The sequence below is a fragment of the Paenibacillus sp. FSL R10-2782 genome (assembly GCF_038592985.1).
Classification (GTDB): domain Bacteria; phylum Bacillota; class Bacilli; order Paenibacillales; family Paenibacillaceae; genus Paenibacillus; species Paenibacillus terrae_C.
Map to the genome: position 1 here is coordinate 2,882,735 of NZ_CP151951.1, position 57,671 is coordinate 2,940,405.

The 57,671-nt window shown below is 47.2% G+C and carries 41 protein-coding genes and 2 riboswitches (2 of these 43 running past the window's edge); of the genes, 8 read left to right on the forward strand and 33 right to left on the reverse strand.

Annotated elements, in window-relative coordinates; translation table 11 throughout:
• Positions 1–9, reverse strand: the 5' portion of a protein-coding gene (locus NST83_RS13010) for an SDR family oxidoreductase (RefSeq protein ID WP_342414523.1). It extends 780 nt beyond the left edge of the window; the window shows 9 of its 789 coding nt (coding positions 1–9); it begins with the start codon at positions 7–9; its stop codon lies off the left edge, out of view.
• A gap of 181 nt (positions 10–190) precedes the next feature.
• Here NST83_RS13010 and NST83_RS13015 point away from each other — a divergent pair, with 181 nt between their 5' ends.
• Positions 191–1,108 (forward strand): AEC family transporter, encoded by a 918-nt coding sequence (locus NST83_RS13015; RefSeq protein WP_137063259.1) that lies wholly within the window; start codon positions 191–193, stop codon positions 1,106–1,108.
• A gap of 496 nt (positions 1,109–1,604) precedes the next feature.
• On the opposite strand, the gene NST83_RS13020 is transcribed toward NST83_RS13015, so the two are convergent.
• From NST83_RS13020 to NST83_RS13055, 8 genes are all read right to left on the reverse strand, one after another.
• Complete coding sequence (locus tag NST83_RS13020; RefSeq protein WP_342414524.1) at positions 1,605–4,679, reverse strand: X2-like carbohydrate binding domain-containing protein; 3,075 nt, start codon at positions 4,677–4,679, stop codon at positions 1,605–1,607.
• 482 nt (positions 4,680–5,161) lie between these two features.
• Positions 5,162–6,334, reverse strand: a complete 1,173-nt coding sequence (locus NST83_RS13025) for a M20 family metallopeptidase (protein ID WP_342414525.1) — start codon at positions 6,332–6,334, stop codon at positions 5,162–5,164.
• A gap of 110 nt (positions 6,335–6,444) precedes the next feature.
• Positions 6,445–8,577, reverse strand: coding sequence for an ABC transporter ATP-binding protein (locus tag NST83_RS13030; RefSeq protein WP_342414526.1), 2,133 nt, complete (start codon positions 8,575–8,577; stop codon positions 6,445–6,447).
• Positions 8,578–8,622: 45 nt separating this feature from the next.
• Positions 8,623–9,519, reverse strand: a complete 897-nt coding sequence (locus NST83_RS13035; RefSeq protein WP_342414527.1) for an ABC transporter permease — start codon at positions 9,517–9,519, stop codon at positions 8,623–8,625.
• Between the two features lie 31 nt (positions 9,520–9,550).
• The gene (locus tag NST83_RS13040; protein WP_342414528.1) at positions 9,551–10,477 is read right to left on the reverse strand and encodes an ABC transporter permease; all 927 of its coding nucleotides are present in this window, start codon (positions 10,475–10,477) and stop codon (positions 9,551–9,553) included.
• Between the two features lie 51 nt (positions 10,478–10,528).
• Positions 10,529–11,131 carry an ABC transporter substrate-binding protein gene (locus NST83_RS13045; protein ID WP_342417948.1) on the reverse strand — a complete coding sequence of 201 codons (603 nt, stop codon included), beginning with the start codon at positions 11,129–11,131 and terminating at the stop codon, positions 10,529–10,531.
• On the reverse strand, positions 11,020–12,174 hold the full coding sequence (locus tag NST83_RS13050; RefSeq protein ID WP_342414529.1) for an ABC transporter substrate-binding protein: 1,155 nt from the start codon (positions 12,172–12,174) through the stop codon (positions 11,020–11,022). Before NST83_RS13050 ends, NST83_RS13045 begins: the two co-directional genes overlap by 112 nt.
• Before the next feature lie 258 nt (positions 12,175–12,432).
• Positions 12,433–12,942, reverse strand: a complete 510-nt coding sequence (locus tag NST83_RS13055; RefSeq protein WP_342414530.1) for a GNAT family N-acetyltransferase — start codon at positions 12,940–12,942, stop codon at positions 12,433–12,435.
• Positions 12,943–13,072: 130 nt separating this feature from the next.
• On the opposite strand from NST83_RS13055, the gene xerS reads away from it, so the two are divergent.
• On the forward strand, positions 13,073–14,173 hold the full coding sequence (xerS, locus tag NST83_RS13060; protein ID WP_342414531.1) for a tyrosine recombinase XerS: 1,101 nt from the start codon (positions 13,073–13,075) through the stop codon (positions 14,171–14,173).
• A 4-nt stretch (positions 14,174–14,177) separates the two neighbouring features.
• Here xerS and mobB read toward each other — a convergent pair whose 3' ends face one another.
• The 7 genes from mobB to NST83_RS13095 all read right to left on the reverse strand — a co-directional run bounded on the left by mobB (position 14,178) and on the right by NST83_RS13095 (position 19,839).
• Positions 14,178–14,726, reverse strand: coding sequence for a molybdopterin-guanine dinucleotide biosynthesis protein B (mobB, locus tag NST83_RS13065; RefSeq protein WP_342414532.1), 549 nt, complete (start codon positions 14,724–14,726; stop codon positions 14,178–14,180).
• Positions 14,723–16,000 carry a gephyrin-like molybdotransferase Glp gene (gene glp, locus NST83_RS13070; RefSeq protein WP_342414533.1) on the reverse strand — a complete coding sequence of 426 codons (1,278 nt, stop codon included), beginning with the start codon at positions 15,998–16,000 and terminating at the stop codon, positions 14,723–14,725. Before glp ends, mobB begins: the two co-directional genes overlap by 4 nt.
• 198 nt (positions 16,001–16,198) lie before the next feature.
• Positions 16,199–16,957, reverse strand: coding sequence for a DUF4247 domain-containing protein (locus NST83_RS13075; RefSeq protein ID WP_137063269.1), 759 nt, complete (start codon positions 16,955–16,957; stop codon positions 16,199–16,201).
• A 13-nt stretch (positions 16,958–16,970) separates the two neighbouring features.
• On the reverse strand, positions 16,971–17,477 hold the full coding sequence (locus tag NST83_RS13080) for a DUF4178 domain-containing protein (RefSeq protein ID WP_010348250.1): 507 nt from the start codon (positions 17,475–17,477) through the stop codon (positions 16,971–16,973).
• A gap of 26 nt (positions 17,478–17,503) precedes the next feature.
• Complete coding sequence (locus tag NST83_RS13085) at positions 17,504–17,911, reverse strand: DUF350 domain-containing protein (protein WP_137063271.1); 408 nt, start codon at positions 17,909–17,911, stop codon at positions 17,504–17,506.
• Positions 17,912–18,039: 128 nt separating this feature from the next.
• Positions 18,040–18,708 carry a PspA/IM30 family protein gene (locus NST83_RS13090; protein ID WP_137063272.1) on the reverse strand — a complete coding sequence of 223 codons (669 nt, stop codon included), beginning with the start codon at positions 18,706–18,708 and terminating at the stop codon, positions 18,040–18,042.
• A gap of 108 nt (positions 18,709–18,816) precedes the next feature.
• On the reverse strand, positions 18,817–19,839 hold the full coding sequence (locus NST83_RS13095) for an NADH:flavin oxidoreductase/NADH oxidase (RefSeq protein ID WP_137063273.1): 1,023 nt from the start codon (positions 19,837–19,839) through the stop codon (positions 18,817–18,819).
• A gap of 305 nt (positions 19,840–20,144) precedes the next feature.
• Between NST83_RS13095 and NST83_RS13100 the strand changes: the two genes are divergently transcribed.
• Positions 20,145–20,951 (forward strand): polysaccharide deacetylase family protein, encoded by an 807-nt coding sequence (locus NST83_RS13100; protein WP_342414534.1) that lies wholly within the window; start codon positions 20,145–20,147, stop codon positions 20,949–20,951.
• A gap of 175 nt (positions 20,952–21,126) precedes the next feature.
• Here the strand turns inward: NST83_RS13100 and NST83_RS13105 are convergent, their stop codons facing one another.
• The 3 genes from NST83_RS13105 to NST83_RS13115 all read right to left on the reverse strand — a co-directional run bounded on the left by NST83_RS13105 (position 21,127) and on the right by NST83_RS13115 (position 24,396).
• Positions 21,127–21,795 (reverse strand): 3D domain-containing protein, encoded by a 669-nt coding sequence (locus NST83_RS13105; RefSeq protein WP_342414535.1) that lies wholly within the window; start codon positions 21,793–21,795, stop codon positions 21,127–21,129.
• Between the two features lie 7 nt (positions 21,796–21,802).
• Positions 21,803–21,975, reverse strand: a riboswitch (cyclic di-AMP (ydaO/yuaA leader).
• A gap of 248 nt (positions 21,976–22,223) precedes the next feature.
• A complete protein-coding gene (locus NST83_RS13110) occupies positions 22,224–22,946 on the reverse strand; it encodes an amino acid ABC transporter ATP-binding protein (RefSeq protein ID WP_134914763.1) in 723 nt (240 codons plus the stop codon).
• On the reverse strand, positions 22,933–24,396 hold the full coding sequence (locus tag NST83_RS13115; RefSeq protein ID WP_137063276.1) for an ABC transporter substrate-binding protein/permease: 1,464 nt from the start codon (positions 24,394–24,396) through the stop codon (positions 22,933–22,935). Before NST83_RS13115 ends, NST83_RS13110 begins: the two co-directional genes overlap by 14 nt.
• A gap of 148 nt (positions 24,397–24,544) precedes the next feature.
• Here NST83_RS13115 and NST83_RS13120 point away from each other — a divergent pair, with 148 nt between their 5' ends.
• Together NST83_RS13120 and NST83_RS13125 are read left to right on the forward strand one after the other, a co-directional pair.
• Entirely contained in the window at positions 24,545–25,723 is a 1,179-nt protein-coding gene (locus tag NST83_RS13120) for a M20 family metallopeptidase (protein ID WP_342414536.1), read from the forward strand.
• Between the two features lie 60 nt (positions 25,724–25,783).
• Positions 25,784–26,860, forward strand: coding sequence for a hypothetical protein (locus NST83_RS13125; protein WP_342414537.1), 1,077 nt, complete (start codon positions 25,784–25,786; stop codon positions 26,858–26,860).
• A 116-nt stretch (positions 26,861–26,976) separates the two neighbouring features.
• Here the strand turns inward: NST83_RS13125 and glgA are convergent, their stop codons facing one another.
• Together glgA and glgB are read right to left on the reverse strand one after the other, a co-directional pair.
• Complete coding sequence (gene glgA / locus NST83_RS13130; protein ID WP_342414538.1) at positions 26,977–28,419, reverse strand: glycogen synthase GlgA; 1,443 nt, start codon at positions 28,417–28,419, stop codon at positions 26,977–26,979.
• Positions 28,420–28,473: 54 nt separating this feature from the next.
• Positions 28,474–30,396 (reverse strand): 1,4-alpha-glucan branching protein GlgB, encoded by a 1,923-nt coding sequence (glgB, locus tag NST83_RS13135; protein ID WP_342414539.1) that lies wholly within the window; start codon positions 30,394–30,396, stop codon positions 28,474–28,476.
• A 237-nt stretch (positions 30,397–30,633) separates the two neighbouring features.
• Here glgB and NST83_RS13140 point away from each other — a divergent pair, with 237 nt between their 5' ends.
• A complete protein-coding gene (locus NST83_RS13140) occupies positions 30,634–31,860 on the forward strand; it encodes a glucose-1-phosphate adenylyltransferase (protein WP_342414540.1) in 1,227 nt (408 codons plus the stop codon).
• A gap of 78 nt (positions 31,861–31,938) precedes the next feature.
• On the opposite strand, the gene NST83_RS13145 is transcribed toward NST83_RS13140, so the two are convergent.
• From NST83_RS13145 to NST83_RS13165, 5 genes are all read right to left on the reverse strand, one after another.
• Complete coding sequence (locus tag NST83_RS13145) at positions 31,939–33,378, reverse strand: HAMP domain-containing sensor histidine kinase (protein WP_342417949.1); 1,440 nt, start codon at positions 33,376–33,378, stop codon at positions 31,939–31,941.
• Positions 33,375–34,073 (reverse strand): response regulator transcription factor, encoded by a 699-nt coding sequence (locus tag NST83_RS13150; RefSeq protein ID WP_025682710.1) that lies wholly within the window; start codon positions 34,071–34,073, stop codon positions 33,375–33,377. The genes NST83_RS13145 and NST83_RS13150 overlap by 4 nt, the downstream gene beginning before the upstream one ends.
• Before the next feature lies 1 nt (position 34,074).
• Positions 34,075–35,409 carry a hypothetical protein gene (locus NST83_RS13155; RefSeq protein ID WP_137063281.1) on the reverse strand — a complete coding sequence of 445 codons (1,335 nt, stop codon included), beginning with the start codon at positions 35,407–35,409 and terminating at the stop codon, positions 34,075–34,077.
• On the reverse strand, positions 35,406–36,131 hold the full coding sequence (locus NST83_RS13160; RefSeq protein WP_137063282.1) for an ATP-binding cassette domain-containing protein: 726 nt from the start codon (positions 36,129–36,131) through the stop codon (positions 35,406–35,408). The genes NST83_RS13155 and NST83_RS13160 overlap by 4 nt, the downstream gene beginning before the upstream one ends.
• A gap of 82 nt (positions 36,132–36,213) precedes the next feature.
• The gene (locus tag NST83_RS13165; RefSeq protein WP_342417950.1) at positions 36,214–37,371 is read right to left on the reverse strand and encodes an MFS transporter; all 1,158 of its coding nucleotides are present in this window, start codon (positions 37,369–37,371) and stop codon (positions 36,214–36,216) included.
• A 440-nt stretch (positions 37,372–37,811) separates the two neighbouring features.
• On the opposite strand from NST83_RS13165, the gene NST83_RS13170 reads away from it, so the two are divergent.
• Together NST83_RS13170 and NST83_RS13175 are read left to right on the forward strand one after the other, a co-directional pair.
• Positions 37,812–38,729: an ArsR family transcriptional regulator gene (locus NST83_RS13170; protein ID WP_342414541.1), complete on the forward strand. Its 918-nt coding sequence runs from the start codon at positions 37,812–37,814 to the stop codon at positions 38,727–38,729.
• Positions 38,730–38,793: 64 nt separating this feature from the next.
• On the forward strand, positions 38,794–39,558 hold the full coding sequence (locus tag NST83_RS13175; protein WP_137063283.1) for an HAD family hydrolase: 765 nt from the start codon (positions 38,794–38,796) through the stop codon (positions 39,556–39,558).
• A gap of 209 nt (positions 39,559–39,767) precedes the next feature.
• On the opposite strand, the gene NST83_RS13180 is transcribed toward NST83_RS13175, so the two are convergent.
• The 7 genes from NST83_RS13180 to thyA form a co-directional block, all read right to left on the reverse strand.
• Positions 39,768–41,042, reverse strand: a complete 1,275-nt coding sequence (locus NST83_RS13180; protein WP_137063284.1) for a hypothetical protein — start codon at positions 41,040–41,042, stop codon at positions 39,768–39,770.
• A gap of 27 nt (positions 41,043–41,069) precedes the next feature.
• Entirely contained in the window at positions 41,070–49,997 is an 8,928-nt protein-coding gene (locus NST83_RS13185) for an amino acid adenylation domain-containing protein (RefSeq protein WP_342414542.1), read from the reverse strand.
• A 133-nt stretch (positions 49,998–50,130) separates the two neighbouring features.
• Positions 50,131–50,220: riboswitch (cyclic di-GMP riboswitch) on the reverse strand.
• Positions 50,221–50,673: 453 nt separating this feature from the next.
• A complete protein-coding gene (locus tag NST83_RS13190; protein ID WP_137063861.1) occupies positions 50,674–51,684 on the reverse strand; it encodes an aldo/keto reductase in 1,011 nt (336 codons plus the stop codon).
• Positions 51,685–52,043: 359 nt separating this feature from the next.
• Complete coding sequence (locus NST83_RS13195) at positions 52,044–54,431, reverse strand: DNA topoisomerase 3 (RefSeq protein ID WP_342414543.1); 2,388 nt, start codon at positions 54,429–54,431, stop codon at positions 52,044–52,046.
• A gap of 669 nt (positions 54,432–55,100) precedes the next feature.
• Positions 55,101–56,588 carry a glutamate synthase subunit beta gene (locus NST83_RS13200; protein WP_342414544.1) on the reverse strand — a complete coding sequence of 496 codons (1,488 nt, stop codon included), beginning with the start codon at positions 56,586–56,588 and terminating at the stop codon, positions 55,101–55,103.
• A 237-nt stretch (positions 56,589–56,825) separates the two neighbouring features.
• Positions 56,826–57,314 carry a dihydrofolate reductase gene (locus NST83_RS13205; RefSeq protein WP_137063287.1) on the reverse strand — a complete coding sequence of 163 codons (489 nt, stop codon included), beginning with the start codon at positions 57,312–57,314 and terminating at the stop codon, positions 56,826–56,828.
• Between the two features lie 19 nt (positions 57,315–57,333).
• Positions 57,334–57,671: the end of a thymidylate synthase gene (gene thyA, locus NST83_RS13210; RefSeq protein ID WP_342414545.1), read on the reverse strand. The gene runs 457 nt beyond the window's last position; 338 of the gene's 795 nt are visible here — the last part of the coding sequence; its start codon lies off the right edge, out of view; the stop codon is at positions 57,334–57,336.

The following is a 57,671-nucleotide window of genomic DNA, read 5'->3' on the forward strand; positions in this document are numbered from 1 at the left end:
TAAATCCATCTACGCCACTCCCTTTTCTCTGTGTTCTCAATGTAATTGTACACATGACCAGCACGTAATGCGAGTGGCCTCTCTTGGGTTATATAAAATTTCATTATACGTCCAACCTATTTCCACAGTATAATGGACAATGCACATGCATTTTTAAGAAATCGCACAATAGAAAGAAGATGAACCAGATATGTTCGGCACCATTCTTTTGGACGTGGTTTTACCTATTTTTGTACTCATCGGTTTTGGTTGTATCATGCAATATTATTTTCGACTGGATTTGTATACTTTAGCTAAGATCAATTTTTACTATATTACCCCTGCGGTTGTGTTTACCGGACTGTATAATTCGGAAATTTCGTTATTGCTTATGGGTGAGGTTTCTCTTTTTTATGCCTTGTACATAGCCATTCTGTACGTCATCAGTACGACTGTTGCCAGATCTCTAAAATACAGTCCCGGAATGCGGGGAGCTTTTACAAACAGTGTCATGCTTGATAATTCGGGGAATTACGGTCTGCCGATCAATCAGTTAGTATTCAAAGGTGATCCGCTGGCTACGTCCGTTCAAGCACTGATTATGACCTTTCAAAGCTTTGTCACCTTTACATACGGTACCTTTGTTGTACAGAACGGTAAGGCCGACACTCGAAAAATTCTGATTAATTTTTTGAAAATGCCGGTTCCTTATGCCCTCGTGCTGGGCTTGCTGCTAAATCTGTTACACAGTCCATTGCCCAATTTACTGGCAGAGCCATTGAATTATATCAGCCAGTCAATGGTTGCCGTTGCTCTGCTTACCTTGGGAGCGCAAATTGTGCAATATCCCTTTCGTCTGCGGCGTACAGCCGTGTATATCAGTATGGTGCTGCGTCTGATTGCCGGTCCTGCGGTCGGTTTTCTACTCGTACTCCTGCTCGGGCTTAAAGGGATTCCAGCTCAAGCCCTGCTGATTGCCTCTGGTATGCCTACCGGTGTTAATACAAGTATTTTAGCCGAGGAATATAAAAATGAACCCGATTTCGCAGCTCAAACGGTACTGCTCTCAACCATTGTGAATGTCATTACGATGACGCTGTTGATTTCAGCATCCCGGTACCTTGTTTGATTGGATTATACAAGCCGAATAGTGCTTCCCATCGCCACCACTTCGCTTGTACAGCACTATTCCGCCTACTCCGTTTTTAACGTTCATTTTTTCGTGTTCGACTTATATAGAACCGCTTTTGTCTGAGGACAAGAGCATTTTTCTCTAAGAAAAGAACATACGTTCGGGATAATTTGCCTTTTTCCTGATTCAAGTGGTATGTGTGTTTTGTGCAGATCGTATGCGAGAAAGGATTTTTTTATCTATTTTGAATTTTTCATATAGTGAATATTTATATAGGTGTGTTATTGGAGCTTTATCGATTTCTATTTTCATTTGTCGTTTGGTCTGTTCCCGAAAAATCGACTAAGCGTCAACAAGGCCAACAAAAATAAAGCCAGCTCGCTCATCAGGAGTGGCTGGCTTTAGGATTATTCTTATGCTAAATGCTGCAAAGCAGTTAGCCATTTTAGCAATAGTCCCCTTTTCGTTCGGATTTCGCTTACCTTATCAGGATTTACGGCTCTATTCCCCATTGCTTGCTTCCAGACAAGTAAGCAGTTACCCTAGTGGAATCTTTTAAACTGGTTGCTGTGGCGTCAAAGGAATAATCATCGGTTTGGGTGTAATTGCTCCAGTCCGTTTTGGATACCCTCGTTTGTAGCTCCACACTTTGACCGGGATTTAAAGAACCCGCCCCTGGCTTAAAGCCCATTTCCACATAAGAATCTGCTCCCGGTTTTGGATTGGACAGTGTTTTGAAGCTGGCAATCACATTCTCAGGACCAACGCTTGACCAATCTGCGAAGAAATTTTGGGACTTCTCCCCATTTATAGTGTAATAATAACGTAGCGTCACATTCGCAAGGGAAACGGATGAGGTTCCTGTATTCGTAATTTTAAACTTGGAGCTGATCGTATTACTTGTTTCGGATACATTCCCATTGAAGGTCTGTACCTTGAGAACACCCTGTTCTGTTCCCGGCTCGCTTGGTATATTTTCCTTTACTGTCACCGTGAACAGCACATCGCTACCTGCATTAAAATGAAACATTAACGCTGTGTCTCCTTTAGGGAGTTTAGACAAATACTTATTGGAGAAGGTAACCGTTTCGCCATCGAGCGTATAATCTTCACCTTTTTTCAGTACCACGCTGCCCTGCTGGATGGCGTCTAACGTATTACCGTTCAGTGTAAGCTTGACGGAAATATCGGTATTTGCGTTATCCTGTCCATAGGTTGCAGTCGTCGGCGTAATGCTAGAATCACCTGCAGATGGTTGATCACCTCCCACTCGATCTGCCACCAGAATACCGCGGCCATTTGTTCCCAGATAAGCACGCCCATAAACTCGGGGGTCACCGATAATGGTCGTCACCCGTGCATATTGATGCTTGTCGTCATTAATGCGTACCCAGTTTGCGCCAGCATCGTCCGAACGGTAAAATCCGCGTGTACCGTCGATTTTACCAACGATGAATACAGTTGCATTGGTACGATTCTGTGCTGCTTTACCAAAGCCTACAAAGTCTGCCTCCTGCACATTAGCGAACTTGCTGAACGTAACGCCGGAATCCTTGGAATGCCACAAGCCGTATGGCCCTCCATCCTCAGAGCCTCCAGCGAACCATACATCCCCTTCTGCTCCACGTACTGCATCAATATCGGCATTACCTTCCGTTGGTAAGCCTGATACCGCGGAAGCTGTGAACGATACGCCTCCATTGGTGCTGACATATATTTTTCCGTTGGCGAACGCATAGTATTTGTTAGAATTCACCCGATCCGAGGCAATCTTCGCGTTCGCTGGAATACCTGTACTTGCGGTCCATGAGTTGCCGCCTGTTTTGGAGTAATATACACCTTTGTCCGAGGTGCTCCAAAGCAAGCCATTACCATCTGCCGCAACAGCTATGCTTCCCCCTCCTACTGTGCCGGAAGGTTCGCTGTTCGCTTTATACCAGTTTGCTCCGCCATCATTGGAGAAGCCGATGGATTTGGCATTCGGATCCTTTTGGTAATCGGCTTTGCCTACCCGCGCCATAAAGGCTGGATTCAGTTCAGCATAATCGATACTTTCACTGCTTGTAAAAGTGGGATTATCCAGCATTTTAGCGGGAGCCTTGAACAGATCGTCATGTCTGAAACCGGAGACATCCCCTAATGCGCTCACCAAAGGTGCACCGGTTGGAGGGCTTACAAGATCCAAAATCGCCGTTTCCTCTACCCCCTTAGCTGCTACCGAAATGTCCAGCTTACCACCCTTGTCCCAGTTCGTCACATTTTTGGAGCCGTAAATCGTAGCTCCTGTGCCGTATAACATATGGTCTGAATTAAATGGATCAATCTCCAGATCCCCGATCATCCAGCCCAGCTTAGGCGATACTTCCGGCGGAGCAGGGTTGGTATTGAAAGTCAGCCAAGGTGCAGCTGTTATATCCAAATTATATTTCAGCTTGCGAGTTGGATAACCATCGAATTCCCAAATAGGGCTCCAGGTTGCCCCGCTGTCGGTGCTGCGATAAATCGTTGCATCCGGCCACCAGGAATTCAGCGTAGCCACCATCAGAGTACCCGGTTTCTGCGCATCTACTGTCAGTCCACCATATCCAAAATAATTGTCCGTGCTGCTACTGGCAACAGGACTTATATTGGTCCATTGACCGCTGGCTGTATTCAATTTCCACACATCACCCTTTGTCCCGTCATATGGACCTGCTCCATCGCTATACGAGATGTACAAATTACCATCTGACGATAACACCCCATGATGCGACAAATAGCCCGTTGGTTGTCCTGCTACAGCGGACCAGGTCGTCCCCCCATCTGTACTGCGATAGACACTTTGCTTTTTATCCGCAACACCTACATAGATCGTCTGTGTTGCTTTACTGGCAGAGCCCGTCTTTTTGTCAAACGTAATCCAGGCTAAACCGACGATATCACTGGTGTACTCATTGGAAGGGTCCTGTACATACGTGCCTGGATTCGGGAAGCTGCTCACCTTGCTCCAGGTTGCCCCATAATCCGAGCTTTTCCATAATCCATTGCCGCTCCGTGCCCCGAAGAACAAAATATTGTTCTTATTGGGATCAATCGTCAGACGTTCACCCATCGAGCGTCCTGGCATATTGCCTCCCACCTTAAAAGGAAGCTTCGTTGTCTGCCACGTATTGCCCCTGTCGGTCGACCGCATAATCTGCCCATTTTGCTTGTCCCAGGAATTGGTATACGTACCTGTAGCTATATATACACGATTCGGATCAACAGGATCGGTCGCCAACGCATCTACGCCATTTTTGTTCCAATCTTCCCAACCCACAGAATCCGTCAACGGAATCCAGCTCTCGTCAGCAGGATTCCAGCGGTAAGCACCTCCGATATCCGTACGGGCATAGATCAGATTTTTTTCCTTCTCATTAAAAATGATACCTGGCACAAAACCGCCACCGCCACCCGTGACCACACTCTTCCAGGTGTACTCATCACTTGGAGCGGCAGCATGTGACGGCGTTATCAACCCTGTCCAGGAAGCGCCCGCTACCACAAGCGCCAAACACGCGATCCTAAACCTGCCTTTTGCCTTAGTCAATGAATTCAACCTCCTTCACTATTTTTTCGAATATACAAATATTTTCCAAATGAAAGAACTCAGTCGATTCCAGATTCGTTCCTAATCATTGTCTTTCCAACAACCAACATAGTCTGATAAAAGCTTCTCTCGGCCTCACCTCCAGTTGTTATAATTGAAATACAACAGGAATTACATTTTATAAAGCGCTTCCATTTTGTCTCGCTCAATAGATTCGTCATCCTTTTCACATTTCCTTGTGTAAAAAATCAAGATTATGTTAAAATCATTACTTGCTTCGCAGCTTACTGTGTGGACCTGATCCTTCGCTTGCCGTTGATACCTTTTATGTATACTATTATGAATTTTTCATATATCGAAATAATCATTTAATATCTCATTCTTTAATATCTGTCAAAAGCTTTAATATACGCCAAAAAACCGCGCTATGCGCGGTTCCAGTTTACGTGAATGCCGTCGATAAGCATTAAATATATCCTTTATTATTGCAAATATTGAAGCGCCAGCGCCAAAAATATGTGGCCTGACACAAGCAATGCACGCTCATCAAAATCAAAATGAGGATGGTGGTGAGCATAATGTGTTCGTTCATCCTCATTACGCGCCCCCACATGAATGAAGGCTCCGGGCCGTTGCTCCAAATAATAAGCAAAATCCTCTGCTCCCATGACCGGCTTCAAATCCAGAAACGCGTCTGCTCCATACAGCCTGCAGACAAGCTCGCGTACACGTTCGGTTTCGGCTTCAGCATTCACCAGAGAAGGATAGCCATTCAGATAGTCAATTTCATATCCTGCATGATAAGCCTCAGTCAACCCCTTGACGATACTGCGAATTTCATTCTCGACTTCCTTGCGCACTTCTTTATTAAACGTACGCACCGTCCCTTCAATTTTAGCCTTATCCGCAATGACATTGAAGGCGGTTCCCGCCTGGAAAACACCAATGGTTAGTACCGCTGATTCAATAGGGTCCACCCTGCGGCTGACCACCTGCTGTAGTCCATTCACAATTTGGCTACCGATGACAATAGAGTCTACCGTCTGATGCGGTCGCGCGCCATGCCCGCCTTTGCCATTGATCTGAATCGTAAATGCATCGACAGCCGCCATGGCAGGCCCGCTCTTTAATCCAATTTTACCAAGTGGAATTTCAGAAGCGAGGTGAATACCGTATACCGCCTCCACTCCATCCAGACAGCCATCCTCAATCATAAACTTGGCTCCGCCGGGTGGCTTTTCTTCAGCATGTTGAAAAATAAACACAAGCTTGCCCTTCAGTGCCTTCCGGTTATTGCTTAATACACGTGCCACTCCAAGCAGCGCAGCCGTATGACCATCATGTCCGCAAGCATGCATAACACCAGGAACCGCGGATTTATAGGGCGCATCCTTTTCATCCTGAATAGGAAGCGCATCAAAGTCAGCGCGAAACGCAATCGTTCTACCCGGCTGGCCGCCATCTAAAAATCCGAGCACACCGTTTCCACCCACATTCGTTCTTATCTCAATACCAAAAGAGCGCAATTGATCGGCTATAAATGCAGACGTATTCGTTTCTTCAAAAGAAAGCTCGGGATGCTGATGCAGATGTCTTCTCCACGCAATCAGCTCTTGCTCACCATCTTTTAATTCCTGGACCCATTTCTCTAGCATAATACCCTCTTTTCTTATTGAATTTATATACTTTATCCTTATCTTACCATGAATTTACTGGAGAATCTTCTATCCTGCCGATATCAAGTCAAAGAAGATATATCTTTGATTTAGGCAGGGTAGTGACAAGCGGCATAATGTCCTGTGCCAATCGCTGTCAGTTCCGGTGCTTCCTCACGGCAACGCGAGGTCGCCAGTGGACAGCGGGTATGAAAACGACAGCCGGACGGCGGCTTCGCAGGCGAAGGAATCTCACCTTGTACCGTAATCTGTCCCCGTCGGTTTTTCGGATTCGGATTGGGGATGGAAGCAACAAGCCCTCGGGTATAGGGATGTGCCGGATGCCGGAAAAGCTCCTCGCTTGGCGCAATTTCTACGAGCTTACCCAAGTACATGACCCCAATCCGGTCCGATATATGCCGAACGATGTGCAACCCGTGCGCGATAAACAAATAGGTCGTATCCAGCTTACGCTGTAAATCCTGAAGCAGATTGACAATTTGCGCCTGAACGGAAACATCCAAAGCCGACACTGCCTCATCCGCCAAAATAAACTGCGGTTGCAGCGCAATTGCACGGGCAATCCCGATCCGCTGGCGCTGCCCTCCCGAAAATTCATGCGGAAACCGCGTGATCAGCGAAGGAGACAATCCGACTGAACTTAGCAGTTCCTCAACCCGTTCCCGTTTGGCCTTGCCACTCAGCCCTTCATGAACCGCGAGCGGTTCACCGATAATGTCCCCCACATTCCAACGCGGATCAAGTGATCCGTAAGGGTCTTGAAAAATCATCTGCATATCACGGCGTGCAGCTCGCAATTCGGAATTCCCTAACTTTGTCAGCTCCCGATCCTGAAACCATACCTGCCCTGAGGTTGGGCGTTCCAACTGCATCAGAAGACGGCCTAAGGTAGATTTACCGCTGCCAGATTCACCGACCAGTCCAAAGGTTTCACCCTGCCGGATTGAAAATGATACATCATCCACCGCCCGGATGGAAGCACCTGCCCGACCGGGAAAGCTTCTTTTCACCGGATAATACTTGCGAAGTCCATCCACCCGAAACAAATCCTGCTTGTTCTGCCCGGTGTCCGTGACAGTTACATTGGATATTACAGATTCCTTTACCTGTAAGCCATCACCGTTCACCATGATCCCATCAACAGCAGATACGTACGTCACTTCTTTCTTTACTTCTGCCGCTTCTTCAACAGCATCTGCCGGGACTCGCCCTTCCACCGATAGCTCTGAAATACGCCAATCACCGTACGCAGCCAACTGCTTCGAATGCCAGCAGGCTACCTCTCGTCCATCCTCGGTAGCTAACGGAGGCGCTTCGTTTTTGCATTGATCCGTCGCATGCGGGCAACGCGGGTGAAACAAGCAGCCAGACGGCAACGCACTCAGGCTGGGGATGGCCCCCGGGATCGAAAACAGCTTGCTGCTTCGATCTGTATCCAGCGTTGCCACCGAACTAAGCAAACCTCTTGTGTACGGGTGCAACGGTAGCTCGAACAGCTCTTCCGTTGCGGCCTGCTCCACGACTCGCCCGGCATACATTACAACAATTCGATCCGCAACCTCCGCCGCAATACCCAAATCATGCGTAATCAACAGAATCGACATGTTGAATTCCGCCTTTAATTCCTGAAGCAACTGCAAAATTTGGGATTGAATCGTTACATCCAGCGCCGTCGTCGGTTCATCCGCAATCAGCAGCTCAGGGCCACATGACAGCGCCATCGCAATCATCGCCCGTTGCAGCATCCCGCCAGACAGCTCTCCGGGGTACTGCTTCATACGGATTTCCGGCTCGGGAATCCCTACTCTGTTTAGCAAATGAACCGCATGAGCCCACGCTTGCTTCCGTTCCTTCCGATCATGCTCCATAATGATTTCCAGCAGCTGATATCCAATAGTGTACACCGGATCAAACGCCGCCATCGGCTCCTGAAATACCATCGCCATCTTTTTGCCGCGAAGTGAACGTAATTCCTGCTGCGATAAAACGGTCAAATCTATGCCCTTCAACCATATTTGCCCTTGGGCAATTCGTCCGTTCTCATAATCGATCAGCCGCATAATCGCCTTGGAGGTAATCGTTTTTCCGCTACCAGATTCACCAACGAGGCAGACCGTTTCCCCCGCCCCGATCGTCAGCGATACGTTGTCGAGTGCTTGCAGCAAACCTTTTTTAGTGTGAAAATCGACCGACAAATGTTCAATCTCCAGCAATGATGACAAACGAACTCCCTCCTTCTGTAGCACTAACGAATAGGCTGCCTGATGCTAGTTTGCGTTCTTTTTCGGGTCCAGCTCATCTCTGAGCCTGTCGCCCAAAATATTGACCGACAGCACGAACAACGTAATGGCTAGACCCGGAAAGGTGCATATCCACCAAGCCACTGTCAAATACCCGCGTCCCTGAGACAATACCGTTCCCCAATCCGGAATTTCCTTTACCGTGCCAAGCCCCAGAAAGCTTAATCCCGATCCGGCCAAAATAGCACTACCGATTCCAAGCGTCGCCATTACGAGCAGAGGGGACAGGGAATTAGGAAGCACATGTCTCCAAAAGATACCAAAAGGTTTAACTCCGATGGAGCGTGAAGCTGTAACGTAAGAACGTCCTTTTATGCTCATAATCTGTCCCCGCATCACCCTTGCATAACCCGGAATAGCAGATATGGCTACTGCCAGTACGATATTAAACAAGCTCGGTCCTAGAGCTGCCGCAATCGCCAAAGCCAGCAGAATACCGGGAATGGTCATCAAAATATCAATTAATCGCATCAGCACTGTGTCCACGATGCCACCGATGTAGCCTGACAGTGCTCCTATAATTCCACCAGCCAGACCACCGACGAGCACCGACATAAAGCCGATAAACAGGGAATCCCTACTTCCATGAACAACCAAACTGAATACATCCCGTCCAAAATAGTCGGTTCCGAACCAGTGAGCAGCGCTTGGACTCTGTAAAATCTGGTCGCTTAACATTTCTGTTGGCTCATAGGAAGCAACCCATTGCGGAAACGCTGCACAGGCGATCACGAACACGATAATCAATCCTGCCGCATATACAAACCCATCCGACACTCCCCCAAACCGCAATCTTCCGGTTTTCCGAGCTACCCGCTGCTTTCTTTCCTTCCAGACTGTTTTGGCCGCCATTGTTTCTCTCAACTGTTCTTCCTCCTCCCTGATTCCTGACGACTTACGCCGAGCGTCTAACCCTTGGATCAATAAATGTATAAGATATATCCACCAATAGATTTACGATCACGTACATGATGGCAGAGAACAACACAACTCCCTGCACAACTGGTAAATCCTTAGCCATAATCGCATCCGCAATTAAACGTCCAATACCTTGTCGCGAAAATACCGTCTCGCTCACAACTGCTCCGGCCAGCATTTCTCCCATCAGCATCCCGATCATCGTTATCGCTGGAATCAACGCATTACGCAGTGCATGGCGATACATAATGACCTTCTCCGATAAGCCTTTGGAACGGAGCGTAACGATGAACTGCTCATTTATGACCTCCAGCATACTGTTGCGTACCATTCTGACAATGAACCCTGCACCGACAATGCCCAAAGTGAAAGCAGGAAGCACAAGTGTTTTCCAACCGTTCGAGCCCATTGCAGGCAGCCATCCCAAATGAATGGAGAAAATCAGCAACAGCAGAATTCCTGACCAGAATGTGGGCATGGAAATGCCGAACAGTCCGACGATTCGCGCGACGATATCAATTGGCTTATTCCGATGAATGGCCGACAGCACTCCAAGCAAAACACCGATGATAACCGAAATGGCAGAACCAGCAAGCGTCAACGCCAATGTAGGCGGGAGATTAACCCATATCTTAGGCAGCACCGGATCAGCATTGAGCAGTGATTTTCCAAAATCGCCTTGCAGCAGCTTTCCAAAATAATTTAAAAATTGCATATGAAAAGGCTGATCCACTCCTAGCTGATGACGCAAATTGGCGATCATTTCTGGCGTGGCCGTCGAAGGGTCCAGAATAGAATCCACCGGGTCCCCCGGAAGCAGATACAAAATGCTGAACACCAGAATACAAGAACCCACAATCACCAGGAAAGAGGTAACCAGTCGTTCTGCAACAGCCCTGATCATGAAGCACACTCCTTTCCGTCTGAATGGCTTGCCAGAGACAATTTAGCCATACTATTTTTGAATGCGCACATCGTTAAACAGCGGATAACCCACTAAATCAAATTTAAGACCTTGTACGGACTTGGCAGCTCCAACGGTATAAGGGAATACATAAATCGGAATGATAACGGCTTGATCACGGATCAATTGTTGTACCTTTTTGTAAATCCCCTCCCGCTTGGCATCCTCCTTTTCAATCGCCCCCTGCTCCAGCAGCTTGTCGACCTCTGGATTAGATAAGTTAGGCAGCGTAGGCCGCTGATTCGGAGCCGCTGTGTGGTAAAAAGCATATAACGCGTTCGGGTCCACATTGACCTGACTATTCCCGTAGAAATCATAGTTTCCGTTCGTATATACAACCGTTGCAACATCCTTGGTAATTTCAATCTTCACATCAACACCGATTTTCTTCAACTGCTGCTGAATAATGGCTGCAATATCGTTGCGCTTTTCACGATTCGGCGTGCCATCTACATAATGCAGCGTCAGACGTTTTCCATCCTTCACTCGAAAACCATCCGCACCTTTGACCCAGCCCAGCTCATCCAGAAGCTGATTGGCTTTGTTAGCATCCGGCTGTAAGCCGTTTTCCAGTGATTTATCATATGCGAAAATGCCCGGAGTAAGCGATGACCAAGCCTGCTCGTAGGTGTGCCCAGGTAAAGGGTTTTGACAATCGTTCCCACATCAATTCCATATTGCAACGCCTGTCTGGCCTTCAATTCATTCCATGGCGCCTTCTTCTGGTTAATGAACAGCGTGTACGGTAAGCCTAGGGTATTGACCTGCAACAATTGAAAATTAGGGTCACTCTTCAGCGTTAAAATGTTTTGTGGAGGAACTGTTTCTGCGGCCAAGGCCTGCCCACTCTGCACACTACCGATCCGGGTCGCTTCCTCCGGCACGATTTTAAAGGTTACGCTATCTAAATACGGTGCTCCCTTGTTCTCAATGGTTTCCGGTGCCCATTTGTAATCCGAGTTACGCTCAATTTTTATTTCTGCATTTTCGTCCCATTTTACAAACTTGAACGGGCCTGTGCCCACTGGATGCTTGCCGAATTGATCTCCATATTTCTTGATTCCTGCAGGAGAAACAATAGCTACTGCCGGGATCGTTAAATTGCTCAAAAATGCCTGAGATGGTCGTTTCAGATTCAGCTTAATTGTGTATTCGTCTAATACTTGTGAGGATTCATACGGGGCCAGCAGGTTAGCGGCATTGCCAACTACAGCTTGCGGATCAATAATTCTGTCATAGCTGAATTTAACTGCTTCCGCATTAAATGGAGTTCCGTCATGGAACTTGACGTCCTTGCGCAGCTTGAACGTATAGCTTTTTCCATCCTCGGAAACGCTCCATTCGGTCGCAAGCCAAGGCTTAATCGTATTGTCCGGCAGCTTTACCACCAAGTTATCGAATATCCCCCGATACACCCGGGATGCTACCGCCAAGCCACTCCTATGCGGGTCCAGTGAATCCGGCGATGTAGCCAGTGCATAGGTCAGGTCTCCACCTTCTGCGGCTTGCCCGCCTCCCGCTGCATTTGCTCCCGTATTCGTAGAATTGGCTCCACCATTATCTGAGCATGCCGACAATACCAGCACCAGCGACAGAGTTAGAGCTAACATTTTTGCATATCGACTTGTTCGTTTCACTTGAAAGCACTCTCCAATCTTATGGGTAATGTTATGAATACATTGCATTTTAGAGCCGATGTTAAATTGTTGATAATTCCAATCAGATATATATGAATTGTACAAATAACTGTATACCCGTGTTTTTATAGTGTCAATGCAAGTTCTAATTGGAATGATCTATAGATAGATAGAAGACTTAAATTGACAACGCAAAAAAGAGCCGACAGAAATGCTCTCCCCGGCTCTTTTTCGTTGCTAATCACAGTGTTGAATTTTTCAGGTATTGAAAAACTGACTTATATTCCCTCGTACCGGATGAGTCTGCTCCCTGTAATCCCCATCTGTATAACTGCCAATCACCTTACGCCAAAAGGACTGCGCTGGCCTGTTTGTGCTCATCTGCGTTACCTTCCAACGCCCGGCAAAACGTCCAAACAGCTCATGAACCGCCCAAGTACCGACCCCATTATGCCGATAAGGACGAAGCACAAAGAACTCAGCCATGTAGTAGTCAGCCTCCCGATTGCTGGACATTCGGTCAACCAACGCAAAACCTACGGGAACATCCTGCCTCCAGATTAGAAAAGGTAACTTCTGTTCACCGCTTGTCCAGTATTGATATAAGTCCGGGTAGGCCGGGAAAGTGCCGTTTTCAGTAACATCAATTCGAAGATAGGCTGTAAAATCATATAAATAAAATTGCATGAGCTGCACAATAATGCCCTTCTGCGACTCTGGTACACTTTTTATGGACAGCTTCAACTCCGACTGGATGTCATACCCCATATTTTCACCTCTCTTGACGGATTAGTTCGTTCTTTACTTCGATTCGCATTCCATCTTATATTACATTCCATCCGGTGCTGTTCAAAATATGCTAAAATACATATATTATGACCGGACGAGGTGGAGCCCAATGAATATACAAAAGATCATCGACCGGCGCAAACTGGATGAAAAAATGCCAGGATTGCCATGGTACGTGCAGCAATTTATGGATTACAAGCTACCTGACCTGTCCCCTTCCACATTGCTGGAATATGTGCGGGATTATGAAGCTTTTTTTGCATGGCTTCGCTCGGAAGGCTTATCTGTAGGAGAGACGAACGCCCAAGTTACACTGGAAGAATTGGAGACGCTCCATATGGATAGTATTACAGGCTATCGTTTGTTTCTATCGACTAAGCGTGAAGCCTCCAATTCCCGTATTACGATTTCACGCAAGCTTTCGTCCCTGCGTTCCCTCTTTCATTATTTGAGCCAGATCGCTGAGGATGAAAACTTTTATCCTTTACTCAAGCGCAACATTATGGCCAAGGTCGAAATCAAGCGCATACATAAACCCAAGGACACGGCGGCCAAGCTCAAAGGAAAAATACTGGAGGAGGAAGAGCTGCTTGAATTTATCGGCTACATTTATGAAGGCTATGGACAAGATTTGGCCGGTAACAAGCAGGCACTGTACTCCTATGAGCTGAACAAGGAACGTGACGCCTGTATCGCCAGTCTGATTCTAAATTCGGGCCTGCGCGTATCTGAAATCGTCAATCTGAATCTGGACGATCTGGATGTAAACAATAAATTACTATATGTGTATCGTAAAGGCAACAACGACGAGACCTTTAAAACGCCAGTATATTTCCGCGAGCAGTCCAAAGATGATCTGGCACTCTATTTGTCTCTGCGGCATACTCGTTATCGCGCACCCAAAAAGGAAAAAGCGCTCTTCGTCGCACGTCCCAACGGTAGTACAGAAGGCAAACGAATGACCAAAAGAGCGATTCAGGCGATGATTATCAAGTATGCCAAACGGTTCGGCAAGCCTTACCTGACCGTTCACAAGCTCCGTCATTCCTTTGCCACCGACTACTATTTGCAAAACGATATCTACAAAACGAAGGAACAGCTCGGTCACGCCTCCACAGAAACGACAGAAGTTTATGCCCATCTGACCGACAAGACCATGTCCCAAGCGATTGAACGGCGGGTGGATACTCAAGCCGACTCAGCCGATTAATGTCTCAGTCCTGCTCATTCCGAACTCCTTCTCTTTGCTTCTGAATCTGTCCAAGTAACCAGCGGCCTGCCGGTCCGTTGGCATCGGCAGGAAATATCTGCATCGTTTGATCCGAAAAATGGCTCTGTGCCCAGCCCGTATGATCCTCCCAAACCGCTACTCCCTGTACATTGGTCAGCTCTGTGGTAAGCTGGGCATCCGATTGTTCCCGTACCATGACTAGCTTCGGATAATGCTCCTGCTTGAAGCCTTCCAACAGCACACAGTCGTATGCCTGAAAATGCCGGATCAGTCCGGTGACAGGCCGGCTATGCTCCTCTAAAATAGCTGTTCTTCCACCTGAAACAATGGCTACGCCTTCGGCTCCCGCTTGTCGATGCTTGTACGTATCTGTTCCCTTATGATCCATCTCAAACTCATGTCCATCATGCTTGATCACAGCAATGCGTAGCCCAGACTCTCGCAAATAAACAATCAATCCTCCGAGGAAGGTTGTTTTGCCCGTATTTTTGAAGCCGACGACCTGACATACATACGGATTTATCGTATTCACGACACCTGACCGCCTTGAAGCACCAGCACTCGCACCTCTTCCCCTGCACGCAAGCCCTCTGTTGTTGGAGGAACCACGATCAGACAGTCGCTGTCCTTGATCGACACCATGACACTGGATTCATCCACTCGCGCAGGAATCGCGTATACTTGCCCGCCCTTTATCTCCAAGGAGCTACGTACAAAGCGGGTAAAATTGTTCACCTTCGTATAATCTGCTCCCAACCGCGCCGTCCAGGTTTGTAAATACGGCTGCTCTGAAGACAGCATCATTTGGATGGTGGGTCGCACAAACAACTCACAGCCTACAAAGCACGCACCTGGATTGCCAGAAAGCGCTATTAGTAGCTTGCCGTCAATCAATGCGGCTGTGGTCACACTGCCTGGACGCATGGTGACCTTGTTGAACAGCATATCCACACCCTCCTGTCGTACCAGGTCGCCCATAATATCAAAATCCCCCACCGATACTCCGCCACTCGTGACGACGATATCGTAGGCAGCTATCGCTTCATGTACGGAAGCCCGGGCGAGAGCCAAGTCATCATGAATGGCTTGCAGGATGAACGGATCGCCTCCCGCCTCCCTGATTTGTGAAGCCAGCATATATGTATTGCTGTTCCGAATTTTCCCCGGCTGCAACGGCTCATCCACGCCAAGCAATTCCGAACCTGTGGAAAAAACAGCTACTCGTGGCTTCCTGTAGACAGGTACCCGATGTACACCAAAGGTAGCCAGCACAGAGATGTGTCCTGCACCCAGACAGGTTCCTTTACTAAGTAAAAGCTGACCTTCATGGATCTCATGGCCGATTGCCGTCACATTTTTGCCGATTTCCATGCGCTTCTTCAAGCCGACATATACCTGTCCATCTTCATCACGTAGCTGTGTTGCTTCCAGCATAACAACCGTGTCGGCCCCTTCAGGCAATTGCGCTCCTGTCATAATACGAGCTGCCAATCCCGTCTCTACCCGCTTGTCCGATACGGTGCCGCATGGAATTTCGTCAATCACGCGTAGCCAGATCTCCTGACCGAACGAACAGACTTCAGTGTCCGAACCAAGGATGGCGTATCCATCCATTCCGGAGCGACGGAAGCGGGGATACGGGTGTGGTGCGGTTAAATCCATCGCCAAATAACGTCCATGCGCCTGCTCCAGCCCTACATCCTCCCGCTCTCCCTGTTTAACATGAGCAGCTATTCTGCTTTGCGCTTCTTCCACCTGAACCGCTTTGCGCTGAAACTTGTCCGAATTGAATTGTGCCTGATTCATATCTTCACTCCGTTCTTATGAAAATGCCCTCTTTCTTTTATAACGCTAAAACCGTTATCTGGCAAATCTGAGCCATGTTTATTGGGTAGCGGCAAGTCTCTATCCGCAAAAAAAACAGCCCGGGATCTCATTCCCGGGCTGTTTTGGCAGATGTGATTTTTTAATTTTGCTCGTAAATACACACACATCATAACCCCATCATCGTCGACTTCGTCGGCTGATTTTACCTGAACCGCTGCGTGTTTTAGGCTTACTATAAGATTTACGCGGCGAATCAAAAATGCTGGAACCGCCGCTGCTGCCCCGGTCACGTGAAATCGAGCCCCTGCTCGGTGAACTGCTGCTGGAGCCTCTGTCGAACAGACTTCCGCTGGAACCAACACTGGAATCAGACCCCTTACCCCTACGGGTAACGGAACCCTTCCGCTCCACCGTAATTGGTGGGATGGCTTTCTTCTCCTGCACCGTAGGTGCACGGTACTGGCCTTGAGAAGGCCGATATACATCTCTGCTTGAATATCCCCGGTAAGAGCCTGATCCGCGCAACGAATCAAACAGAGCATCCAGTACGGTTGCCGTTAAGTATCCTTTTAGAAAGCTGGAACTGTAATTTTGCTCCACATACTTTTTGCTGTCGATTTCAATTAATGTGTCTTCCTTCTTGGCTGGATCTTGCTGCAAATGATACCATTCATCGCTGTATACCAGAAACATCCGCTCATTGCTCTGAGGCGAGATTTGTTCCGGCTCACGCTGTTCTTTCAGTTCCTCCGCTACTTCTGGAACCGTTTTGCCTGCGGCCCGGTACACGTACGAGGTCGAGTTGCCGCTACCACTGACCGATTCCAGCGGGTACGTATCTTTCACATTTGGCGCACCGCAGCCGCTTAGCACGGATACGAACAAGCTCAGCGCCACAATGACCTTTAATGCATACTGGCAGGTGCGTTTGCCCATGTGTCACCCTCTCCTAGCTTGCCCGAATAACCTTGACGTCTCCGGTAATTACTTCTTCTCCTTCATATAGCATAAAGCGGCCGTCCTGCCACTCTACACGCAGCAGATGGTAATCATCCGACTGATACTGCCAAACATGCTGCTCTCCACCCTGTCGAAAAGGAGCACGGCCCATAACCGTAACATGCCCAAAATACTGCTCTTCCAAATGATATGTTGTGTCATCCAGTTCCAGAATCGTTGGCACTTCCTCCGGATTGTCCAGCCTGCCGTCAATCGCCTGATACAGTCCAAATTGCAACGTTTCCCGTTCCTCAATGTGAAGGTAGCTGACTTGATTACCATCCTGAAGCGTTAGAACAACGGCATTCCGAGCGCGGTTATGTACTCGGCCTACCACTTCATATGTGACAAGCGACACTTCACAGATATCGCCGGGGTTTAAATGAAGCATACTCTTTTCAGCTTTTGGCGGCTCCGGCTTGGCAAACAGATTCGAAATTCGTTTCCATACACCCATAATGTTTCCCCCTGCCCTTCTTTAGCCTAGAAACATGCCGCAATGATCAAAGCGCCGACCAGATGCAGCGTACCTGAAAACAGACCAAAGCCAATTTTGCCTTCCTGCGTGCCTTTATCCAGATCAAGCTGTGCCCAGTACCGAAGCAACAGACGTACGACAACTTCCAAAACAAAAAGAATGACAAAGGCGATCACCGAATACACAAGCGCCTCCAGCAAATTGTTAGCTGTAGCAATGGAGCTTGACAAAATATACCCCTGTGCAAACAGCTTCATAATTAACCGGACCGTTACAGCCATATTACCCGCTTTCACTTCTGCAAAATCCTTATACTTCGTAAATAAAGAATCAATGTACATCAATACGAACAACAAAACGGCACCCGCGCCAGTCCATACAAGCATCGCTTTCATCGTTTCCAAAAAATGCATTTCATACCATCCTCCACATCTTCTTGACCTTCATTTATTGATTTACGCCTCCGGGCAGGGAAAAGCGAAGGAGAAAACGGTTCCCCTTCGCTTCCTTAGCAGCCACGCAGGCGCCCATGCTTATAACCTTATTTATTGTCGTATTGCTTCAACAAAGCGGCAAGCTCTTCGTCCACAGCGCTTTTCTTATCAAGCTCCTTGAATTCCTCATCCAACGATCTTTCCTTAGAGGACATTTCGTTGCTTGCTTCAGCACGCGCTTCCGCTTGCAGCATTTTTTCTTCCATACGCTTCAGCCCGGCAGTTGCCGTATCAGAGCTAAAACCGTTCATCGCTTTGTTAATTTCCGTTTGCGCTTTAGCTGCATTATAACGGGCAACCAGTGTTTCACGCTTGTTCTTCATTTCTGTCAGCTGTCTGCGCATTTCATCCAGCTTACCGCGCAGGTTATCGGCTGCGGCTTTGTTCTGCTCGTAGCCTGCCTTGAACTCGGTCATTTTTTGCTCAGCAGATTTCTTTTCTTCCAACGCACGGCGAGCCAGATCCACGTTTTGTGCTTTTGCTGCCGTATGGGCCTGCTCCTCACGTTTTTTCACCAAAGCAGCCTGCTCTTCGTATTGCTGTTTGAATCTCTTCTCAATAGCAATCTGAGCGGCTACTGCCTTCTCTGCATCCTCCAGGTCTTCTTGCATATCACGAATGTATTGATCCGTCATTTTAACTGGATCTTCGGCCTTGTCAATAATGGAGTTGATATTGGACATCGTAAGATCTCTTAAACGTTTGAAAATAGACATGTGAAGTTCCTCCTAGTGTTGAATGCTTAAATTTTAAGCTCTGTACACATGTTTACGCAAGCTTTGCAAATTGAGTTTCAAAAAATATGATCCAAATAAAAGTGCATTCTAAAAACCACGCAGGTAAGGCTCCGGGATATCCGCTTGTACTTTTAGCTCCCGCGATGCATGCAGCGCCCAATACGGATCGCGCAGCATGGCGCGTCCTATCGCTACCAGATCGGCTTCTTTTTGCTGAATCACCCGCCGGGCATCCTCATAATCGTCCAGCAGACCAACAGCAATTACAGGCACATTCAGCTTTTCACGTATATCACGTGCCAAATCCACCTGATAACCCGCACGCGCAGATGGACCGCCATTAGAACCAATTGGCCCCTCGCCACCAGAGGAGATGTGAAAAATATCCACACCTGCATCACGATATCGTTCCCCTATGCCCGCTATGTATTCCACATTATATCCGTTTTCAACATACTCTTTGGCGGATATCCGCATCATCACAGGCATATCAGGCGGAAGCACCTCTTTAACAGCCTGAATCACTTCAACACCGAACAGCGATAGATCCTGTCCATATTCATCTTCTCTAGTGTTCGTTAAAGGGGAATGAAATTGATGGATCAAATAACCGTGAGCGCCATGGATTTCTACTGTATCAAAACCAGCTTCCACCGCGCGGCGCGCGCCTTCCTTATACGCCTGTACCAGCTCCCTGGCTTCGGCTGTCGTCAAAGCATGCGGCTCCTTGAAACGTTCGCTAAAAGCAATCGAAGACGGTGCAACAGGCAAGTCAGCATCTTCAGCCTTGCGTCCGGCATGACCTAATTGAATTCCGATTTTGGCACCGTATTTGTGGACTTCCTCCACTATTTTACGGTATGCAGGAATATGCTCGTCACTCCAAATGCCCAGATCATGATCTGTAATGCGTCCATCCGGGTGGACCCCCGTCATTTCCACAATAATCAGTCCGGTACCACCTACTGCCCGACTAACGTAATGGACATGATGCCAATCATTTGGCTTTCCATCTTTGGCCTCCACACTATATTGGCACATCGGGGGCATTACAATCCGATTTTTTAAAGAAAGTCCCTTTAATTGATAAGGAGTAAACAAGTCGGTCACTTTTATCCATCCTTCCTTTAATTCCATCTCTGTACAATATGAATTGCAACCCCATTATACACCAGCTATCACTGGATACCGAATCCATTAAAAGGCTAAAAGTTGCGAAAATGCTGCTGTTTTCGGTCAGGATTAATAGAATATGTGCCTTTAGCTTCGTGATCTTCACTTACATCCGTTGCCACAGGGCATTTCCACTCAATCACTCAATAGTCTAACCTGTTTAGCAGCATAATTTCAATATGTCAGGTGCATAATAAATGAAAGCAACAGAAGGTACCACTGCACGGAAAGGGGGGATACATATGCCGTACAGGGGATTATTGCCAATCATGGCACTGTTACTAGCATTTTCGAGTTTTCCCGTTCACGCGGATGCGCCTCCCGATATCGGAACGCCCCATCCCAAGGAAGCGGCTGTTGTTTCTTCAGCACATAAGAGCAGAGAACGAGCCACTCCCACATTAGCCATGCTTCGAAAAAAACATGCGGATATTTTCAAAATGTGCGGTCCGCATACTCAGCAAATTGCCCTGACTTTTGATGACGTGCCCGATTCCCGGTATACGCCGCAGGTTCTGGACATTTTGCAAGCGAATGGGATTAAAGCAACCTTCTTTATCGTCGGTCACCGTGCGGAAAAACACCCTGGCATGATTCGCCGTATCGTACGTGAAGGCCATGCCTTAGGCAACCATTCCTATACTCATCCGGATTTTAGGAAAGCTTCACCGGAACGCTTTCGCAACCAGATTAAGAAAACAGAACATATTTTGGAGGCCACCGTTGGCTTTCGCCCCAAGCTGATCCGCCCACCCTATGGTGAAATTACGGAGCCTCAGATCCAGTGGGCGCGTCGTCACGGCTACATGATTGTGAATTGGAACGTAGACTCCCTCGATTGGAAGGGACTCAGTAAAACACAAATTCAGCGTAATGTGATCCCGGCTACCGGACCAGGCTCCATCATTTTAATGCATGCAGGTGGAGGTCAAAGTTCCAATCTGAAAGGCACTGTTCAATCCCTGCCGGGTCTCATTCAGTCGCTGAAAGCCAAGGGCTACAAATTTGTCACGGTTCCACGGCTACTTCATACCTCGGAGCGGAAATAACATTAAAAGGGCTGTCTTACCAGCAGATGCATTCTGCTCGTCAAGACAGCCCTTTTTTAATCGACAAAACCCATATATGAATCCTGAACCTGCGATTAAGTTATTTGATTATAGATCACAGATTATAGTTTACATAATATATATTATGTAAACTTAATTCATTTGCTTATACAGCCTATTTATCAATGACGTACAGCTTCACATTCTGAAAACCAAAGTCACTCACAAAAGATGGGCTGCCTGGAATGAAAATATCTATCCGTTTCCCCGTAATGGCGCTACCCTTATCGCGTGCTACGGCTACAAAAGAATGATCCGGCAAACCCGGGTGGGAATAGCCTGTAACCAACACTTTCGTACCCAACGGAATTACGTTTGGGTCAACCGCAATCGTACCAAGCTTAAGCGGATTTCCGAAATAATCCACCGCTCCCCATTTTCCATTTTCACTGGTTGCTGCGGAATACGCTGTAGCCTTCACGTCAACTACTTTGCTGTAGTTAAATGTTTTGCCCCATGCTTCAACTTGTTGACCGTCACCTGCCGGCGCTTTATCTGAAAGAAGCTGAGGCTTTGAATCCGAAGCAGCCTTTACCTTGTTCTCGTCCGGCACCTTAATTTGTACTCCTGCATATATATTGCTGGCAGCAAGATCTGGGTTCTCCTTTTGCAGATTCTCTACAGATACCCCGTAACGTTGAGCAAGTAAAAAGAAGGTATCACCTTCCTTGGCGGTATGAAGCGAAGCGGCGTCGGCTACCCCGGCTGTCTGCGCCAATCCTGCAATGGCTGCTGCCAGCACCGCAAATTTCATTGTTTTTCCAATACGTTTAAGATGTTTCAAAAGATATGTACCTCCTCTGTTATGCCTGCGAAGTTAGCTGTCGGATTCGGACTCAGGAGAAGCCCTATGCTTGTGCAATTCACCCCTAGGCACCTTCCATCCATTCGTATGAAGACGGATCAGAAGTTACTGCCGTTGTTACGTCCCCCGCACTTCCCATGGTTTTGGGTCCCGCATTCAGCGTCTAAATGTAGCTGTCTGCTGCCCCGGTAAGTTTTGGCTCACTGCATAATATCACAATTTTGTAACCTTATCTGCATGAAAATGTTGGGAACCCCGAATATCATACTACATCTGTTACAATTTTGTCATCATGAAATCGAAATCAGTTACAAAAATCTGAACGAGGATGACAAAAAAAGAAAAAAGCCCTCCCGTCAAACTTCCACCGCGGAGGGCTTGCTTCATAGCCTTTACAAGCTCATTTCTTACAAAACCTTGGCAAGAAAATCCCGGGTACGATCATGGCTTGGAGTGCCAAAAACCTGCTCCGGTGTACCTTGCTCCACAATTTGACCGTTATCCATAAAGATAATGCGGTCTCCTACCTCGCGGGCAAAGCCCATTTCATGTGTCACGATGACCATCGTCATGCCACCCTCAGCCAGCTTCTTCATCACGTCCAGCACCTCCCCGACCATTTCAGGGTCCAAAGCAGAAGTCGGCTCATCGAAGAGCATCACATGCGGCTGCATCGCCAAGGCGCGTGCAATCGCAATCCGCTGCTTCTGTCCGCCGGAAAGCTGATTGGGATAGGTGTCCTTTTTGTCTTCAAGCCCAACGGTACGCAGCAGCTCCAGCGCAATTTTCTCCGCTTCCTTTGCTGACTGGCCTCTAACCTGAGTTGGCGCAAGCGTCAGATTTTGCAGCACCGTTTTGTGCGGGAACAGATTGAAATGCTGGAACACCATCCCCATTTTCTCACGAGTCGCATTAATATTATGACCACGGGCTGTAATCGGCTCGCCCTCAAACAAAATCTCCCCATCGGTCGGCTGCTCCAGCAGATTCATACAACGTAAAAATGTACTTTTCCCCGAACCACTCGGGCCAATGACGACAACAACCTCGCCTTTTGCAATATCTATATCAATGCCTTTTAAAATTTCATTTTTGCCGAACGATTTACGCAGTTGTTTAACGGTGATCACTGGCTCTCAACTTCCTTTCCCATAAACCCAACAGCTTCGACAAGCTGAATGTCATTACAAAATAAATAGCAGCCGCGATGACGAACGGACTTAATCCTTCGTAGGTGATGTTCTTAATGACTTGGGCCTGATACATAATATCCACCATACCGATGGTAGAAATGATGGAGGACTCTTTAATAATCGTAATAAACTCATTGCCGATCGCAGGCAGTACAGACTTGAACGCTTGCGGTAAAATGACGTGACGCATAGCTTTGCCTCGTCCCATACCGAGTGAACGGGCCGCTTCCATCTGACCACGGTCCACTGCCTGGATACCTGCACGGAAAATTTCAGCCAGATATGCCGAGCTATTCAGAGATAACGTAATAATACCGGACTGAAGTGGCGTAAAATTGACGCCCAGCGTCAAAGCAACTCCATAATGGATGATCATAAGCTGTACCAGCATAGGTGTACCACGAAGTACCTCTACGTAGGCTGTACCCAACCATTCAATGATACGTACACCACTCATCCGCAGCAGAGAGATGATCAGACCAATGATAAATCCGAACAGTACCCCGAGCGCAGACAACAACAACGTGTAGCCGATACCCGTAGCGTAAAAGCTGCGATATTTCCAAAATATATCCACGATGTTGTTGGATGAAACCTGTCGATCCGCAGAGAGCGCACTCGCTTCCGTGGAAAACTTTTCAATAGACCCGTCTGCTTTCAGACGAGCCAACGTTTTATTTACAGATGCCAGCAGTTCAGCATTTCCTTTACGAATACCTACAGCTGTTTCTGCTCCCTCATCCTCAGGCACCGCCTTGGCGAGTGTTACAGTGCCATCCAATGTGTATCCTTTAGCGACAGTGTCTTCAATCACTACAGCATTCACACGTTGGGTCCGAAGCTGGAGCACCAGGTCGGAGATTTTATCCAGTGAAGTTACTGAGGCATTGGGCACTTTCTGAGCAATTTCCTCTTGGATACTCCCCTTTTGTGCTCCGATCTTCTCGCCTTTCAAAGCAGCCATCGTCGAATATTTGTCCTTATCCTCCGGGCGTACCATGATGACTTGCTTGGAGTGGTAGTACACATCCGAAAAATCAATACTCTTTTTGCGTTCATCCGTCGGTGTCATACCTGACAGAACCAAGTCTACGCGGCCACTTTGCAGAGCAGGCAGCAACGAGTCAAAGCTCATGTCCTCAATGACCAGCTCTGCACCCAGATCCTTGGCAATTTCATTGGCGATATCAACATCAAAGCCAACAATGGTATCCTTACCGTTAATTACTTTATGAAACTCATATGGCGGAAAATCGGCACTCATGCCGAGTACAAGTTTTGGCTGTGTCTTCGCTTCCGTCCCGTATGCAGTAAGCATCGGAAGACCAGCCAACAGCAAGATAACCGCCGTCAAAATCAGGGCGGTAAAACGATATGCCTTTTTCAATCTTTTTTTCTCTCCTTAAATTCTTTATAATAAATAAGATTGTGTCATTATAAATGAATATGCATGATTATGCAATGAGTGTTATATTACAAATTCAGCATTTCTAACGTAGTACCCACATTACAGCTTATACAAAGGAGTTTTTAGCATGGGTTTTAAACAGACGATTCAACATACAATTGAGCAATATGCCCAACGTTTTAAGAACATCTCGTTATATATTGGTGCAAATCCTGAGCTGGGGAATGAGGAGTTTTTGGCAGCTGCTCGTCTCAAAGAGGAATTGACTTTTCACGGATTTGAAGTGCAGACTCCTGTTCTGGGTATAGAAACGGCTTTTATTGCGACTTATAAAGCTGCAAAACCCGGACCAGTCATCGCTTTTCTGGCGGAATATGACGCCCTCAAAGGCTTGGGACACGCATGCGGACATCATTTGATCTGTATGATGAGTACAGGAGCAGCTGTCGGTCTCAAATCGGTCATTGACGAGATCGGTGGAGAAGTACGGGTATACGGCACACCTGCCGAGGAAACACGCGGTGCCAAGGTTCCTATGGCGGCTGCCGGGTTGTTTGATGATTGTGATATAGCGCTCATGACACATCCTTATGACCGTTATGAAAAATCAGGCAAATCGCTGGCGATTGATGCCGTACAATTCGAATTCTTTGGGCAATCCGCTCACGCGGCGGCCAGTCCCCACGAAGGTATTAACGCGCTGGACGCGGTGATTCAAACGTTCAACGGAATCAATGCGTTCCGCCAGCAGGTGAAGAGTACGGTACGTATTCACGGCATTATTAATCAAGGAGGCCAAGCAGCAAACATCATTCCTGATTATGCCTCTGCCCAATTTTATGTACGGGCTGCTACACGTCATGAACTGAATTCATTGACTCGCCGCGTCATTCAAATTGCCGAAGGAGCGGCCCTACAAGCGGGGTGTCGTCTGAAAACCTCGAATTATGAGACATCTTATGATGAAATGGTGACTAACCGTGCGCTCTCCGATGCCTTTACCGCAAATTTGGTGCTGACAGGCATTCCGCAGGAGGACATCACGGAGGGCGAAGATCACGGCTCCATGGATATTGGAAATGTGTCGCTGCACTGTCCCGCCATTCATCCGTACATTCAAGTTATTGACGAGAAGCACGCCTTGCATACACCTGAATTCCGCGATTTGGCGATGCAGGATCGGGCGCTGGAAGGAATGTTGTTAGCCGCCAGAACCTTGGCCTGGACCGCATGTGATGTAATCACGAATCCTGAGTTGCTGACACAAATTAAGGAAGAATTCGCTCTGCTGAAAAGCAAAATTTAAAATTTTAATTTCGCCAAATTTTTAATTTCGTCTTCTCTCCAGAAAGGAGCAGCAGTCATTATGAATCATATGAGCAGCTTTTGGGTGTTGTTTATTGTGGTCGATATCATTATTTTGTGGTTCTTTTTTCGAGCATTATATCGAAGGAACAGGGAAAATCGAAAGACACGCCGCCGTAATGCATTTTTTCTTAGCTCCCCGTCTCCCTCTTCCCTTGAACAGGGGCGTCATAAGGAGATTATAGAACTCATGCAGCTTCTGGAACGATCTATTCCAGCCTCCTACGCTCATAGTGTAAGGCGGCGTGTGATGGATGCCCATCCTCACCTGACGGATCAGGAATATGATTGGCGCTGGAATGAGCTAAAACGATATTTTATGCTATGTGCAATTATGAATCGGGTGCCCATGTTCAGTCCAGATGTGGATGAACTGTGGCACGAAATGCTAATGTTTACGCGAGAATACCAGCAATTTTCGGAAGCCTTCTTTGGCCGCATGCTGCACCACGCCCCTCATGCCAGCTCACAGCCGATGCCGGATGAACGGGCATGGTTTGACTGGCTGTATGTGGAATGCTTTGGCTGGAACCGCTATAGTGCAAGCCTATGGGGGACTTTTTTTAATCATCCATTACCGAATAACGAGCTTGCACACTATTACAAGCTGACAGCTTCCGGGCAGCCAGCAGGCGACCGTTGGAATATGCAGGAGGGCATCGGCATCTCTCAGCAGGCACAGCAAGCGGTTCAGAGGATTATGGACCATCTGTGTAATCGGGTGAATGAAGCAGTGGATGATCCAGATGGCAGACAGCTGCCGAAGGTCAACTATTTGCAAATTGATTATTTGCTGTTGGCCGTCGTATGGTATTCTTGGTATCAGCCCCATCAATTTGCCTTGCACATGCATCCTGATGCTACAGGAAGTGCCGCATTAGCAAGCTCGTCAGGCTGTAGTTCAGCAAGTGGCTGTTCGAATTGGGATACGCACGACTCGAACCATCACTCTTGCCACGGAAGCTCCCATGATGGTTGCTCATCTCACCACGATTCAGGTGATTCCGGCGGCAGCGATTCCTCGTGCAGCAGTAGCTCCTCATGCGGAAGCAGCTGTGGTGGAGGCGGAGGCGACTGATCACAGTAAAAAAGGGCATCCCACAGAAGCCAATATTGGCTTCTGTGGGATGCCCTTTTTCCATTGTACTTTGTCAGTTCTACCTTGTTCAGGCACTCCTGCCTGGTCGACTTAGCTCATTCGTTCCCTGTCAGTGAACGGTAAATATCCAGATACGCTCCCGCCGACACATCCCAGCTGTACTCTCCTGCAAAAGCAGTGCTCGTAAGCTTGGACCAATGCTCAGGCTGGCGATAAAAATCAACCGCACGACGAATCGTATGCAGCATATCATGCGCATTGTAATTTTTGAAGCTAAAGCCATTCCCTTCGCCTGTAGACTCGTTGTAAGCAAGTACGGTATCGTTCAGACCGCCCGTTTCCCGCACAATCGGAATGCTTCCATAGCGAAGCGCCAGCAACTGGCTGATCCCGCAAGGCTCAAACCTCGACGGCATAAGGTACATATCGCTTGCAGCATAAATTTTGCGGGACAAAGGCTCATTGAAACCCAGCTGCGCCGACATTTTCAACGGATAACGTTCAGCCGCTTCCCGGAACCAATGCTCAAAGGCTGGATCTCCGGTGCCCAGCACGACAAACTGAATATCATCATCATACATGATCTCATCAAGTACCCTGGTTACCAGGTCCAGTCCCTTCATATCCACAAGTCGGGTTACCATCGCAATCAATGGCACGTCCGGTCGTACTGGCAGCCCCAGCTCCTTTTGAAGACCGATTTTGTTTTCCTTTTTCTTCGCCAAACTGGTGCGGTACTTCGTATAAATACGATGGTCCGTAGCAGGATTGTAGCTTTTGATATCAATTCCGTTCACAATACCCGACAAACGCCCCTGCGCTCCCAGCTTACGCAACAACCCTTCCAGCCCATATCCGTAAAATTCCGTCTGGATCTCCTCTGCGTAGGTAGGACTTACAGTTGTGACATGATCAGAGTAGGTCAGCCCACCCTTCATAAAGTTCAGTCTGCCATGATACTCCACACCCTCAGGGGTAAAATAGCTACTGTCCAGATTCAGTAGTTCTGTTAAGACCTCATATGGAAAATCCCCCTGATACAGCAGGTTATGTATCGTAAACACCGTGCGAATATCAACGTAAAAGGGCAAATGGCGATAATTGGCATTCAATAGCAACGGAACCATCGCGGTATGCCAGTCATGACAATGCAAAATATCAGGCTGAAAATTCAAGTCAGGCAGTACCTCCAAAATCGCCCGGTTGAAAAAGGAAAAACGCTCGCCATCATCCATATAGCCGTAAATTCCGTCACGACCGAAGTAATATTCATTATCTATAAAATAAACCTTGATCCCGTCCAACGTCAGTTCCTCTACTCCACAATACTGGTCACGCCAGCCCACAGAGACATGCTTGACCGTTACCGGACGCAGAGACTTCTTATACGTATCGGGAATCCCCGCATATTTAGGCATGATGATCCGGACATCGCACGCAGCCTGACGAAGTGCCTTCGGCAGTGCACCAATGACATCAGCCAACCCGCCTGTTTTAATAAATGGATGTGCTTCTGCTGCCGCAAATAAAATGTTCATATGTGCTTCCTCCTTAATGACCTCAACCCTATTTTAAACCAGTTTTAGCGTCCATTAATCTGCTTTTCTAGCCCTTCGAGGCGCTTTCTTGAGTATAACGACACTCAGTGGCGGAAGGGTCACCTCCAAACTATGCAGTTGTCCATGGCAAGGGATCTTGGCTGTGCGCAGCACTTCGGTGTTCAGCTGGCCGGTTCCGCCGAAATCCGAATGATCGCTGTTCAGCAGCTCGATATAGATTCCTGCCTTTTCCAGTCCAATTCGGTAGTTCTCTCTTGGCACGGGCTGAAAATTAATAAGCACAACCACTGTATCTCCCGGCTTTTTCCCTTTACGTAAATACGTAATTACGCTCTGCCCACGGTCCTCCGCTTCAATCCATTGATATCCATCCCACGAATGATCCAGCTCCCACAATGCTTTTTCTTGTATATACAAATGATTGAGCGCTTTCGTAAAAGCATGCAGCGAACGGTGACTATCATAATCCAGCAGAAACCAGTCAAGCTGCTCCTCATCCTTCCATTCGATGAATTGGCCAAATTCGCCTCCCATAAATAACAGCTTTTTGCCCGGTGAGGTGATTTGGTAACCGAGAAGCGCTCGAAGCCCGGCAAATTTTTGCTCATAGCTACCCGGCATTTTATCAAGCAGCGACTTTTTGCCATGAACGACCTCATCGTGCGACAACGGCAGTGTAAAATTCTCGCTGTATGCATAGGCTATGGGGAACGTCAGTAAGTTATGGCGCTCAGGCCTCTGATCGAAATCTGTTTCAATATAATCAAGCGTATCGTTCATCCAGCCCATATTCCATTTGTAATTAAAACCGAGTCCTCCATCGCTTACCGGGGAGGTAACCATCGGCCAGGCACTGGACTCCTCTGCCATCATCAGCGCATACGGATAATAGTGGAACACGGTTTCATTCAGTTGTTGAAGGAAGGCAATAGCCTCCTCATTTTCAATGCCTCCCTTGGAGTTAAAACGATATTGACCGTCCTGCTTTTCGAAATCCAGCCGCAACATACTTGTCACAGCGTCTACGCGCAGGCCGTCAATGTGGTACACATCCATCCAGAACAGCGCATTGGATATCAGAAAAGAACGCACCTCCGGCTTGCTGTAATCAAACGTCAGCGTCCCCCAACCAGGCTTTTCTGCAATCAGCGGGTCCGCGTATTCAAACAGCGGCGACCCATCAAACATTCTCAAACCGTGAGCATCCTTGGCAAAATGAGCCGGAACCCAATCCATAAGCACCCCAATGCCCGCCTGATGACAACGATCCACCAAATACATAAAGTCCTGCGGTTCCCCATAACGGCTTGTCAGTGCAAAATATCCGGTGAGCTGGTATCCCCAGGAAAGATCATACGGATGCTCACTGAGTGGCATCAGTTCAATATGCGTGTAACCCATTTCCGTTACATAGGGCACAAGAAGCTCAGCCATTTCCCTGTATGTATAAAACGTAGCGTCTTCTTGTTGTTTCCAGGTACCCAAATGCAGCTCATATATATGAAGGGGCTTTCCATAAGGCTCTCTCCGTTTACGCCGCCAAGCCGCGTCGTTCCAAACATAGCCCTCCAGTGAAGCGACCACGGAAGCCGTTGCTGGTCTTAATTCTGCGCGTACCGCATAAGGGTCTGCTTTTAGAAAACGTTCACCGTTTGCACCCGTAATATCATATTTGTAAAAAGTTCCTTGGGATATACCCGGAAAAAAACGACTCCAAAAGCCAGATTCGGGAACTCTATATAAGGAATCCTGTTCCCCATTCCAGTTGTTACAATCTGTAGCAAGCCCGACATGGAGAGCATGAGGAGCCCACACCGTAAAACGGACGCCCTGTTCTCCGTTCTCCACAGTAAGGTGGGAACCTAAAGATCGGTAGCTGTGATAAAGCGTTCCTTCGTGAAACAAATAAATATCTTCCGGCGATACAGCCTGTTGCGGGAGAGTTTGGTCTGTCATCACGTCACCACCTTTATATGTTTGTTGGAACAAAATGTATGATTCGGAAATACATTTGCTTTACGGTCAAAGCTGACTTAGGTTATTACCCCATTCTAGCCACAATGAACAGAAAAATGACTATGAAAAAAATAAACCTTAATTTTTGGGGGATCTTACACACCTATTGGTTTCAAGAGTACCCCATACCGTTTATGTATGTACTACAACAGACAACTAAACCGGGAGGGAACCGAAATGTTTAATAAAGAATGCATTGCCATGCTGCTGGCAGGCGGAGAGGGACGCCGCCTTGCTCCCCTTACTTCAACGATTGCAAAACCCGCCGTACCCTTTGGCGGTCATTATCGAATTATCGATTTTCCTCTCAGCAACTGTGTTAATTCAGACATCGACACTGTAGGTGTGCTAACGCAATATGAGGCGGAATCCTTGCATGAGCATATTGGAGATGGAACGCCTTGGAATCTTACCAAGACGAACGACAAGGGAGTTACCTTACTTCCATCTTATAATACAGACAACGCTGAATATTTGGGAACGGCAGACGCCATTCATAAAAATATCGAATATATAGACAGTCAAAACCCGGAACACGTGCTTATTTTATCCGGTGATCATATTTACTATATGAATTATCGTGAAATGCTGAACTATCATAAGGAAAAAGTTGCTGCGGCTACGATTTCCGTTATGGAAGTACCTTGGGATGAAGCGCACCGTTTTGGCGTCATGAGTGCCGATGAGGAGCTGCGTGTCACCGAATTCGCTGAAAAGCCGGAGAAACCTGAAAGTAATCTGGCCTCTATGGGGATTTACCTGTTTAAGTGGGATTATTTAAGAAAGTATTTGGTGGAGGACGCCGAGGATGAGCAATCCAGCCATGATTTCGGTAAAGACATCATTCCTAAAATGCTGGCGGATCAAGAATCCTTGTATGTTTACGAATTTCAAGGCTACTGGAAGGATGTAGGTACCGTTAAAAGCCTGTGGGATTCACATATGGATCTGTTGCAAGAGAATTGCGCTATTGACCTGCAACGGACAGACTGGCCTATGTATACGCGTGAACGCCGCACAAGGTTGAGCGCACATAAGCTATCTAACCGCAAAACGGAGCCATTGGACAGCCTCCTGCATGATTCTTGCCAAGTAGAAGGTCAAATTGAACGTTCCGTCGTATTTAGCGGTGTCGAGGTAGGTAAAGGCTCGGCTATTAAAGAAAGTATCGTTATGCCAGACACCCGTATTGGTCGTAATGTGCATATTGAGCACGCGATTATCGGTGAAGGTGCTGTAATTCGTGACGGTGCAGTCATCAAGGGTAACCCGAGTGAAATTATGGTTATCGGGCCGAATGAAACGATATTCGGTAAAATGGCGGTACGCCCACAAACAGCCCGCATGTTGAAAGAAGCTTATGAGCGCAACACACGCCTTCGCGCTGAAGGTTTTACTTCATAATGGAACGAAATATGTCAAACAGCCAGCCCTTCACTATAATGAGGACTGGCTGTTTTTCTAATTTACATCTATTTAAAACTAACTTTCGGTTCCATAGCCTTCAGTGAGTTGCGGTGGCTCTAAGGGTTGCTCGTCTTGCAAAGCAGGCAATGAAACTGTAATCGTGGTGCCTGCTCCCAATTCACTCTTGATGAGCATTTGCCCTTGATGACGCTCCACAAATTGCTGCGAGATTGCCAATCCCAAGCCCGTACCACCATTTTGATGGTCTACCTGAAAAAACCGTTCTCTTACTCTGGCAAGATTTTCCTCGCTAATCCCGATTCCTGTGTCTTGCACAGACACCTCGATGTTGTCCCCGATCCGTTGCAGAGACAGAAAAATAATAGAGTTCTCATGCGAAAACTTGATGGCATTGTCCGCAATGTTTAAAAAAACCTGCTTCAGACGGTTGCCGTCTCCATGAACCAGGTATGCCGTTTCCTCCGAGTCCAGCTGGAGTTTAATTTGCTTCATTTCCGCTTTGGCCCATACGTTCAGCATAATCTCCTGCAAAAGCTCGCGCAGATCAACCGTTCCCATGACAAGCTTCATAGCATCTTGCTCCAGCTTGGAAAAATCAAGAATTTCCTCGACCAAACCGATCAGCCGATCCGTCTCCTTGGAAATAATCTGCATCCCGATCCTCGTCTCCTCTGGATCATAGCCGCCAGAATTTAACGTTTCACTCCATCCCTTAATAGAAGTCAGCGGTGTACGCAGCTCATGGGAAATGGACGAGATAAAATCATCCTTGATTTGATTCGTTCTGGCAATTTCCTGGGCCATGTAGTTTAGAGTCGAAGCCAGCTCACCCAACTCAAAGCGATAATCTCCTTTAATTCGTGCATCAAATCGTCCTTGTGCCATCTGAGCTGATACATCACGGATATTATTAATCGGCCTAACGATGGAATTAGCGAGTCCTGTACTGACCACAAATACAATAACCAGTACAGCTACCATGATGCCTACGGAAAAGAGCGTAATGGTAAATAGCTTGTCGTTGACCTTTTCCAGCGAGGTCGTATACCGAACAATATACACCTGATCTCCGACGATATTATCCAGTTTTTTGGATACCGCCATAACTTGCTGACCCGTGCCAGGTTGCTTCCCAATCCAGCTCCCCGTATCCCCCGCTAAAGCTTGCGTCACATCACTGGTTTGTACACTTGTTTCTGCTGCAAAGTTCGTGGAATTATCTATTACATTCCCCTTCTCATCAAGCAATTGCAGTTCCGTATCCCCTAATGAAAACGTATTAAGCAGATACGACTGCAAAGACTGTCCTGGCTCCTTGAATTTGGGTGCAAACTCACTTACCGATTGAATGCGACTTTCCACGTGCTTATAAATCGTGTCGTAATAGTACGCACGGATTACAATCATGAAAATGACTTCTACCAACAGAAGCGCCAAGAACACCACAAAAAAATAGTGAAGCACAATCTGTCTGCCAATCCCTTTTTTGATCATTGAGCCTGGCCTTTCCATTTATACCCATGCCCCCATACTGTTTGCAAAAAGGCGGGTTCGGAAGGATTGTTTTCAATTTTTTGCCGCAACCGACGGATGTTTACATCCACGATTTTGGGATCGCCCATATATTCCTTGCCCCACACATGGTCAAGCAAAACATCCCGGCTGAGCGGTGTATTTTCTTTTTCAAGGAAAAATTGAATCAGGGAAAACTCTGTTGGCGTCAGCTCAATCAACTGCCCGTTTTTCTTAAATTGCTTGGCAATCAGATCCAGCGTGAATGGACCAGACTGGAAGGATACTTTAGCCGCCGTCTCACGATGCACATTCACTCTGCGTAGCAGCGACTGAATACGGGCAATGAGCTCCGTCGGACTGAAGGGCTTGCTCACATGATCATCAGCCCCTACAGACAAGGCATACACCTTATCCTGCTCCTGTACCTTTGCCGTGAGGAAGATGATGCCAATTCGCTCATTCGTTTCCCGAATTCTTCGACAGACCTCGAAACCGTCCATACCGGGCACCATTACGTCGAGCAACGCGATATCAATATCCCGCACCGTGTTCAAAATATTAAGAGCCTCATGCCCATCAGATGCCTCCAACACCTCGAAACCGTTTCGTTTCAAGTTTATGACGATAAAGCTGCGAATGGATTCCTCGTCTTCCATGATTAAAACTTTACTCACTCTATTCTACCTGCCTTTCCCCCAACTTGTTTTTAATGGTTTTACGCGGTTCCAGCTCACTGGATCGCTTGATACCAATCACCTGTGCATTGGTTCTCCATAGCTGGCTATATCCTTCATTATTTCGCTCCCATTGCGACAATGAGAAATATTTAATTTCTGCAATCGTTTTGTCTGTATTGTCCAAAATGAACCTTAAATAGCTGTCCTTTTTTGATACTTTCGGATCAATGGTCACTTTTCCATGCAGCTCCTTTGGTAGCCTGAAATAGACCTGATCATTGGAATCACGATACTGCTGCTGCTTGAAAATCGTTCCCTTGGCCCCATCCCACTGATAGAACGAAACAAAATACGGAACCTCATCCAGTGGCCTGTTGGACCAGCCCTTCGGCTTCTCCAAATTGCCAAATTCCAGAATGCCATCACCATCTACGTCACCGCTAGTAATGGTAGCATCCTTAAAGGTCACATCCATGAGATCAAGCTTTTTGAGCTTGCCGTGGTCCATCACAATAACATTGGACACCGTAGTCGTCTGAGCAATCTTGGTATCTATAATGATCCCCTGCCTACCCTCGGCTACCTTACCAGCAACCACATTGTAGATACTAAGCGCCTGACTGTCCAAATCCAGCGATCCGATTTCCTTAAAGGTTCCCCCGCTGAATTGGAATGTTTTGACCGTGAAAAATTCATTGCGACGCAGCAGGATAATTGTCAAGTCATTCAAATTGTCCCCGTTCAGGTCCATCTTGTTATGATTAAAATCGTCTACGACGAAGTCCGTATAGCCTGTAGCATATATTTTCTCTAAAGTTCCTCCAGTATAGGAATACACGATGAGCCCCTTCTGATCGCCACCATCACTGCTATCCCCGCTGGAAAAGCCCGCTACAATATCGAGCGTGCCATCATTAGTTACATCGACCAGCTTGAACGATTCCAGCACAGTACCTTCCCCGTCAAACGTCAGCTTCTTTACCCATGTCCCGTTCTGATCCTCGAACAAGGCCCCGTGTATTTTTACACTTTCATCTGGTGTTTCGTAAAAAAGCACTGCTTCATCCGTACCATCATTGTTCAGATCTCCCGTTCGAATGGGCGTGGGGTCATCGGGGTCATTGGGGCGCAGAGGCTGTACCATGCCAAGCTGAGTAACCACTGCACCATTCAGCTGCTGTTTCTCGTCAGACATCATCGGTGCTTGCATCAGCGAAATTGGATCGCTAATGACATTACAGCCGCTTAAAAATCCAACAAGAAGCAGTGATGCGCAGCAGCCGGTTAACATTCTCAACAACATCATTTTCACTTCTCTTGCCGTCCCCTTCACAATTTGTTCTTTTCCACCTGTGTCAGTCGTCTGCCCTGAATATCAAATACGAGTTCGCCGCCGTTCAATCCCCATATACGGGAAGCAAAGCGTTCAGCGATCTCCAGCGGCAGTACGGTGATCACCGTCACCCGTTCGTCTGAGCAAAGCTTACGGAAGGTATCCATCACATGATCTGCTGAAGTCGGATCAAGTCCATTTACAGGCTCATCAGCCAAAATGACCTTGGCCCCGTGAACGAGCGCACGCGCAGTCGCTACCCGTTGCCGCTCACCGCCGCTAAGCTTGTCGCATTTGTCATGGGCCTTATCCAGCAAGCCCAGATCCTCCAATACGTCCATTGCTCCCATATAATCATCAGAACGCACCATCCCGGTCACCATTCTCCATAATGGAGTCTGACCCGATCTGCCGATCAGCACATTTTTGAGAGCAGTCCGATTCATATTTAAATGCGGATTTTGCTCCAGATATGCCCATTCCCGCTTTATTTTCATTTTACCCGTCCATCCGGATTTCAGCACATCCTGGCCATCCACCATCAGACTGCCTTCCTCCCATGGCTCCTGCAAAGCAAGACAGCGCAGCAGTGTGGTTTTTCCACTTCCGCTCGGTCCCACTACGGCTATCAGTTCGCCCGGGTGAATTTCAGCATTAATCCCGCGAAGTAATGGGGTCCGTTCAGGCCCCACTTGCTTGGTCAGCTTCTGTATTCTAATCATCTTTGTGATTCCCCTTTGTCCGCCATCAATACTGTCTATAGTTTATAGTAAATGTGAAACAAATACCATGCAAACCGCAGTTTTATGCCGTCGATATTCTTTTTTGAAATAACAATCCCAACAACCCGAAAACGACGTAGCTGCCCCCGAGTACCAGAAACATGCTGCCTTGGGTTCCATAGTCCAGTAGCGCCCCGCTAATGTTAGGTCCAATCACACTTCCCAGATTAAAATGGAAGGATGCCAGCACATTGGCGGCGGCCAATAATGATTTGGGCAGCAGATCGGCCGCATAAGCCAGTCCCAAGGAGAAAAAGGAGCCTACCAAACCACCCGCCACCGCCAACAATACCAGTGTTAGCATAAAATGATTTCCGCTCCACGGCATCAACATAAAGATCAATCCACCCGCTATGCCTACGCTTATAAGCACCTTTTTACGGCCCCAACGATCACTCCATATACCTAGCGGCAGTTGGAGCACTAATCCGCCCAAGCTGACAAAGGGGAGTAATGCGGCAATCTCATCCGTATGAAAGCCAATACGAAGGCCATATACCGGAAAGTTGCTGTTCAGGCTGGCTTCCATATAACCGTACAAAAATGCAGGCAACAGCGCGTACCATGCCCAGCTATAGCTGCGCCGGAATCTGCGTGCTGGGCGCGCCCCTGTTTCCAGCTTTTCCGGTCTAGAATCCGGCAGCTTCATGAGCACCAGCAACAGAATGAGCAAGCACAACAAAGCCAGCGCTGCAAACGGAACCAGCATTCCATAATCAAGCAACCACAATCCAAGCGGGCCCAGTGCAAACCCCAGCCCGTAGGACATGCCGTAAAAAGAAATGTTACGCCCACGATTCTCTGCCGGAGTCACTAGCAGTATCCACAGCTGGGCAGAATAATGCAATGCACTGTCCCCGATTCCGACTAGCAGTCGCAATACGAACCACACTCGGATATCTGGAATTAGCGGGAACAGTAGTAACGTAAAGAGCACAAGCACAAGTCCTCCGGCCATCAGCTTTTTGAAGCCCAACCATCCCAATGTCCGTTCAGCCACCAGCGTCATAGCAAATGAACCAATATACAAAGCAGCGGCATTCATTCCGTTCAGGGAAGAAGAAACACCCATCTGTTCCAAAGAGATGGACAAAATCGGCAAAAGTAGCCCTTGACACAATCCGGCCACAACAATAACCGCAATTAAGATAAAATAATGCACCCGCATTGACGACGACATCATGGTTCCTCCTGATATAACATGTAAAAAATCATAATCTTAAAATGAATGTTAAGGAATGATTTGCATTTGATTCCATAATCAATAGATATCCTTATTACTATGTATAGCGTTCATGCAAACACAGCCAGAATACATGCAAATTTCAGTATTTTTAGTGCATAAAAGAAAAGATGAAAAAAATCGCCATCTGAAATGACGATTTTACGGAAAGTCTGTCTGATATGTAACCGACTCCACATCGTTAGGGAGTCTTGTATGCTCAATCCGAACCCAATCACGTCACAGCGCACTATTTTATATTATAGTGGACAATGCCCAGCAGAACAAGCCATAATAAATAAGTGAGCAATTTCAAAATGCTCATGTTTTGCTTATGGACGGGCTTAATTTCGTTCACCGCTCTGGGCTCGAAGACAGAATAGGAGGCACTTGATTCCATGAGTTATCAAATTAAAATAGACACTTCTCCAATTTACGAATTACTCGGCAGCTTTATGGCCTATGTAACCAAAAAATGGGTACACGATATGGACTTGGGCCATGAGTGGATCGACAAAGTGGATGCACGGCTACAAAACGAAGTTCGCACCGAGCTGGCTACAGCGCAGGATTGCCCTTTTAGCGATTATGACGCGCTTTATGTTTGGGCTTTGCTTCGACCGGAATCGGATGAAATATCTGATTATATCGCTTATTTGGACCACGGCCCGGATGAAGATATGTTCGAGCTGATTGTTCCGCATGTTCCTTTTTTAACCTTTGAAGAATCTTTGCGCATTCGCAAGGTGTACGCCCCTCTCCTCAAATTATGGGACCGGGACTACTTCCGGGCAATGGAAAGCGAACTGCGTGTGCTGGCAGAGGAAGACGCAGCAGAAAAACGTATGCTTCTGAACAAAATGGAACCGGAAGCATTGGTTGAATACGCCACAGCCGGACTGATCGTGCCTCATATGGAAGATTTGGATACAGTTGTTCTGTTTCCAGTCGTCCATAATCGTCCGATTAATTCGTACTGTTTTTATACCCGTATGCTGCTGATCCAGTATCCGGTAGACGTTCCTGAAGAAAGCGAGGAAGAACCGCCTACACTCCTGCTTCGGCTGACTCGGGCGGTAAATGACCCGCAACGTCTGCGGATTCTGCGTTACGTGGCTCAAGGCCCTAAATCTCTCGAAGATATGCGTCAGGATTTGAGCCGATTGGAAGACACGCTCATGTCTGATATGATGATTTTGCGAGTAGCTGGCCTGCTCCGTATCCATATTGGACGTTATCACAAGGAAAAATTCAGCATTCGCCCCGACGGAGCGGCTGATTTACAGGTATTTTTGGAATCCTATATCGGACTGTAATTGGAACTGTGTTCTCCGTTATAACCGAACATCGTTAAAGCATTGGCTTGGAAGGAGTATCAACATGTCGTATCCGAAGCAGCACATATTATTCGATCTTGATGACACCTTGGTCCACTGCAACAAGTATTTCGATCTTATTCTCAACCACTTTTTCGATTTGCTCCAGGAATGGTTTGCAGCCCATAACCTGACGAAAAATACAATTCGTGAAAAACAAATCGAAATTGATGTGGCTGGTGTTCATCAGGTGGGCTTTGCCAGCGAGCATTTTCCACAATCCTTGATTGATACGTACCACTTTTTCTCGGAACAATTCGGACGCCGTACAGATCCTCGGGAAGAGCAGGAGCTTCGCTCGCTTGGCCGAAGTGTGTACGAGCAGGAAATTGAACCGTATCCCGGGATGGTCGAAACGTTAAACTCGCTCCAAAAAGCCGGACATTCCCTGCATCTCTACACCGGCGGTGAGCAGGTCATTCAGGAAAAGAAGATTGAACAGATGAAGCTGGCTAACTATTTTGATGATCGCATCTACATTCGCCAGCATAAAAATGTCGAGGCACTGGAGGAAATTATTCAGATGAACCGCTTTGACCGAAGCATCACCTGGATGATTGGAAACTCCCTGCGCACCGATGTATCTCCTGCCCTTGCAGCAGGCATTCATGCCGTGTATCTCAAGCAGCCCAAGGAATGGGTTTACAATATGGTTGAACTGCAAAAAAACGTTAACTCCGTGATGTATACGATACAGAAGCTGACAGAAGTACCCCGAGTGATACACGAAAGCATTCAATTGCATCAACAAAAAAGGACCCTCGGCTAGAGAGCACCTCTAATATCCCCTTCAAGTAGACACTCAAAAAAGTCCACATGGTATCATGAGGATAGAGAGAACTTGGAGGGGATATTTTTTAATTTTAAAACTTGCCAACGATTTTAGCCAAATTCAAACAGCGCGCGCCGGTTAAGTATTGGCACGCGCTCACTGCTTAGTCTTTTTTTATTTTTCTACTTAACAGAGGGATAACCATTCTATAAATGTTCCACGGATAAAATCCGGTCAAAAAGACCAAAAACTTCTTCCGAATCGTAAAGATTCTCCAATAGGCTGACCTCCATCATTAAACGTCCCGAAAGCGTAGCCGTTGTGAGCAATAACGACTGGTTTTTAATGGAAAAATAGATGCTATCTACCCATTCCTCCATAATCGGATACGATATGACTCCCAGATTGGACAAGGTGATGGTAAAATTCCACAGGGGGAATCTTTCAGGCATTGTTTTCATAACCAATTCAAGACACTGTTGTTTATATTTCCGATATGAATTGGAAAATGAAGCAAAAAAGAGCGACAACGCATAGGGAACCCCCCTTTTGAACCATTTGAACGCGGATTTCACCTGTTTTTCCAAATTTCCATCCCGGAAAAATTGCATTGGAAGGCTTGCGACGTAATTTCCGTGCATAGTTTCTGGCGAGTAGTTATGCAGAAACTTCAAATCCATAGGCATGGAGACAAACACGCGTTGCTTGTCGGGAGCATGCTGAAGTAGTCCATCAGTCATTCGATAACAGATGTATTCGGTTAATGTCATTTTTAGGCTCCGGCATCGCCGTAAAATCTCACCAGTCTCCTCTTTGCTGAATCTATACGATTTTTTGACATAACCGCCGCCTTGCTCCGGCCTTCTGCCGTAACTCAAATCAACGGTTTCGCCAGCGCCTGTCCCTTTTCCCCTAACCCTGGACATAAAACCTGCAACAAAAACCGGCATCCACATAAAAGCGGAAAATCTTCTTTTCATACGCAACAACCTATCTTTGGAGATGTCGCCCTTTGCCGCCTTATTTTTCGGATCGGAATCTGGTTCGCCTGAGTAATATTCCAGCCATCTCTTGATCCAGAAAACCAAGCTCAGCCCATTAGCCACCGCATGGTTCATCGCAAATATCATTGTATATTCATTTATAGGGTAGATACGAAACGGAAGTCTGGCATTGGTCGGTCTGTACTGAGCCAATACCTCCTCCTCCGTAAAATATTGGGAAAGCTTCATCTTTTCAGCCTCCAGAAATTGTTCCAGCTCTTCCTGAGAAAATCGCCCCCATACAAACGTATCTTTTTCGAATTGTTCCACCCTTTTGGCTTGCAGCAAAGGATTGTCCATGATGAGCGAGCGGTAGCTGACAAACAATTTTTCAGCGTCGATTCTTCTTTTAAAAGTAACCGTTGCGATCATGCTATTGGACAAAATATAATCTTCAGTTCCGAAAAAATAGGTGCTCGCCAGTTTAATCGCATCCATTTTTCTCTCTCCTTTCCTTCTATTCTTTTACATAAACCCTACTTTTTTGACATGATCCATCATCAGTTTCACTTTTTGACCGTCCAGCCTGGACCACTCAAACCCCAGCGCCTGCAAAATACCGTCAGTCTTCTTGTTCATCGTCATGAACAACGTTTTGCTTGCTCCCTCAAAGAAGACATTGGAATGAACAAGAATCCGGGCAACCTCCTGCTCTGTCTCTGGTTCATCGTATTTTTCAAACATGTATTCGGTAAAATCCTCCACTGGCATTGGCTTTACATTTATATCGGCCTGCTTCAAAAGCTTGGCAAAAGCTATCATGCTAACCTGATGGCTGTTAAACAGATGATAGGTTTCGTTGATTAAATTTTTCCGGTCGAACAGAAGTACAACTGCCTTGGCCACCTCATCCACAAAGGAGAAGTTCATGGTTTTATCTTGAATTGCGGGGACCCGGCCAAGTGTGATCATCGACTTTACCAATGAATAAAATGCATTATCCGAGATATTTTCTTGGAAGATCCCTGAATTGGAATCAAACACGAGATTCCCGACTCTGAACACATTGGAATCAAGCCCTTGTTGCCTTGCTTTAACAATCTCTTTCTCGGCTTCGAGCTTTGTCATCACGTAATAGTTATCAGAGCTTTGCTCGACATTGCAGTCATATTCAGTGAACATGATGCTGCTCTGGTCTTCTATCCAGCCGCTACCTACGCTGGTGGTGGAAACGAAATTGTAGGTCTTTTTCTTCCCTGTGCCAGCAAATTTGATCAGTCTTTCGTTCCCTTCCACATTGACCGCCTGAAATTCCGAGTAATGCCCAAAATGCTTCACATTTGCCGCCGAGTTAATGATCGCATCAATGCTTCCGGCCAAATCCTCATAGCGCTCCCGACTCAGTCCAAAGCAGTCCTCGGTTAAATCTCCGCAGAACACGCACACCCTGTCTTTCCAGACATTATGTCCATCAAGCTCAAGGCCAAAATGGAACTTCAGCTTCTCCCACAGTCTTTCCAGCGCCTCTTCGTCATTCGTTCCCCGAACAGGTACATACACCTTATATTCCGTATTTTGCAGCAGTTGAAACAAAATATGGATTCCCAGATACCCTGTTCCTCCTACCAGCAGAACATTACGGTAGTCAGCCCGTTCAGAAAGATCGATATTTTCATAACCCTGATTTTTCTTCCAGTATTCTTTGAGACTCTCGCGCATTTTCCAGACAACACCAGGTACGCCGTTTTCCCCGGAAGCTGCCGCTTCCCGTAAGGCGTACACGAATTGTTTTAATCTGTCTTTGGAATACTTAATGTTATCCGCCAAGGCCCGAATCGTCGGATATTGAAAGATGTCGTTAATGCCCACTTCAAAATCCAGCGCCAGCCTCGAAACCACCTGAATCGCCTTGATCGAATTGCCGCCCAGTCTAAAGAAATGCTCATCAATTCCGATCGATTCTATGCCGAGAATCTCCTGCCATACCTTCTGGATTTTCAAATCAACGTCATTTCTTGGGCTGCTGACTGTGTAGTCGCTTCCCTGCCATTCAGGCTCGGGTAATGCCTTCCTGTCCATTTTTCCGCTCGGAGTCATCGGCATGTCATCCAGCTGCATAAAGCTGGACGGCACCATATAATCAGGTAGCTCCTGCATAAGCTGTTCCCGCAGCTCCTCTGCTCCCGGTTCTCCCTCTGCTGTAAAATACGCCGCCAGATACTTCTCCCCTTGCTTGTCTTCCCTCGCGATCACCGCTACCTCCCGGACAAGCGGATGCTTCATTAGCTGCGCTTCGATTTCCCCCAGCTCAATGCGGAAGCCCCGAATTTTCACCTGATCGTCGATTCTTCCCAAAAATTCGATATTCCCGTCCGGCAGCCAGCGCACCAGATCGCCTGTGCGGTACAGCTTCTCTCCACCCTCGTAAGGATTCGCTACAAATTTCTCCGCCGTCAGCTCCGGTCGGTGCAGATACCCCCTGGCCAATCCGTCTCCCGCAATGCACATTTCTCCGGCTGCTCCCAGCGGCAACAGCTTTTGGTTTCTGTCCATAATATAAATCCGCGTATTGGCAATCGGTTTACCAATTGGCACCGAGGCATATCCCATATCCTCTTCCCGGTACGTCCACGCGGTTGCAATTACGCTCGATTCGCTCGGACCATAGGCGTTCATATACTCCACGCTGTCCTTCCACCGCGTCACCAGCTCTTTGGTAATCGCTGATCCACCCGTCACCAGTTTTTTCAGCGTCGGCAGCCTGTCCGGCTCAATCCCTGCCAGATAAGTAGGAGGCAGCAGCGCAATCGTAATTTGGTTTTCGTTCATGAAGCGTGCAAATTCATTCAGATTATTAATAATATCCCGCGAAACCAGATACAGCGTTCCGCCTCCCAGCAAAATCGTGAACATTTCCCAGACCGAGGCATCAAACGAGCTGCTGGCAAATTGCAGCATCCGGTCCGATCCGTCCACGCCCCATTGTTCCTGGAAGAAATACTGGAGGTTAATGATTCCCCGGTGTTCTACCATGACCCCTTTGGGTTTCCCCGTGGAACCCGAGGTATAGATGATATAAGACAAATCCTCCGGCTTGTTAACAGGCTCTGGATTGGCACTGCCGTCCGGTTCTATATGTCTTAGGCTTTCGCCATCCAAGTCCATGATTACCCCGTGATAGGTGAGCTTGTCCCGGAGATGCTTTTGCGTCAGTACAATGGACGCACTGCTGTCCTCCAGCATGTAGTGAATCCGTTCCTCCGGATAATTCGGATCTATCGGCAGGTAGGCTCCGCCCGCTTTGAGTGTTCCCAGGATGCCTATGACCATTTCCATGGAACGCTCCGCCATGATGGCGACGATATCATCCGGCTTCACTCCATGCTCTCTCAAGATTGTAGCCAGCCGATTCGCCTGCTCGTTCAGCTCCCGGTAGGTCAGCGTTTGCTCTCCCCAGACCAAAGCCGGATGATCTGCTCTTTGCTCCGCTCGTTCCTCAAACAGTCCCTGAATCGTGTGATCCTTTAGATATTCCGCCTCCGTATGGTTAAAACCGCGAACTAGCGTACCCCTTTCTTCCTCTGGCACGATTTCGATATCTTCGATCCTCATCTTTGGATAACGGATGATTTCACAGATGATCATTTTAATCTGCCCGGCTACCCGCTCCATAAAGCCTCTGTCATAGGCCAAGCTATTGTAGCGGAATTTAATCTGCAAATCGTTCTCAGGCACAACAATGAAATTAAAATCAAAATTTGTCTGTTCGGAGACCTTTGTGGACAGAATCCTCAAATCTGTTCCGTGGTCGCCCTGTCCTTTGACAGCTTCCTCTATCGGATAGTTTTCAAAGGCTAGCAGGTTTTGCACCAATCCGCCTCCATGGGCAGTTCGCGACTGAATTTCCGCCAGCGGATAATAGTGATGCCGCTCCGATGCCCATGCCTCCTGCTGCAGTTTGGCAACCAGGTCTGAAAAGCTTTCTTCCTTCTCTGCCCGAACTCTGACAGGAATCGTATTGATAAACAGCCCTACCATCTGTTCAACGCCTTGAATTTCTGCCGGTCTTCCCGAGACAACCGTTCCGAACACCACATCCTGGGTATTGTTATACCGTTGCAGCAGGATTCCCCATACGGCCTGTATCACCGTACTTAACGTGGCGCCGTTTTCTCTTGCGATCCTCTCCAAACTCGCCTTCATTTCCTTATTTATCGTAAAATCGTATTCCTCCTGAATGTATCCTGGATTAGCTATACCACTTTTGATTTTAGGCAGCAGCGCTGGCTGTTCGTACTCTGTCAGATAATTCTCCCAGTAAGCCCCCGTCTCCCGGTCATCCCTTTGCTCCAGCCACTGGATATATTGATGATAAGGATACACTGTCCCTAATTGCGGTATGCTTCCTTTATGAAGCGCACTGTAAATTTCCAGCAGCTCTTTAAATACAATGCCAAGACACCATCCATCCATAATGATATGATGAAAACTCAAAATGAAACGATAGCTGTGGGCATTCATTCTAACCAAGGCAAATCTGATCAGTGGCTCCCGGGTAAGGTCAAAGCCCTTTTCTCTATCCTTGTCCAAATAGGCTTGGAGATGGTTTTCTTTCTCTTCCTCTGTTAAGAAGGAAATATACTCGAAAAACATTTCAGCCGGTCTATCCTTTAAAACGACCTGAACCGGTTTTTCCACCTTTTCATAAACAAAGGCGGTCCGCAAAATATCGTGTCTTTGAATCACCTGCTGGAAAGCACGCTCAAACAAGCTCCTATCGATATCACCCTCCAGACTGATCACGGCTTGTTCAAAATACGCGTGCGAGTTTTGCTCCCTGAGGAAGTGATAGAGCATTCCCGACTGCATAGGGGTCAATGTATAAATGTCTGTGATATTGGGCTTAGAGTCCCCCATCGCGCGGTATACCTCTTCTACCTCCGCCGTCGTAATGTTGCTGGAACTTACATCACTGGCTGTCAGTTCCGTATATTCCTGTGATGCGCAATGCTCGATAATTTGCTCCAGATTTCGCTTAAAGCCTTCCGCCACTGTGATCAGCGTGGCCTTTTCATATTCGTGCTTGTGATAGGTGAAACTCAACCGTAGTTTTCCATCAGTCACCCTTCCGTTAATGTCCAAGCAGTAAGGTCTTTGCATGTCGGGTGAAACCGTCTCATCGGTAAGAACATCGGAGATGGTAAATATGTCGGTATCGATATCCTGGTCAAACTGCCCCAGGTAGTTAAAGCTGATCTCAGGGTGCAAATTAAACCTTAAGATTTCCTCGTCCCGAGGGAACGTCTGGTATTTTAAAATGCCGTAGCCGATGCCTTTTTGCGGAATGCGCCGTAGGCTTTCTTTGACGGCTTTAAGCCGGGAAGACACGTTCTTGACGCCTTCCATATCCAAAATCACAGGGTACTGGGCGGTAAACCAGCCTACGGTTCTGCTGATATCCATATCCTGAATGATTTCTTCGCGTCCGTGTCCTTCCAGGTTAACAAGCACCTTATCTTCTCCTGTCCATTCCCGAATAGCCTCTCCCAATGCCGTCAAAAGAACATCGTTGATTTCAGTATTGTAAGCCTTATTCACTTCTCTAAGCAGCTTGGCGGTTTGGAATTCATCCAGCACGATTTCGATATGATCGCTATCCATATATGTTCTGCCATGAACGGAATGATCCTTGGGAATTGGCTTGATTTCATTCTGCTCCAGCTCGGACCAGTACGTGATTTCTTGCAGAAGCTCCCCGCTGCTGGCATACGTATAAAGTTGTTCAGACCATGCCAGGAAAGAGTCCGTTTTCCCTCTGAATGTGACTTCTTCCCCCTGCTCCGCCTGTCGGTATCCTGTAGAAATATCCTCAAAAAGAATCCGCCAAGAAATCCCGTCAACCACCAGGTGGTGAATACTTACGCACAGATAGTCACCGTCTTTCGTTTTGAACAAGCCCGCTTGCATCAGAGGTCCACATTCTAAATCCATGCGGGACTGAAGCTGGGCGGCTTCTTCCTTTACGGAGCTATCATATATATCATCATTTGTAAGATCCTTTACCTCCAGCGAGTATAGCTCACCTTCCATGCCTCGGTTGAACAGAACCACCTGTCCCGCCTTCTCACGCATTACAATACGCAAAGCATCATGGTGTTCCACCAAACGATCGAACACTTTTCTTAACATCCTTTCGTCAAACCCCTGTTTCCTATGTAACAGAACGGACTGGTTGAAGTGATGTTTTGCTGCAAAAGGCTGCTCAAAAAACCAGCTTTGGATGGGCGTGAGCATGATTTCCCCTGTTACCATTCCTTGAAAAGCAGTATGTTCGACAGATTGTACATAGGCACTCAATTGTTCAATCACAGGATGGTCAAAAAGTTCCTTCAGTTGCAGCTTTAGCTTATAATCGTGAAGCTTGGACACGATCTGGATGGCTTTAATAGAATCTCCCCCCAGATTCAGAAAGTGATCCTTAATGCCTACCCGTTCGACTTTCAGGACTTTTCCCCATATTTCAGCCAATATTTCCTCTATTTTGTCTCTCGGTGCCACATATTCCTCCGTTGCATTCACGCTCAGATCGGGCTCGGGCAATGCCTTCCTGTCCATTTTTCCGCTCGGAGTCATCGGCATGTCATCCAGCTGCATAAAGCTGGACGGCACCATATAATCAGGCAGCTCCTGCATAAGCTGTTCCCGCAGCTCCTCTGCTCCCGGCTCGCCCTCTGCTGTAAAATACGCCGCCAGATACTTCTCCCCTTGCTCGTCTTCCCTCGCGATCACCGCTACCTCCCGGACAAGCGGATGCTTCATTAGCTGCGCTTCGATTTCCCCCAGCTCAATGCGGAAGCCCCGAATTTTCACCTGATCGTCGATTCTTCCCAAAAATTCGATATTCCCGTCCGGCAGCCAGCGCACCAGATCGCCTGTGCGGTACAGCTTCTCTCCACCCTCGTAAGGATTCGCTACAAATTTCTCCGCCGTCAGCTCCGGTCGGTGCAGATACCCCCTGGCCAATCCGTCTCCCGCAATGCACATTTCCCCGGCTGCTCCCAGCGGCAGCAGCTTTTGGTTCCTGTCCATAATATAAATCCGCGTATTGGCAATCGGTTTACCAATTGGCACCGAGGCATATCCCATATCCTCTTCCCGGTACGTCCACGCGGTTGCAATTACGCTCGATTCGCTCGGACCATAGGCGTTCATATACTCCACGCTGTCCTTCCACCGCGTCACCAGCTCTTTGGTAATCGCTGATCCACCCGTCACCAGTTTTTTCAGCGTCGGCAGCCTGTCCGGCTCAATCCCTGCCAGATAAGTAGGAGGCAGCAGCGCAATCGTAATTTGGTTTTCGTTCATGAAGCGTGCAAATTCATTCAGATTATTAATAATATCCCGCGAAACCAGATACAGCGTTCCGCCTCCCAGCAAAATCGTGAACATTTCCCAGACCGAGGCATCAAACGAGCTGCTGGCAAATTGCAGCATCCGGTCCGATCCGTCCACGCCCCATTGTTCCTGGAAGAAATGCTGGAGGTTAATGATTCCCCGGTGTTCTACCATGACCCCTTTGGGTTTCCCCGTGGAACCCGAGGTATAGATGATATAAGACAAATCCTCCGGCTTGTTAACAGGCTCTGGATTGGCACTGCCGTCCGGTTCTATATGTCTTAGGCTTTCGCCATCCAAGTCCATGATTGCCCCGTGATAGGTGAGCTTGTCCCGGAGATGCTTTTGCGTCAGTACAATGGACGCACTGCTGTCCTCCAGCATGTAGTGAATCCGTTCCTCCGGATAATTCGGATCTATCGGCAGGTAGGCTCCGCCCGCTTTGAGTGTTCCCAGGATGCCTATGACCATTTCCATGGAACGCTCCGCCATGATGGCGACGATATCATCCGGCTTCACTCCATGCTCTCTTAAGATTGTAGCCAGCCGATTGGCCTGCTCGTTCAGCTCCCGGTAGGTCAGCGTTTGCTCTCCCCAGACCAAAGCCGGATGATCTGCTCTTTGTTCCGCTCGTTCCTCAAACAGTCCCTGAATCGTGTGATCCTTTGGATATTCCGCCTCCGTATGGTTAAAACCGCGAACTAGCGTACCCCTTTCTTCCTCTGGCACGATTTCGATTTGCGAAATAAGAGTTTCACTTTGCTCCATGACTTGAGCAAATAAATATTCAAAGTGGGAGATAACGTTATCAATGGAGATGAATCTTTCAAAAGCCTGTATCTGATAGTCAAAATTAACGGCTACATCCGCTTCACCTTCTTGTCCCCATATCAGGAGATTGAGTGCATTTCTTTCATGATGATGCGGCATACTTACAATCCGGCTTGCTGCGCCGATCAATGCTTCTCTCGTTTCCTGTTCTTCGAAAGAAAGCGATATATCAAACAGTTTTCCTTTCTCATTGCTGTTCTCGTAAACCGCCCGGTAAATTTCACCGAAAGACATTTTCTGATGACGATAGCATTGCATAAGCTCACGTTTGATGCTCTTAATCAGTTCTTTGAAGCTTATATCTTTCTCGGGGCTGATCCGCAGCGGCAGCACGTTGGCGAAATGTCCCATCGTCTGCTTATATTTCGCTTTGCTCCGATTAAAAACCGGGACGCCGATCACCATTTCGTTCCGATTGCAAATCTTGCTGAAATACAGGAACAGTATGCCTAAAAAATAGTGGAACGACGAGCATCCTTCCTCTTTGCAAAATTCAATCATTTGATTGTATAACGCCTTGTTTATAGTTAAGGTTCGCCGATCACTCCAAACGGAATCGCCGTCACCATCATCGACATCCATGCCTCTGCTCAACAGAGGCTCGGGAATGGTCAGGTATTTGTTCTGCCAGAACGCCCTGTCTTTTAAAAAGGCCGGAGAATTCAGATAATTCTGATTATCGGAAATAAAATCAGCATAGGAATAGACCGTTCTGTTCATTTCGCCAATTCCTTGCACCAATTTATTGTAATTGTCAAACATTTGACTGATTAAGAGAGCAAATCCCCATCCGTCGATCACCAAATGATGAACTTTAAGTAAAATGAAGTATGTGTTCGGGGCACCTTTCAACAAAACAAATTGAAAATAGAAGTCCTCTGGTTGAAAAGGTTTTAAAAACTCATTTTTCATCCAGTTAATGCAAAAAGAGTTTGGATTTTCCTTTACTGAAAAATCATGAAACGCAACTTCATAGTCAGCTTCCGGCAAAAATGTTAAATAAGGCTCTCCCTTTTTATCAATAAAACGGGTACTCAGAGAATCATTCTGTGTGATTAATAACTGCATGGACTGCCTAATGATAGCTGTATTCAGGTTTCCTTTAACCTCAACATACCCACCGATATTGTAAATAGGCTTTCCAGGGTACATGCACTGTTCGAACCATATATCTTTCTGATAGGAACTTAACGGATACTCCTTGAAACTTACTACGCTCGTTTGCATAAAATCCCCTCCGTTTGTTAATCATTTCATGCGTTCTACTCCATATTCCAAAAAATCATTTCCACTACAAATAAAAGAAGCCTGTTCCCATAGAAAAAACACAGGAACAGACAGCAGACTTCGCCCGGTTTCCTTCGGCAACCTGGCAATCATGGCTGTTTAATCCAGCTTTAGACCCATGGCTTTGTGTCCACCACTTTCGAGGTGTTTACGATTAACGGGAATTACTTTCGTATATTTTTTTACATCTTTTGAGTATGCTCTTATGCTTCTTCCTCCTACATTCGGTAGGATCTGACCTTGGGTTCTCAAAACATTTATTTTGACATAGTTTCACAATACGTTGTTAGCTGCCGATTAAAATACTTCAGCAAGCCACTAAATTTCTGTCATCCGACAACTCCAGTTCATTTTACTTAGTGAGTGTAGTTGGACTGATTAAGAACAAGTAAGCTTACTGTGGAGAATATATCCAGGGTCTAGTCACAAAGCGTAGCACCCCAAAGAAAAGAATGTCCTTGTCCTTGCAAGAAATGTCGCGCCTGTGAACAAAGCATTAATGTCAACCAAGCGTCAAGGAGCGTACATGGGCAATATCGCCCTGGTCATAGAAATGTTAGACAGCGTACAGGCGAAGTTCATTTTCCAACGAAATATTCCAGTGTTTTTGCCACGATTACTTCGATCTCAGCACCTGGTTGGAAACATGGCTGACCATCTCAATTTCACCGGCTGTCAAGGTAAACTGCATCGCCTTCACATTTTCCTCAGCATGATGTACTTTTGAAGCCCCAGGTATCGCAAATACGTTCTCTCCGTGAGCGTTAATCAGCCAATTCAGAGCAATCTGCGTTGGCGACACGTTATATTGTTGAGCCAGCTGTTCCAATGTTTCAATCAGCGGCTTCGATCTCCGCAGCCCCGAATCCCGGAATGCCGCCGTCCACTTGCGCGGACCCTTGATCGACTTGACTAGAGAAGGATTTTTATGGAATTTCCCACTTAAGATCCCCTGCATTAACGGAGAGTATGCGATGATCGCCACACCAAGCTCTTTAGCCGTGTCCAGAATTCCGTTCTGTTCGATTCTCCGGTCGAGCAGGCTGTATTTCACTTGATTCGAAACTAGGCGAAGGCCGTGCTCACGCAGCACACGATCGGCTTCACGTATTTGTTGCGCGGAAAAGTTGCTTACGCCCACATATTTAATCTTTCCCTGCCCAACCAGTTTAGCCATCGCATTCATCACGGCGCCAACCGAAGCAAAGGAGTAAGGCGAATGCACCTGATAGAGGTGAATCGTCCGTTGATCCAAATGGCGAATACGTTCATCAATCGTTGCAGTGATACTACCTGCGGTCCGAAAGGCCGGCCACCACTTCGTAGCGATATTCGCCTGTTCCGCGAGCGGTCCTCCGATCTCATTCAGCGTGCCGGCCAGTAGCTGTTCAGACTGTCCGCCACCGTATGCTTCAGCGGTATCAAACCAATTAATTCCACCTTCTAAACTGGTCTGTACGATTTGCCGTATATCCTCCCGCCGCAGCACTGGCCAGAATTTCCCGACTATCCCTTTTCCATTGCTGAATTGCCAACACCCAAGCCCCAGCGGTGACAGCTTTAAATCCGAGTTGCCCAGCTTACGTAATTGCAGTGAGCCTGCCACATTTGCCGTTTTCACTTCCACGATCCTTCCATCATCTCCCGTAAAAAATTTTCATGTGAAACGATTGCGTTCACGTTTTAAAGCACAAACATAACTTTTCTTCCTGGTTTGCACAGTCCGCCATGGGAAGTTTTTTGAACGCTATGCATAAAGTCTGCTTTATAAACTACTTAAAAAAAATACTTTTGCATAACCCTTATTTGTTTTATCGGTTGGAAGCTTACAAATGTTTAATAAAATGTTATACAAGCATCTCTTATGGGGAATTTTGGGGTGCGAAACATAAAAAAGATGACTCCTGATGAACTCAGAAATCATCTGATGACAGCTAGAAAAGGCCTTCTTTTTCAATCTGCCGAAAATCATACCCTGTGCAAGTATCAGTTTTCCTCACGAACGCTAAGTTGCCCTGTACCTGGTTCATTCAGAACAATTCTTGCTTTGACGGTCGATCCATCTTTGCGCTTAAAAGATAGCAGCTGTGTCTGCCCCTTCGTCAACAGAGACTTGAGCATCGTTTCCGTAATCTGCTTACCAGCGTATTCCTTCCAGACGACAAAGCCGCAGCCCTGCTTGTAGTGGCTGCATCCATATCCTTTGCGGCCTTCAATAATGCTCCCGCCGCAATTCGAGCGCGGGCAGCTGCCTAAAGTCTGCCTTTGGCCCGGCGAAGTGCCCAACGGCTCGGCGGACGAAGCTCGCGCTGCCCTCGTGCTTGAGCTACTCCCGACTGAACCCGATGCAGTACGACCTCCTGCACTCGATAGTACTTGCTCCGGTGACGATGCTTCGCCCGAGTTGTTGGTACGTCGTGACGGAGCGCGTGCAGCCCCTTGGGTGGTGATGCTTCCGCTTCCACTTGCTCCTCCACTACGGGTGGCTCCCTTACTACCCGAGCGTTTGCCCCTCGCTTCCTCACCAAAAGCGTTTGCTGGAGCCGGTGGTTGCTGCCTCACCTTGTCAATAATGGATAACGTAAACTTTTTAACGTTATCCATAAACTTTTCCTGGGCAGCTTCTCCCTTGGAAATTTGATGCAGACGGCGTTCCCATTGTCCTGTCATCTCCGGCGAAGCTAGCAGGTCGACCCCCGCGTTGCGGATCAGGTCAATTGCCATTTTCCCCTTATCCGTAACGAGAATCTTTTTGCCTTTCATTTCAATGTAGCCTACCTTCTTCAACCGTTCAATCGTAGCAGCACGTGTCGCAGGCGTACCTAATCCAGCATCCTTCATGACCTCACGTAATTCCTCGTTCTCCATCTGCTTGCCTGCACTCTCCATTGCTTTTAGCAACGTGCCCTCTGTGTAGCTTTTAGGCGGCTGTGTCGCCTTCTCTTTCATCTCGGCGCGAATACAATCCACCGGACGGCCTGCATCAATCTCAAACTTTTTGTCCGTCCATTCGTCTGTTTCCTCTTCTTCCTCTTTCTTCGGTGCTTTGCTCTTCTTGCCTTTATCCTGATCAGCCTTGCTCAGAACTACTTTCCAGCCCAAGGACAGAAGCTCCTTAATGCTTGTTTTGAACAGATGCTTGTCCACTTGGGTCATCACGGTATGCATTTTATATTCGGCAGGCGGGAAGAAATGTGACAGAAACCTGCGGATGATCAGGTCATATACATTTTGTTCCTCCTTGCTGAGCGTTCCCGGTCTTTTCAGTGTTGGCAATATAGCATGGTGATCCTCAACACGGGCTGGATTGCAGACAGCTTTATTCTGTTTATGGACCAAATTGGGGTTCGCTTGCTGTACCAGATCAGCATAAGGACCTGTGCCCAGCATACGAAGCGCCTTATGCATGCCGTCTATATTTTGCTCCGTTACATAGTTGGAATTGGTACGCGGATAGGAAATGACCTTATGCCGCTCATAGAGCGCTTGTGCAACATCCAGCGTTTTTTTAGCTGAATAACTATACTTGGCATTCGCCTCACGTTGAAGCAGTGTCAAATCGTACAGTTTGAAAGGATATTCCTTCGTCTGCTTCGTATCATATTTTGTGATTTCACCTGTTTTTCCGCGAACTGCCGCTGCTATCGCCTCAGCTTCTTCTGGCTTGGTCAGCCGATCTCCTTGCCACGCACCTTTATACTTGGTCTGATCTTGCTTAAACTCTGCCCACACGTCATAAAAGGTTTGAGACTGAAATGCCTCAATTTCCTTTTCACGGTCATGGATCAATGCCAGTACAGGAGTCTGCACCCGTCCGACCGACAACAACGCGTTATGCCGTGTTGTAAAGGCTCTGGAAGCATTCATACCGATCAACCAGTCTGCCTCACTTCGTGCCCGCGCAGCCTGAGTTAGAAATTCAAACTCCGATGCATCTCGCAAGCGTTCAAAGCCTGCCGCAATACTCTCCGCCGTTAAATCTGAGATCCATAGTCGCTTGACCGGCTGACGCAGCTTTAACTGCTGTTGAATCAAGGCAAAAATATATTGCCCCTCTCGCCCCGCATCACAAGCATTCACGATTGCATTACAGCGTTTGGCCAGCTCACCAATTATTTTCAGCTGATCTTTTGTTTTCGGATTCGGTACAATTTTAAACTGCTCGGGGATAATAGGAAGATCTTTAATATTCCAGCGTTTGTACTTGGCATCGTATGCATCCGGCTCAGCGAGACCTAGCAAATGACCGATCGCCCAAGTTACAATGTATTTCTCCCCCTCCAGATAGGTACGGTTATTTTTGGCCCTTGGCTCCATAACAGCCGCAATAGTGCGTCCCATATCCGGTTTTTCAGCAACAATTAACGTCTTCATTCATATTCCATTCCTTCCTGACGGCCTTCTGCTTCCCTTCCCTGACTCACACGTAATAAACGAAAGGTAAATGAAATACAGGCAGGGCCTCATGCAAAAGGAGCCTTCTCCCGGCGAAAGCTCCTTTGTCCATTCCTTGGTCTAGCGCTCCAACAATATACGTGTATTATACCATAGATACCATCATTCTCTCAGGTGATGATTTACGAAACCTTGTAACGATAATAGTTACTGTCATTATCTATAAGGTCTATGTAAAAGAGCTATAAAGAAAGATGATTTAAATGAATTTTCATCTAAAATCACTCCCCACATAACCATACGAGTTATATTCATGTAATTATATATAACATAAAAAACGAATTTTTGATCATTTTCGTAAAATAATTTCATTGTTCAATAAAAAAGCTACACTTCACTCCTGTTTTTATGTTATGATCGCTGTACAAAACAGACCTAGAGATTTGAGATTTTAATTAAGTCATATTATATGACATTAAATTCACAGCGCTTTACATACAATGATAACAAATAATGTTTTAGAAAAATCTCGTAATTCAATGGTTATCTCTCCGCATTTTACAAACCTGAGCACGCTAGTCCTTTAAACGCAACAAAGCCCCATCCGAGGATGGAGCTTTGACTGGACAACTAATATATAACTTATATTTACACCAAAACGGTAGCGCCCATCAGGTATTTATCGACCTCACGTGCGGCTTCCCGACCTTCATTAATGGCCCACACAACAAGGCTTTGCCCGCGGCGCATATCACCAGCAGCAAAAACCTTATCTACATTCGTAACATATTTCCCGTAACGTGCTTTAACGTTGGAACGACGATCCGTTTCCAAACCAATTTGCTCCACAATTGTTTGCTCAGGACCGTCGAATCCAATCGCAATGAGAGCAATCTGTGCCGGGAATACGCGCTCCGTACCCGGAACCGGCTGATAGATTTTACGCCCCGTTTCATCGACAATACGCTGAATTTGAATCGTGTGCAGCTCTTTCAAATTACCGTTCTCATCACCTACAAACTTGGTGGTCATGATAGAGAACTCACGCGGATCTTCCCCGAATATCGCCTTCGCTTCCTGCTGTGCATAATCAAGAGTGTACACATTCGGAAATTGTGGCCAAGGATTGGCAATAGGGTCACGTTCCACAGGAGCTTTGGCATGTGTACCAAATTGTGTAACACTTCGACAACCATGACGCAACGAAGTAGCCACACAGTCCGAACCTGTATCACCACCACCGATTACAATAACATCCTTACCTTGGGAGGACAAATAATTGCCATCTTCCAGATTGGAATCCAGGTAGCTCTTGATGGTACCGTTCAAATAATCCATCGCATAATGAACGCCATTCAAATCGCTACCTTCAATGTTGAATTCTCTCGGCTTTGTGGAACCACCACACAGTACAACCGCATCATACTCAGCAATCAGCTGATCGGTAGGAATATCCTTTCCAATCTCGGTATTCGTAATGAACTGAATGCCTTCCGCCTCCAGCAAATCCACACGACGCTGAACGACCTTTTTGTCCAGCTTCATGGAAGGAATGCCGTACATCAGCAGCCCGCCAATACGATCCGCGCGCTCGTACACAGTTACGCTGTGTCCTGCTTTGTTAAGCTGCGCAGCAGCAGCCAGTCCTGCCGGACCCGAGCCGACAATAGCCACTCGTCTGCCTGTACGCTTCTCCGGCGGATTAGGGACAACCCAGCCTTCCTCAAAGCCTTTTTCGATAATAGCTTCCTCAATCGTCTTGATCGTAACAGATTGCCCGATCAGGCCGACCGTACAGGAACCTTCACATGGCGCAGGACAGACACGCCCAGTAAATTCCGGGAAGTTATTCGTCTTGTGCAACCGATCCAGCGCTTCCTTCCACAAACCACGATATACGAGATTGTTCCATTCCGGAATCAGATTATGAACTGGGCAGCCCAAAGTCGCTCCCATGATGTCCATCCCCGTATGACAATAAGGAGTTCCGCAGTCCATACAACGTGCCCCTTGGGTACGCAGCTCTTCTTCGGACATATGCTTATGGAATTCTTCCCAATCCTTAATACGCTCTGCCGGATCCCGGTCTGTAGGAAGCTGTCGTGTGTATTCCATAAATCCAGTTGGTGTAGACATGTTACGTTCCCCCATCTCTTCGCTTATGAACCCCGTTCATCCATCCGAACTCAAGTCAAATTCGAATTTGTCTGTTTGTATCATGAAAGGGTCTATTCTCGTTGAATTTGATTTATTGTATCACAATACAGCGCAAAAGTAATGAAAACTTATGCAACTTTCTGCATCAACAGCCAAAAGGATTTTTTATATGGTTCATTAATTTTTCAAATGAGCGAGGTCAAATGTACCCCAATCTTACTTTGTCCTCTCGTAAACGACAAAACGGTAGTCGTACGGGTTTCTTTCATCCTTGACACCGGGAGTCTCACTGACTACATTCCAGCCATTCCAATCCAGCTCAGGAAAAGTCGTATCTCCCTCGAAAATCTCATCAATCCTGGTTACGATTAACCGATCAGCATGTGTCCAGAACAGTGAATAAATCTCCGCGCCGCCGATGATCATCAGTTCTTCCTGCGCCGCCAATTGGAGACCTTCTTCCAGAGAATGGATCACTTCTGCGCCCTCCGCCAGATAGCTCTGATCACGGGTCAAAATAACGTTACGCCGCTTGGGCAGGCTTTTTCCGCCAAAGGATTCCCATGTCTTGCGCCCCATGAGTACGGTTTTACCAATCGTCTGCTCCTTAAAGAACGCCATATCTCTCGGCAGGCGCCAAGGAAGGCTGTTATCCCGGCCAATGACGCCGTTTTGTGCCATCGCCCAGATCATCGAAATGCTCATAACTCACAGCTCCCCCAAATCAGATAGCGACTGGCGCCTTGATACCCGGATGATATTCATAGTTCTTGAAAGCAAAGTCCTCGTACGTATAATCAAATATTGAATCCGGTTTACGAAGAATTTTGAGCTGAGGCAACGGATAAGGATCACGCTCCAACTGCGTATGCACTTGTTGCATATGATTTGAATAAATATGCACATCGCCACCGGACCAAATGAATTCGCCCGGCTCCAAACCACACTGCTGTGCAACCATATGCGTAAGCAATGCATAACTGGCGATATTAAAAGGAAGACCAAGGAAGGTATCGACTGAACGCATGGTCAGCATACAGGAAAGCTTCCCTCCGGCCACAT

What these genes read in the sequence shown, in the direction of transcription:
- NST83_RS13015 (WP_137063259.1), top strand. Translation starts at nt 191, where the DNA reads ATGTTCGGCACCATTCTTTTGGACGTGGTTTTACCTATTTTTGTACTC.
- NST83_RS13025 (WP_342414525.1), bottom strand. Translation starts at nt 6,334, where the DNA reads ATGCTAGAGAAATGGGTCCAGGAATTAAAAGATGGTGAGCAAGAGCTG.
- NST83_RS13040 (WP_342414528.1), bottom strand. Translation starts at nt 10,477, where the DNA reads ATGATCAGGGCTGTTGCAGAACGACTGGTTACCTCTTTCCTGGTGATT.
- NST83_RS13055 (WP_342414530.1), bottom strand. Translation starts at nt 12,942, where the DNA reads ATGGGGTATGACATCCAGTCGGAGTTGAAGCTGTCCATAAAAAGTGTA.
- xerS (WP_342414531.1), top strand. Translation starts at nt 13,073, where the DNA reads ATGAATATACAAAAGATCATCGACCGGCGCAAACTGGATGAAAAAATG.
- glp (WP_342414533.1), bottom strand. Translation starts at nt 16,000, where the DNA reads ATGAATCAGGCACAATTCAATTCGGACAAGTTTCAGCGCAAAGCGGTT.
- NST83_RS13075 (WP_137063269.1), bottom strand. Translation starts at nt 16,957, where the DNA reads ATGGGCAAACGCACCTGCCAGTATGCATTAAAGGTCATTGTGGCGCTG.
- NST83_RS13080 (WP_010348250.1), bottom strand. Translation starts at nt 17,477, where the DNA reads ATGGGTGTATGGAAACGAATTTCGAATCTGTTTGCCAAGCCGGAGCCG.
- NST83_RS13085 (WP_137063271.1), bottom strand. Translation starts at nt 17,911, where the DNA reads ATGCATTTTTTGGAAACGATGAAAGCGATGCTTGTATGGACTGGCGCG.
- NST83_RS13090 (WP_137063272.1), bottom strand. Translation starts at nt 18,708, where the DNA reads ATGTCTATTTTCAAACGTTTAAGAGATCTTACGATGTCCAATATCAAC.
- NST83_RS13100 (WP_342414534.1), top strand. Translation starts at nt 20,145, where the DNA reads ATGCCGTACAGGGGATTATTGCCAATCATGGCACTGTTACTAGCATTT.
- NST83_RS13120 (WP_342414536.1), top strand. Translation starts at nt 24,545, where the DNA reads ATGGGTTTTAAACAGACGATTCAACATACAATTGAGCAATATGCCCAA.
- NST83_RS13125 (WP_342414537.1), top strand. Translation starts at nt 25,784, where the DNA reads ATGAATCATATGAGCAGCTTTTGGGTGTTGTTTATTGTGGTCGATATC.
- glgA (WP_342414538.1), bottom strand. Translation starts at nt 28,419, where the DNA reads ATGAACATTTTATTTGCGGCAGCAGAAGCACATCCATTTATTAAAACA.
- glgB (WP_342414539.1), bottom strand. Translation starts at nt 30,396, where the DNA reads ATGACAGACCAAACTCTCCCGCAACAGGCTGTATCGCCGGAAGATATT.
- NST83_RS13140 (WP_342414540.1), top strand. Translation starts at nt 30,634, where the DNA reads ATGTTTAATAAAGAATGCATTGCCATGCTGCTGGCAGGCGGAGAGGGA.
- NST83_RS13145 (WP_342417949.1), bottom strand. Translation starts at nt 33,378, where the DNA reads ATGATCAAAAAAGGGATTGGCAGACAGATTGTGCTTCACTATTTTTTT.
- NST83_RS13160 (WP_137063282.1), bottom strand. Translation starts at nt 36,131, where the DNA reads ATGATTAGAATACAGAAGCTGACCAAGCAAGTGGGGCCTGAACGGACC.
- NST83_RS13165 (WP_342417950.1), bottom strand. Translation starts at nt 37,371, where the DNA reads ATGTCGTCGTCAATGCGGGTGCATTATTTTATCTTAATTGCGGTTATT.
- NST83_RS13170 (WP_342414541.1), top strand. Translation starts at nt 37,812, where the DNA reads ATGAGTTATCAAATTAAAATAGACACTTCTCCAATTTACGAATTACTC.
- NST83_RS13175 (WP_137063283.1), top strand. Translation starts at nt 38,794, where the DNA reads ATGTCGTATCCGAAGCAGCACATATTATTCGATCTTGATGACACCTTG.
- NST83_RS13180 (WP_137063284.1), bottom strand. Translation starts at nt 41,042, where the DNA reads ATGGATGCGATTAAACTGGCGAGCACCTATTTTTTCGGAACTGAAGAT.
- NST83_RS13185 (WP_342414542.1), bottom strand. Translation starts at nt 49,997, where the DNA reads ATGCAAACGAGCGTAGTAAGTTTCAAGGAGTATCCGTTAAGTTCCTAT.
- NST83_RS13195 (WP_342414543.1), bottom strand. Translation starts at nt 54,431, where the DNA reads ATGAAGACGTTAATTGTTGCTGAAAAACCGGATATGGGACGCACTATT.
- NST83_RS13200 (WP_342414544.1), bottom strand. Translation starts at nt 56,588, where the DNA reads ATGTCTACACCAACTGGATTTATGGAATACACACGACAGCTTCCTACA.
- NST83_RS13205 (WP_137063287.1), bottom strand. Translation starts at nt 57,314, where the DNA reads ATGAGCATTTCGATGATCTGGGCGATGGCACAAAACGGCGTCATTGGC.